Raw genomic sequence first — 57087 nt, 5'->3', positions numbered from 1 at the left:
CAAAATTAATGAAACAGGGATTTATAGTGCTAGGTGCGTGCCTCTTGCCTTTGGCAGCTCAGGCGGCGACCTACCAGCAGTCCGGTATCGTGCTTGAGACGGAAACCAGACAAAGCGCATGGGGGACCGGGAGCGCCGCAAGGTTGGCTGATACCGTATTCATCGGCCCTGACCCATGGAGCGAATCCAAAGAGTTCGGAGGCTTTGTCGGTGGCGCGACCTCTTTCAGCTATCCGAACCCGAAACGGATCGCGTGGAATATCTGTAACGCGCTGCCGTTCACAAGCTGCGGGAGCAGGCCGGCGGCGACCCTGACCACCAGGATTGACACCACCACGGGGGCAGAGGCATCGATTGCGACCTCCGGCAGGGCGGGGCTTGAGTTGAACTATGCGCTTGACGCAGGCTCGGTCGGATCGCGTCTGGAATATGTCGCACATGCCGATATTCCGGGCACACCCGTGAAAAAAGGGCAGATTGTCTCTCTGACCACAAGTGCCGAGCTGGTTTCAGGGTCTTTGGACTCTCAATCCCCGACCGCTGAAGCCTCTCTTGATGTGGTTGCGGATATGACCCTGGATGTGTCGACCACCGGCTGTGTTGTCGGAGGATGCTCATCCGGAAGTGCCAACCTGATCAATGTGGATGGCTTCCGCAAAGAGTTGATCTCGATTGATCCCAATGAAATCAATTACCTGGACGGGTTTCTGCCTGAGGCGGTGAAACTGTCCACGCCGATTGGTGATGTGCCTACGTCACTTGAAGCCGATCTGGTGACACGAAAGTTGGAGTTCAACACCAACGTCAACAACGACACTGGCGCACCGGGCGATCCGAACGACCCGAAAACCAAGAAAGAAACAGTTGTCGACTCAAGCGAAGCGGGAAGCGGCCTGTTTGTCGAACTTGCACGCGTCGACGCCAAAGTTCCCTTGTTGGCACTCGATGGCCAGACGAACGCCGGTGACGAGGACATCACACTTGACGGAACAGCCGATTTTCTTGCCCTGAAGGCCGATATCGATGGGTTGCTGACATATGCGGGCGTGCTTCCGCCGCTTGGCATACGTGCGGATTTCGGGCAGTTCGTCTCGGGGTCTGTTGACTTGCTGGATATCGAAGTCGGCCCCACCATCAGTCTGTTCCAGACCTTCCGGCTGACACAGGAGCTGATGGTCGATCTGTCCTTTGACAAGCAAGTTGACATTGCGGGCATCGGCCTCGCAAGCAGCTGGTCCGGTCTTTGGGAGGAATTGCCTGATTTCACCCTGTTTGGCACGACAGTGGCAACGCCCACGTTTTTCACGCAGGCGATGTTGCGCAGCACCACAGGCTTTGATTTCGGGGCCGAGTTCGATCTTGACCTGCTCAAGGGAAACTTGACCGTCGGCTCCGGCAGCTTCAATGCGTTCGAGGGAAATTTTGGCCCTGTATTCAACGTGGGTGGACAGAAAAGCTTTGGTCGCGTGGCCTTGTACGATGACACGTTCGCGCTTGGCGGATTCAACACGTTCGAGGGGCAGGCGATGACGTTCCTTGTGGGCAATGGCACATCGCCGTCGCAGATCCCGCTGCCTGCGGGGGCGTGGCTGCTGATCGGCGGGCTTGCCGGGTTGGGTATGCTGCGCAGACCCAAAAGGCGCGGGTGATCGGTGAGATATGGGGTGACGTCGATCCGTCTCTGCACCCATTCCGTTACACCTGTCAGCTTGTCACGCTCAGGATTGCCTTGTCGCTTCGGTGCAAGCGACCCGGTCTCGCGCCTGAGACGCACCATGTCATTGACAAACTTGATCGAAACGTACAGCCGGCCGTGCCGTCTCGGTGTGTGTATGGCCCTGCTCGACAAGCAGCACGGCACGTTCACGCAACTCTACCGGATGCGGCTTGCCTATATCTGACCCCCATATCTGCCTCCATGTCATGGAATCACAGGATGATCGCTATGGGAATCCAGAATCCCTTCGGGCGCGACACGCTCTAACTGGGGTATTCCATTATCAGGGCGCGCGTCTCCATCTGGCCCATAAGTTTGGCGATATCCTGTTCAATTTCTTGCGCAGGTATGCCTGGAAAGATCTCCTGCAACGTCGAGGCGATGTTGTCTCCGGATAGAGGTGTTTCCAACAAAAGCCAAACGGCCGCACCTGCGGCGTTTAGCCTGAAAAAATGTCGTGATTCTAGGTGCCATAAAAAAACGTCTGATCCAATTCTGCGGGTTACGACATCTTCGGCGCGGGCAAACGTCTTGGTCACATCCGCCGGCTCCGCCGCATCATCAGGGTCAGTCATCGTCAAGGGCTGTCCCAGTGGCTCTTGCAAAGCGGGGATGTCGGCCGCACCGAAAGTATCGCGGACAAGTGCGGCAGCATCCTCAAGGTCAGAATAGACCAATGTCAGACAAACCATATCCTTGGTGAGCGTTTCGATTCGGTTGTAAAATGTCTCGGCATCCCCGGGAGCGGCGATGTTCTGGCGGATCAAAAATGCAGCAGCTTCACTTCTGTCCAGTTGGTGAAATCGGGCGCGCGCGTTTTCCTGCCGGTGCAGGACAACCATCGTGGCCAGCCGCTCGCGCGACGCGAAAGGGGCTTGCTGCGGGTCGGACATGAACGCATAGCGATCATCATGGACGGTCATGCCGCGCGCCACATGCGCCCGAAAAGCCGATGATACATCCGAAGGCAAAGGCAAGCGCAAGCGCGGCTGAACGCCAAGAGCCAGTGCCGTTCCGTCTGGTTCAATGGGCAAGATATCGTCGCAAAACAAAGTGCATCCCGGCTCGGCGCCAAGACGGGTGACGAGTGTTGATTTTCCCGCACGGTAAGAGCCGGTGAAGGCGACAAGCTGGCTCGCAATTCTGACGGCGCCGCAATGCAGGCCCAAAGTGCCCGGCCTTTCATCGAGATAGGCCTGGATGATATCGGCGACCGCAGCACATGTCGCACCTGCAATGCCGAGACCGGTCATGGGTTTCTCGGCCCACCAGGATTTATAACTGTAGGTGCCATCAATGTCTTGCCGGATCGTTGAGACCGTCGTTTCGGGCGCCTTTCCAGATGAACCGATCGTGGCGCGCCAATCCGGCATCACGACGGACAAGGCGTCGTGAAGTCTTCCGCTGCCGTCGAGCGTCAGTTCGAGACTGAGTCCCGAGAATCTCAGTCTGGACATAGATGTGTCCGGAGCGGGTTCCGCACCCGCTCCGGCGTGTTGGTGTTTGCGTCCAAGCCCAAACATCTCAGTTGATGCCTAAACCCCGGAGCGCACCACGCACGGCTTGGCCAAGCCCCATACCTTGGCCAGAGCTGCGACCGCCGCCCGAGGGGCCTGACCCGCGGCTGCCACCGAAGCCCCCAGATGGCCCGGAACCGCCCCCCGAACCACCGGCACCGCCACCCGAACCACCGGCACCACCACCCGAACCGCCGGAGGCATGTGCCGCACCCAAATGCATCATCACCGGTGCGACATAGATCGCCCCCGTGGTCAATCCGAGCCGCGCCAGCATGCGGCGGCGCGAGATGCCTTTGTTCTGATCATAAGCCATTATGATACTCCCTTGAGCTTTCGCATGGCCGCTCACGGCAGCCACATAAGAAGAACGGGGGGCTACAGACTTTATTCCTGCGAGGCCGGAAGAAACTTAGGCTCGTCCACAAAGCATTGGCCCGGCGCAGGGATAAGCCCATGTCCGAAAACCGGATCGCGCCCGGCTTCACCAAGGTCTTTGGCGCAGCGCGCCATTTCCGAGATGGTTTGCTCCAGCTCCAACGAGGGGGTTCGCAGGCGTTGGACCGCCAGCGATGCGGTGACGAAGGGCGCGGCATAGGACGTGCCGGATTTGAGGCGGCCACCCGAAATCGACGCTGCGGTCCAGACCCGAACTCCGGGAGCCGCAAAATTGATGTAAGGCCCTTGGTTCGCCTGACGGTAGACGCGTTGATTGTGATCGACCGCCGTGACCGCCAATACGCTTTCAAAGGCAGCGGGATAGGCGGCTTCGGCGCCGGGGCCACCGTTTCCTGCCGCAGCGACGAGGGCGACGCCGCGTTCATGTGCCCGGACAACCAAGTCCTCGAGCACCAGGTTGCGCGGACCTGAAAAACTCATGTTGACGACGCTCACATCGGCTGCAAGCAAGATGTCGAACGCTCTCGCGAGAGAAAAGACATCCGCCTGCTCACCATAATATCCGCGATGAAAGGCCTCGACAGCGACGAGCGATGCGTTGGGTAAAAGACCGGGAACGCGGTCATCAAGCTTGCCGATGAGCATCGCCGCGATGGCTGTTCCATGCTTGCGACCAGCGGCCTCGCGCCCGCCAAGATCGGCTTGGTGGATTGTAAGATCTTGGCCCGAAAGTGCGGAATGATTTTGATTGATGCCGGTATCGATCATTCCGATACGCGGCGCATAGATGCTGGGCCAGCCTGACCAGCCGATCATCTCATGCGCGGCACAGCCATCGTCGTCGCACAGGAAATCATCGGGTGTGTAGATATGGTTCTCGTCGACCAAGGACCTCGGCAAGAGTTGGGTCAATTCGCTCAGGCCGTCTTCGAGGGAGCGCCCCGGGGGAAGGCCAAGACGATAAAGCGTGCCGCCGATCGTGCTGTTCGGCCCTTCGCTTCGGATCGTGTAACCGGCATCGCGCGCGGGCGCCACCGTTACGCCGGCAGGCAAGAGCAATATGATTTCTGGCGGGGGTGGAGGCGCAGCCTGTTGCACCGTCCGTCGCCTTACGACGCGTCGCTGTGTTGGCCGAAATGGGTTTCGCCATGGATCGCCGCCATCGCCACCGGTTCCGCCACCGCCACCACCTGATCCGCCAGAGGCGCGCGCCATGCCCAAATGCGTGAGAGCAGGCGCTGTATAGACCGTTGCACCTGCAAGGCCGATCCGGGCCAAAAGCTTTCTGCGTGTCATGCGCGGATGAGCATCGTCAGACATCGGCCCAAGCCTCCTTCCTTGAATTTCGACTGCGGGAACACTGGCACATAACGATTGACGTGATCGTTTCATTCCCGAGAACCGGTAAAATTCTATATCCCGTGGGTGGAATAAAACCTATGAGCTCACGTTTTGTCTTTAGTAACACATTTCAAACCGTCTTTGTCCAATAAGGACGCGAAAGCGTGACCGAACATGTAAGGCAACAGATCGTCGAATTGCTGCCGCGCCTTCGGGCGTTTGCCAGATCTCTCGTGCCAAGCTGGGATCAAGCGGATGATCTTGTCCAGCAGACGGTCGAGAAGGGTTTCGGCAATATTTCGAGTTTTACACCGGGCACGCGGCTCGACAGCTGGCTGTTTCGGATCATGAGGAACACATGGATCGATCATTACAGAGCCACCCGCCCGGTCGTGGCCATCGATGATGCAGAAGAGACCCATCAGCTGGTTGGAGAGGATGGTCGCCAGGTCATCGAGGCACGGCTGGAGCTTGCCCGCGTCCATGCAGCCATGGACAGGCTTCCACATGATCAACGCGCGGTGCTGATTTTGGTCTGTGTCGAGGGGATGAGATACCGCGAGGTGGCAGACGCGCTTGGAGTTCCGCCAGGCACGGTGATGAGCCGTTTGGCCCGCGCTCGGACCGCCTTGGCCAAGGATTTGGGAATGCTGTCTGATCCGGTGCGTAAAAAAGGAGACTGCAGGTGACCGATCGAAGTGAAGAAATTGTGAGCGATGACATGCTCATGGCTCTTGCCGATGGTGAAATGGAAGATGAGCAAGCCATCGCTCTTCGCGCCATGATAAATCGGGATCGATCGCTGGCCGAGCGTTACGCTGTCTTTACCGGCACCGCCGCCGCGTTGCGGGCAGCCTATGCACAGACCACAGTGCCACAACGGCTGATCGCGGCTGCGCTGACCGCGCCAGCCGGCACGGACACGCCGGAGATTGCTGCAGCCAAGACCGGTGATACCGTTGTGCCGTTCCGGCGGCAGATCGCGTGGCCACTTGCCCTTGCCGCGACGCTGGCGGCCGGGATCGGGATCGGCTGGGGTTTGAACATGGCTGGCGGACCTGCCGGGGCTCCGGGTCTGAGCCATGTCGCGGAGGCGGTGTCGGATGTTACCACTGGTGAGGCATCTGATGTCGCGGGGTTTGGCGAAGCGCGTGTGCTCGGCAGCTTTGAGACTGAAAAGGGCCTGTGTCGCCTTATTGCCGTTGAGCCGACAGGCGATCCCGCGGGCCGTATCCTGGCCTGCCGCGATGGGGCTGATTGGCAGGTGGCGCTCAGCGTGACGGTGGGCGCTGGACGCAGTTTTGCACCTGCTTCAGATGCGACGACGGAGATGATCGATAGTTATCTCCACAATATCGGCGCTGGACCGGCACTTTCAGCCGAGGCTGAAGAACGGGCGCTGCGCTGAACGCGATGTGAAACACCGGTCACGGGCCAGCCGGGGCAGGTGGTCGACGGGTCTGCGGCGAGGTTGCCGCCCCTGTTGGTGCTTTCCACTAGAAACTGGGGAAGGCGTCAATCACCCTCGCTTTTGCGGTCAAGGTTACATCACCCCAATTGTATCCAGCAGATTGGCTGGCGTGGCCGCAGATCGCATTTCCCACGCGGTCAGAGGCGCCGATTTCACGCGCTACGGTTTTGAAACGATGTTGCCATCCGTGATTTGGCCAAACTTGCGCCATGGAACAGAGGCCCGGGCTTTGAGGTCTGCAAGAATTTTTAAAAGCCAAGATCGATCAACTGCTGGTGCAAGGGTATATCCCGAAAGTCCTCGGCTTTGACCGAACCGGCTTCTGGTGTGATACGAATGATCCAGCGACCATTCTCTTTACGCACGTCTTCTTTGCGCAGTAGGGCGATTTCGGAAATGCGGGCGCCAGTAAACTCGAAGATAATCGGGCACCATCGGCTGGCTGCGGTTAGTTACTTTGTTTTACTGCGACCGGTCTTATTTTCTCTTGGCGCGTAGTCGCGTGAGGCTTCGAATACTTTGATGGCTTTGGCATCTATATAGCCGCATTCACGCCCGTACTGACGACGCGGCTTTGGTTGCTTGACAGAGACGGCAACGTTTTCTGGAAGGCGATCACACGAGCTGCATTTTCGTGGCGCAGAAACGGGCGCAGGTTCGCAATGACTGGATCCTACCGTTGCCCTCCATCCTTCATGAACTCCGCCTAAATGCGAGCACGCTTGTAATCTTTCCACAGGGTGGAGGTGTGCACGGCTTGGGGCGGCGCCGCTTCCAGCGGCTGTGCGTTCACGATCAATGGGTTGGGAGGCTTGCCGCTGATCGGCACCGAGAGGGTCGCGTAATTCAGTCTGGCCGACGATTCCACGCAAGCCTTTTGCCACAACCGGCCTTGCGTGATACCTTCCGGCGCGAGTTATCAGATGCCTGACATTGCCTGCCATGGGCCCGTCATCTTTATCCATAGAATGGACTATGGTATTGGCGTGTAATGGAATTATTTGATTTCAACGGGATGGATGGTAGTCCCGGAGGGACGTCAATTATCTCTGTAACGCATTGATTTCATTGACTATAGGTGTCACGCGGCACCGAAAATCCACCCTATAAGAATCAATGACTTAGCACCAAGGTGTCACGCGGAAATCACCACTCCATGCTCGCCATTTTCTGCATTGCTTCGGCCGCGAGACGCTGCCGGTTTACGCCGCGTGTATAGCCTTCGCTGGTCTTCGCTTGCGTATGACCATGAACGGCCATGATGTGGTATTGGGTGGCCCCTTGCAGCGCCATCAGCTCGCCTGCTGCTTTCCGGATGCCATGCGGGCTGCGCCCATCAAGCCCCGCCTCGCGCACGCGGTCTCTGAACCAGTTTCCGAACGCAGCCGCCGACGCGAACGGCTTTCCATGCCCGTTGAGAAGATACGTGGATCCGACAACTTTCTGTGCGGCAATAGCATCCGCCAATGGCGGCAGTATCGGGACCGTGACGCGCGCGCTGCCCTTCTTCGCAGGCTGCCAATCAAGATAGGTGATGCCGCCGCGTTCAATCTCGTGCTGGCGGCCCAAGATCACCACGTCAGATATCCGGCAGGCGGTGAACATGAACAGCGTCAAGGCGAGGTGCGCCATGCTGCCCTTCGAGTGATGGTCCTTGAACGCACGCAGATCGTCTATGCTCCAAGGCGTTGCGCCTGTGCCTCGGTTGATCTTGCCTATGCCGGATGCCGGGTTGGATCTGACGAACCCGTTTTCAACACTCCATGCATACAGCGCGCGAAGTGCCTTCACCATGTTATCGGCGGCGCCGGGTGTGGCGATCATGCTGTCGCGAATTTCGATAATCTTAGATCGAGGCATTTCCATGTGCTTATCGCCATATGGCGCGCGCAATCGGTCATAGAAAGCCGATCTTTGCTTGAGCGTTCCAGGGTGCATTGCCCCGGCCCGGACGCGCTCTTGCATGGATTTTTCAAATTTGGCGATCAACCAGGACAAACTTTGTGGGATCGCTTTGTCTTCTTCGCGCGGGATTTCCGGCCTTTTGCCATTCCGTGCGCGCGTGTATCGCTCCATGAATTCGGGATGATCCGGGTCAACCCCCAGGGCGATCTTCCTGCTTTTCTGGCCCTTCACCCTCGCATACCACGTCCAGTTTCCTGATCGCTGTTTGTGCCGGATAAGGCCAGGCAGGTTTACGGACATTCATATTACCACGGTTCAGGTGTCGGAGTGTCAGTTTTGCTCTTTTCAGTTTCAGGTGGCAAGATACGGATCGTGCCATCTTTTCGAATCTCGACCACGCCGATCTGGAAACCTCCCTCGGCGGCCCCCGCGACGGCCCGAGCAATGTCTGCCTTGGTGAACGGAGTTGACGCCATTACTTTCTCAGCTCCTCAAAGGTTTTGACGATCCGATAGACGCCTGCTTTTTTCTCCATATCAGCCTCGCTCGGCGCGATCATGTAGATAGCTTCATCTAAAGCCTCCACGGCCATCGCCAGCTTGGCTTCAAGCGCCTCAATGCGGTTGCGCAAAGCAGGCACTACAAGGCGGAGATCGTCCACAATATCGCCATCTCTATCTCTCTTGGTCATCGGTCTCTCCTGTCAGTTCTGCGAGTGCAGCAGCAATCATGCGGGCGGGTGCCACCTCTTTTTCGATGCATGTTCTGCATGGGTGGACGTGAACCCGATTTTCCAAGACATAAGCCCCTCCCATTCCGAATGATGTTGACGCCTTCGGGGCTGGCTTTCCAAGTTGATCGAAAGCCAAATCGAGATTTTCTCCGCACTGTGTGCAAATGAACGAAGTCACCAAATTGATCCGTCCGGAGTCTTTACGGTTATTACTCATCGGTCTCTCCTTTCAGTTCTGCGAGGGTGGCGCGGGCACGATTACGGCACCAATCCAGTTCTTTTTTGGGGTCGTCTGGCCATTCAGGCTCGCCATCATAAATGTCACCGAGCGCCCCCACCGCCTTCGCCAGCTTGGATTCCAGAAGACGCACCTTGTCCTCTTCGTATCTCTTCATCTTGTGCCTCATGCGCTCTTGTGTGCAGCCCTCTGCTTTGGCCAAGGCCCGCAAGTCAGCCCCGTTCTTCCAGCGTCTATATGTTTCCTCCAAGCTGCCGTCCTTCTTCGCCAGCTTGTCCTCCAGTTCCTCGATGCGGTCGGCGGCATCGCTCATGACGATTTGAGCAGTTGATCTAGGCCACCCACGCAGCCGCTTCACCAGATCGTCACTCATCGGTCCGTCCCTTCGCCTGTTCAATAATCTCCGCCACCACATCCGGGTCGTCGGCAAGGGCGCGGATGGCAACGGCGCACGCAGCGGCTTGCTCAGTCGATCCGCAGTCCAGCCCGCGCGTAAAAGCATCGTCACCTTCGCGCCTCCACGTTTCATCAGCACACGCTTCCGCCGCCCTCTCCAACGCCGCCTTGACCAGCGCGGCGGGGTCTGTTTGGTCAGTCATTCCTTGCCCTCCGCAATGGCCCGGAAGCGGGCTACACGAGACAAGCACTCTCTCTTCCATTCAGTGCCGGTTAAGTCGCTTTCAATCAACTCGGCAAGAGCCGCACCAGCAATAGCCAAGCGGGCGAGGTCAGGGGCGAGGGCTTCAAGCGTCGCCGTGTGTGATGGCTGAAACGGGTGGCGGTAGTTATGCTCGCTGCGTTTGTGTCCGCATTTCGTGCAGTGTGGTTCGCCAGCCTCAAGCGTTGCTTTCGCGCGTTCGATAAGGTCAGTCATTGTGTTTCTCCTCATAGCCAGGAGGTGTCGCCGGGTTGGCGTCTATCATTGCCAGCACTAGCGCAAGGTTACGGTCGGCCCAATCAAGAGCCTCGGCATCCATGTTTTTGATCCATTTGCGGCCAGCGGGAGTGTCCCACTTGCGCCACTTGTCGATGGAATGAAGCTGGCACCCGATCTGCAAGGTGTCTGCCGTGTAGCCAATCCCCCATGTGTCGATCTGCATGGTGCGTATTTCCCGCATATTACCGACGCACAATAGGTCGGCACCCCAAAGGTCGGAATACTGAAGGTTGGCACCCCTAAGGTTGGCACGCCTAAGGTAGGCACCCCGAAGGTTGGCATACCGAAGGTTGGCACTCCAAAGGTAGGCACCCCCAAGGTTGGCATTCTGAAGGTCGGCACCCCAAAGGTTGGCATTCTGAAGGTCGGCACCCCAAAGGTTGGCATCTTCAAGGTTGGCACCCCCAAGGTTGGCACCCCCAAGGTTGGCACGCCTAAGGTTGGCATTCCGAAGGTAGGCACTACTAAGGTTGGCACCCTCAAGGTTAACACCCTCAAGGTCGGCATCCTCAAGGTTGGCAGGGCTACCACCTCGTCTCTTAATCCATAGATCATGAGCGTCCAAAATATGTTTAATTTCGTTTTGTTTTATTGTGTTTCTCCTCTCGCCCTCGGCCTCGGTGACGCGCTCAGCAGCCGCGTAGGGCGGCACTGGGCGGTGCCAATCATGGCCCGGCCCGCGTCAGTGATCTGGATGTTCTTTATGCTGCCTACGCTGTTGGTTTTCAGGTGGACCCAACCGCAGTTTTCAGCGATCTCGACCAGCTTTTGCGTCTCGCTATGGCTGTGGTCCTCACCCATTTTACGTGCCAGGCGCGGCAAGCGGATTTCGACCAGGGTGTTTTCGGATTCAGCAATTTTCCCCAGCATCTTGCGCATAACCGGTGTGTCGGCGCGCTCGTGGAGTGGTGGGATATCAAGTGTCATGGGCATGTTCAGTCCTCCCTCCGCACTACGGTGCCATCCAGCTTGCGCTTGAACCTGGTGCCCTTGGACCCGGGGATCCTGCTCTTAGACCGGAAAGCCCCGATGTGCTTGGCTGCGACACGCTTGGCCTTGGCAATGCGGGGTATGTCCTCGGTGTCGGTCTTGTCGCTGTGGCAAGCAGCACACAGCACGACGCAATTTTCTAAGCTGTTGTCGCCGCCAAGGCCGCATGGGATGCGGTGATCAAACTCACGGCGATCGCCCACATTGAGTTTGACGCCGCACTCCTCGCATTTGCCTCTTGCGCGCTCCCATGCTTGAAACCTTGTTCGGTTTGAGAATTCACGGCGGGTCATGCGCTGGCCCTTTCGTCTTGCGGCTCGGACCAGACAACGCAGTGCCGGTCCCCGTATTCTGCGATGAAGGTGATCAGATCAGCCATTTGGCGCACCGTCAGGTGCGAAGATCGAAAGCCGATCGGAAACGGCTCGCCGCTCAAGCCCATTTCAAAGCGGGTTTCGTGGCCCAATGCGTGCATGAATAGCGCCTTCCAGACTTCCGGCGTGTGCGTGCGTCCGTCAGGCTTGGCTCGCGATATGTCAGACAGCATGGCCCACATGCGCGAGTTTTGCCGATTGCTTCGAGTGGCCTCCGAGATCCGCACGACAGCATCCTGCGGCGCGCGATCAATCATTTGACGCGCGAGGCTTCGCTGCTCAAGCCCCCGGAGGATCACGGTCTGTGCCATCAATAGGCAACCTTTTCTGTCCAGACGCGCACGCCGGCAATATCGCGGGTCTTGTGGTGGCGGCGCACGTAGTCCTCGATAAAAGCGGTCACGGCGTCACGGTCCTTCTTTACGATGTCCAACCATGTTTCCTGGTAGTCCTCGATTTTGTGGAACGTCACCGTGCGCAAACCAGGGACCTTATCGCGCTTGGCGGCCTGTGCGGCCTTTTCCGCGTCGATAGCAGCCTGCTTGGCTGCGTCGGCCTCGCGCTGCGCCTCAAGGTCGCTGGCAGCGGCCGCGGCCGCCTTGGCCTCAGCCTCGCGGCGGGCCTTTTCAGCGGCTTCCCATGCCGCGCGTTCCTTGGCGCGCTTTTCCTCGTCCAGCTTGCGCGTGAAGCTGTCCATCGTAGCGACAAGGGCATCCTCGATGCGCTTTGCGTCTTTAATCGTCGGCTTCCAGCGATCCAGTTCAGCCTTGTAGGCTTCGTACAGAGGCGCGGTCGCCGCCTTCTGTCCGCGTTCGAGGTCAAGGCGCCACTGGCGCATAGCCTCGCGCAGCGCGTACACCTCGTTCATCTGGGCTTCGGTCTGGACGGGTTCACCGTCCAGCCAATTCTCTGCCTCAAGGCGTTCGGCCTCATAGGCGCCGGTAATGTCGTCGATCGGCGAAGGCGGGTTGTTGTGGCCAGCGGGGGCAGGTCCGTCATGCATGGTCGTGGTCCTTTCAGTATCCGGTTGCGAAGGGATCGAGGTCTGGGCCGGGCTTGGAAGGCGGTGGGCTCAGAGCCTCGATTTCAGCATCGACGCGGGCGGCAATGTCCGGGGCGGCGGCGCGCAGGCGTTCAAAGTCGGCCTGGAAGCGCTCGTTGGAGGTGACGCGCTCGACGCCGTATTTGCGCAGATCGGTCACCATGCGATCTGCCATGATCTCGTTTTCTGAAGGGCGCGGCGGCGCGGACTGCTGGTGGTCGTCGGGGCGGGGCGCGGCACTCTGCGCGTCGTCGTCAACCTCGGCAGACAGGCCAAGGGCTGCCTTGAGCGTGTACCTCTGCAAATACGTGACTGCGCTGCCCACGGACTGAAACCCGTTCTTGTTCCCAGACTGGTCAGGGGCGCCGACAAGTGTGGTTTCTTCCGCGTGCCCGTCGCTGTGCTGCACGATGCAGGTGACACGCACGCCGCCTTGCCCCTGATCCGTGCGGAAGCGGTAGGACAGCCCATGCGCAGACAGCACCGGATCAATCGCCCTGGCGATGCCCGCAAGCGTCTCGTGCTTGTAGTGCGTGCGGCCTTTGTTGCTTTTGAAGTCCACCGTGGCATCCTTGATGATCGGCGGGATCTGAGCGCGGGCGTCAGCGAGTGCGCGGGCAAAGGATATGCGCGCGTTCTGCGCGTCCATACGTTCTTTCATCACCAGCATGCGTTCGAGCTTGTTGAGGTCGGCATCGGGATTCAGGACCAGCCGCTCAATCATGTTGATCATTGGGTCAGCTTCGCGCTGCGCGGCTATCTCTTGCCCGCCCTGCGCTTCCATCTTGGTCACTTCGTTCATGTCGTATCTCCGGTAAAAGGCCCCCAGCCCGAAGGCCGGGGGAAGTTGACGCGTGTCAGGTTTCAGTCGGCCACGCGTCAGGGAGGTTCGTTGAGGGCTACAAAAGCCCCAAGGGGTCGAGGGCGATCAGCAGGCCGCCCAGGGCAAGCCCGGCAGCACAGACAGAGGCCCAGAACACCAAGCCGGGCTCGTAGCCCGTATCGTCACGATCACGCATTGTGGCGGGCCTCCATGTGGGCGCGGCGGCCAAGGCGGTTCGCAAGGTGCTCCAATGCGTCGGCGTCAACGTCCGGGCGGGCCTCGATCACGGCCTCAAAGACATGCAGGGCCATGTCGAACGGCAGGTCGCGCAACGCCGCCTCGGCCATTGCGTAATCAATCGTGTGCTTTGCCAGCCCCTCAAGATGCGGGTCGCGGGCGTCGGGGATTGGCTGCAAGCGGGGGTGCTTGGTCATATCAGTCACCTCGTGCTTTGATGAATTCGTAGTTGCCCAGCCCGCCGCGCGCGCTCGGGTCGCGAGGCGCAGGCTCTGGCGGCAAGCGCCATTCGCCGCGCAAGAACTCCTTGCCCTTGCCGTAAGAAATGGCGCGTTCCAGATCGTCCATGTCGGTGCGGAGGCTCATGCCTGATCCTCCTGCATGCGCATCAGCGCGTTGTCGGCGGCGTCTTCCTCGGCCTCGACCTTGAGCAGAGCCATGAAGGCGGCCGCCTCGGCGTCGCAACTCTTGCAAGTCGGCTGATCGTCGCTCGCATCATGGTCGCTCGCATCATGAATGAACATATCGCACTCAACGCAGCAATCGGCGATCATGCTGCTCAGCGCCCTAATGGCTTCCACAAGGCTCCAAGTGTCCGGATCATCAAGTGCGATCAGGCACTTGTCCAAGGCGTGCAGGCGCGTGGCTTGGCTGGCCAGAGGCGCGGTGTGCAGCGCCTTGACCGTCTCGATGTCTGCTTCCAGTGTCGGCATAGTTATCTCCTGCTAGGTGGGTAGCAGGATATTGGGAAAATTCCCAAAGTCAAACCTAAATTGGGAAAAAGCCCATTATCTGCCAATTGCAGGGAAAGAATCATTTGCCGCCATAGGCAATAAAAAGCCCCGCGCTACGGCGGGGCAGATGCGGCAAGTTTGTGTAGAGGGCTAGGCCGGCGCCATTATACCTTCCCCCCGGCCCAGATCACGCGGCCGATCACCTCGATGTCGCTCAGTTTCTTTTCAACCGGATCGTATAGGGCGCGGTTGTCGGATATAATCATCACGTGGCCCGGTGTTGGCGCGCGCTGGATGCGTTTGACCAGCAATGCTTCACCGTTATCGCGGATAACGAATAGACCGTCATATGACAGATCCCGCTTAGACCGATCGAGCATGACAACATCATCATCTGCCAGCGTCGGCAGCATGCTGTCGCCTTTCACCGATATAATCGCGAGGTCGCGCCAGTTGGCCTGGGTAAGCTGCCTCAAGTAATTTGCCGGAAACGCCAAACTTCCAATAGGTTCTTCGTGAATAACGACTGCCCCATCACCCGCGCTGGCGTAAACGTCGTAAACAGAGACCATGGCTTGTAGCTTAGACGAAGCTGGCTCAATAACTTGTTTGGTCTTACTCGTCGCCGGCGAAACGTCTTCTAAGTCGATGCCAAGCGCTTGCGCAATCTTCACAGCCCTTTCCCATGATGTGGACTGAACCTTTCCCCTCTTGATGTCCCTTACCGCATCATACGGAACGCCAGCCTTGCGCGCGATCTCAGCAACGCTGACGTTCTGCCGCTCAAGCTCAGAGATTATTTTGGATCGTAGGGCTGAATTATCCATGGATACCTTATCGTTGAATAATGTATTGCAAAAAATTGGGAAATTTCCCTTGACCGTGATTGGGTAAATTCCCAATATGCAGCTCATGAAACAGCTGATTGATGACATCAAACAATATTGCGCAGAGCGCGAAATGAGCCTGTCCACCTTTGGGTTTCACGCCGCAAAGGACGGAAAGTTTGTCGCCCGTCTGGAAAAAGGTGGCCGCTGCTGGCCTGAAACAGAAGCCGCAGTGCGCGCCTTCATGGCCCAAAACCCGCCAGAGAAGATGGGCAGCAACGCCCATGACTGACACATTTTCACGCAAATTTATGGAGGTCAGTAATGGCATCTGAGAAAATTAACCCGTCGCTTTTAGCGCAAGATACTCCAAAGAAAACAGGTGGATCGTCCGGGAAATCTTCCGGTCAAATCCAGTGCGACCCGATGGCGTATCGCCGGGCCTTCCGTGATCGCTGGACCGATTTCCTTCGCGCCCATTTCCAAAGCCACATGCACGTCGCGGTGTTTTTCAGCGTCGACGAAAAGACTGCGCGCCTGTGGTGGCACTACGCCAACGAGCCGCGTGGCTGGGCCGTGTCCTATGCCATGGCCACGATCCCCTCGGCGCCGGCCTTCCTGAGCGCAGCGGCATGAGCATAGCGCAGGAGGCGCAGGCCCATTGGGGAGGATGAACAGGGTCGCAAGCTCGACCTGATCGCCCGCCTCAGCGCCCTTGAAATCGAGGGCTGGCTGTTGGGCGTTGAAATCGAAGGCCGCCGGTTCTTCTCCGGCGAGCTTGACGCACTGAAACAAAGAGCCCGCGACCTCAGAGCGGGCAACATATTCAACAGGAGGCCCAAGTGGCGGGATCGCTGAACAAGGTACAAATCATCGGGCACTTGGGCCGGGACCCAGAGGTGCGCACGTTCCAGAACGGTGGAGGCGTCTGCAACCTGTCCATCGCTACAACTGAGACATGGAAGGACAAGAACACAGGCCAGCGCCAAGAGCGCACAGAGTGGCACCGCGTTGCGATCTTCACAGAGCCGCTTGTCCGCCTCGCCGAGCAGTATCTCCGCAAGGGCTCCAAGGTCTATATCGAGGGCAAGCTCGAAACTCGCAAATGGCAGGACCAGTCCGGACAGGATCGTTACAGCACCGAGGTCGTGTTGCGCCCTTACGCTGGCGACCTTGTGTTTCTCGACCCGCGCGGCGGCGGCGGTGATGGCCAGAGCAGTGGCCAGAGCGGTTACGGCGGATCACGTGATGACGGCCGCTATGGCGGTGGCGGGCAGGGCGGCTATGGCGGGGCTCCCGCCGATCAGCGCCAAGGGACACCCGGCTATGGCGGGGGTACAGCGCAGGGCCAAGGCGGGGCGCCGTCGCGCGACATTGACGATGAAATCCCATTTTGAGGTCATGCAATGAACAAGCGCATCGACCACGAAAGCCCGATCCAGATCGCCATAGTGGACTATCTGCGCAGCGTGCTGCCGGCGGGCTGCATCGTTCATCACTGCCGCGGTGAGATTAACAAGAGCGGCGCGGCCTTCATGCGCGAGCTGGCCAAGGCCAAGCGCAAGGGGGCGTTGCCCGGCTTCCCCGACCTGATCGTGCTGCCCTACGCCAACATCGGTGCGCTGTTCTTCGAGGTAAAGGCCGAGGGGAATTACGCGGACAAGAACCAGCGTGACATGCACGAGGCCCTGCGCGCCCTTGGCTACCGGGTGGCCGTGGTGCGGTCGATCGACGACGTGCGCGAGGCCCTGGCCGAATGGGGCGTCGGGACGACCGAGCGCAAGCCCGACAACTGGGCTTCGATTGGGGATCTCGCAAAGGACATGATCAAAGGAGCAGTCGAATGATCGAGATTTCGAAAATCCGCACCGACGCGGAAACGCAAGTCAGATTTCCGATATCGGAGGCGTCATTGCACGCCTCTAATTGGCAGGGTTTCGCATTTAATGATGTGGGTGTCGTTATCGCTTCGATCACGAACAGCTATCGTGAGCCGGGAAAATTCATGGTCCGGGTCTGCGGGGCAACCGCATCGCAAAACATCGCCCCCATTGCGGCTAATCGTGTCGGCGCCATGCTCATGGCTCTCGCCGAGCCGCACAATGTGGATATCAGCGAGTTCAAGTGGTCCGAAAGCGATGATGTCGCGCTTGATGAAAGCACTTCGCGCGAGGGCTGCCAATGAGCAAGCTGGGACACAATGAACGCTCTTTCCGCCTTGACGCATTGGCCGCCGAGGCCCGCGAAGGTCTGGCCAAGATAGAGCAGGGCGAGGAGTTTACCATTGGCGGATGGCTGGCCTACGGCCACGCGCTGAACGAGGGGCGCGCGCTGCACGATGGCGATCGGGAGTTTGGGCAGTGGATTGAGGCGAATGTGCTCCGACAAGTTGTCGGTCAGGACGGGCACCTGCGAGAAGTTAATGAGCATGAACGCAAGGCCGCCATGTGGGCAGCTGAAAACGCCGACCAATTCGAGGAAGCCCGTCAACGGGGAAAAAGGCGCTCCGGGAAATGGACGAAGCGATCAAGCGTGTGAACGAGTTCGAGACGCGCCAGCAGGCGATCATGAAGTCAGTGGGAGGCCGGGCGGCGAAGGCATAAGCCCCCCGCTACTCCCGGCGCTGGAACAGGTACGCAATGAGCGCCTTCTCGATCACCCAGCTTTCAGACCGCTCGTGTTCCTGACAGTACGCCCGCAGCGCTTCCTTTACCTCTGGTGACAGCCGCGCAGATGTAGGTAGGCCCTTGCTCATGATGTAGTCCTTTGTAGTTAATAGTAGTTGACGCCATGGCGGCGGTAAGTGTATTGATTGACTTACTACACATGACTACGCACAACAAGGAGTTCATCATGACAACGCGTATCATCACCAAAGCCCAGGCCCGTGACATGGCCGGCCAGCTCAAGAAGCTCGGCGCCCTGGTTGAGAAGTCTGATGCGGGCACGCATCGACCTGTCCAACTGCACGCCGGAGGATCTCGACCTGCTCGGCGCGGTCCAAACCGAAACATTCAAAAAGGGCGGTGAGGAAGAAGGCGAGGTCGTCAAAGTCAGGATCCAGCCCATAGATCGCCTCAAGGCCCTTGAGAAGCTGGCCAACTATCTCGGCATGGGTGTCAACGATCCGCGCGACAAGGTGAGCATGACAGCCGTGGTCAACTTCATCAACGTCCCTCCCAAGCAGGAAGTCGAGGTCAAGTCGCGCACCATCAATCACGATGATGGCTATCCTTCATGACCCAGGCGGTGCGCAAGATAGACATGGACAAGACGCAGGCGATCTGGAACCCAACCGATCGCCAGACCGAGTTCCTGTCGGCCGGTGACTTCGAGGTGCTGTACGGCGGGGCCGCAGGCGGCGGGAAAAGCGATGCGCTGCTCGTCGATGCTCTGTGCCTGCAACACGAGGGCCACAAGAACCCACGTCACCGCGCCGTTCTGTTCCGTCGCAGCTTTCCCGAGCTGCGCGACCTGATCAGCCGATCGCTGGAAATCTACAATCAGGTGGACCCCTTCGCGTCATACAACGCCACCGAAAAAGTGTGGACGCTTTCATCGGGCGCCAAGATCGAATTCGGCTACCTGCACAACGACGCTGACCGCCTCAAGTATCGTGGCCGCGCATGGAACTACATCGGCTTTGACGAGCTGACGCTTTGGCCCACCGATGTCTGCTATCTCTACCTGTTCTCGCGCTGTCGATCCACAGATCAGACACTGCCCCGCTATATCCGCGCCACCACCAACCCTGATGGACCCGGCCAGCTTTGGGTGATGAAACGCTGGGGCATCCAAGAGGACGGCTCGGCCACCCGCATCCCGGTTGACGTTGAGGACAAGGAGAAGGGCGTCACCACGACCTTTCACCGCACATTCATCCCGGCCCGCCTGTCCGAGAACCCACACCTGAGCGAGACCGGCTATCGCGAGGCCCTCTTGCAGCTGGCCCCAGACGAGCGCGATGCGCTTCTCATGGGCTTGTGGCGCCAAGGCAGGGTGCATGGGGCCTACTACGCCAACGAAATGGCTGAGATGCGGAACCGCGGCGGCATCCGCTCGGTGCCCTATGATCCGTCGGAGCCTGTCAACACGTTCTGGGATCTCGGCTGGAACGACACCACGGCGATCTGGTTCCATCAACAGATCGCCGGCGAGCATCGCTTCATTCGGGCATACGAGAACAGTGGCGAGAGCCTCGATCACTATGCAACGTACCTCCAGAACTCAGGTTTCAATCTCATGGGCGGCCGCCACTACCTGCCGCATGATGCGCGCAACAAGAGCTTGCAGACCGGCAAGAGCGCGCTGGAAATATTGCAGGAGATGCTGCCGAACCTGAACTTCGAGGTGGTGCCCCGCATCCAGAACATCCTGACCGGCATCAACCAAACGCGCTTGGCCATGCGCGGCAAGGTGTTCATTGACGCCACCGAGTGCGCCGATGGCATCGCAGCCCTCGACAACTACCGCAAGGCCTACAACGAGCGCCATGACGTGTTCACCGAGCGCCCGCTGCACGACCGTTATTCCAACTTCGCCGACGCTTTCCGCCAATGGGGCCAAGCCCTCGAAGAAGGCCTGACAGGCCCTCGCCAGCAGTTCCGTCGCAAGCCCAAGCCCCCCGGAGGTATGTGGATATGAGCAACATGACCGAAACACCTGGCGGGCTGATCCTTCCCGGCGGGTCCGAGTATAAGCCCGCATACGATCTGCGTGTGCATCATGCCGTTTACAGCCGCGGCGATGTGCTCGTATGGCTTACCTGGAACCAGAACACCAAGCGCCCGGTGATGATCCTGACCCCCAAGATGGACAAGATCGACCAAGAGCGCGTGATCCCCTGTATCATCCCGCTGGAGCGCGCATGGGCATGGGCCGAGGAAACCGGCGACGAAGACGATGTGATGGTCAACGCCGTCATGTTCTGCGCCAACCTTGGGTTCAACCCCTACAACCGCGCCAACCCCATGAAGATCATCAAGATCGTGCGCGATCACATGGGCGATCTCTTGGCCATTCCCCCATGCCCCCGCGATCACCACAGCGTGGTGGCAGAAATGGTTGTTACCAACAACGACACCGGCTCTGAGCGCCATATTGAGGTCAAAGATCATGCCTGAACTCGAAAGCCGCGTGAAGCCGAACCAGCGCCCCGAAGATCGCTTCCAAGTGCCGTCCTCGACGCTCCTTGGTGACGTCCAAAAGGCGGCCAAAAGCGATCTCGACAGCGAGCATACCGCAGAGCTGCACGACCGGTTGATTGGCCACTATCTGCGCGAGCTGGAGGCCCAAGGCAACGCTCGTCGCCTCATGCAGCGCGACGAGCAGTATTACAACCACGACCAGTGGTCCAAGGACGATCTGGCCGTGCTCGAAGCCCGTGGCCAGCAGCCGCTCACCTACAACGTGATCGCTCAGAGCATCAACTGGGTGCTGGGCACCGAGCGCCGCACCAGGATCGACTACAAGATCCTAGCCCGTAGGAAGCAGGGCCGCCGAAACGCCGAAAAGAAGTCGCACCTGATCAAGTATCTCAGCGACGTCAACCGGACCCCGTTCCATTTCTCCCGCGCCTTCGCAGATGCTGCCAAGGTCGGGCTTGGCTGGATCGAGTGCGGTGTGCGCGACGACAGCGAAGGCGAGCCCCTGTATGAGCGGTACGAAAGCTGGCGTAACGTCATCTACGACACCGCCGCCCAAGAAGAAGACCTGTCCGATGGCCGGTTCATCTTCCGCACCAAATGGGTCGATGTGGACCGCGCCTGCGCCATGTTCCCGGATCGGGAAGGCATTGTCAGATCATCCGTGTCCTCGCATTTCGAGTGGGGCGCCTTCATGGACCGGCACGGCGACGACGCCATGGACAGCCAAGAGTATCTCGCCACCGAGCATGGCGAATACTACACCTCGATCGAGCACCCGACCTATGCCCGAGACCGTGTGCGCCTGATCGAAGCCTGGTTCAAAATCCCGGTGACAGAAAAGCGCATGGCAGGCGGGCAGTTCGCCGGCGAGATTTACGACCCCGAAAGCATGGGCCACGCAGCCTCACTGGCAGAGGAGGGGGCAGAGGTGCGCGAGCGCCTGACAGATCGCGTCTACGTCATGATCATGACCCTGCGCGGTGTCTTGTGGATGTCCCCGTCGCCGTATCGCCACAACCGCTATCCCTTCACGCCGATCTGGGGGTATCGCAAGGCAGACGACAACACGCCTTACGGTCTGATCCGCGGCATGATCCCCGCCCAAGACGATATCAACAAGCGCCTGTCCAAAGCCTTGTCGATCATCAACACCAACAAGGTGATCATGGACGAGGGCGCCGTCGATAACCTCGACGAGTTCGAAGAAGAAATCAGCCGCCCCGACAGCATCATCATCAAAAAGCCCAACAAGATGCTGGAAATCTCGGCCGATCGTGAGCTGGCCGCAGCGCATGTCGATATCATGAACATGTCGATCAACATGATCCAGACGCTGAGCGGCATCACCGACGAGAACCTTGGCCGGTCTACGAACGCCACAAGCGGCCGAGCGATCACCGCGCGCCAAGACCAAGGCGCCATGTCTACCGCGCAGATTTTTGACAACGCCCGCCTTTCCAAGCAGATCCACGGTGAAAAGCTCTTGGCCCTTACCGAGCAGTTCGTATCGGACGAAAAAGAGTTCCGGATCACCAACATGCGCGGCACGCCTGAGCAGATCATCGTCAACGATGGGCTGCCCGAGAACGATATCACGCGCACCAAGGCCGATTACGTGATCAGCGAAGACAGCTTCAAGGCATCGCTGCGCCAAGCCGGCGTCGAGCAGATGATGAACCTCTTGGCTCAAGTGGCACCGACCGCGCCCGAGCTGATCAACATCACGCTCGATCTTCTGATCGAAATGATGGATCTGCCCAACGGCGAGGAGCTGGTCAACCGCATCCGCCAGGTCACTGGCATGGAAGACCCGGACGCAGATCCGGAAACGCCCAATCCCGAGCGTCAGGCTCGCGAGCAGGCCAAGCAGCAGGCTCAGCAGATGCAAGCCCGCGCCCAGATGGCCGAGCTTACCAAGGCCGAGGCTGAGGCCGCCGAGAAGCAGGCCCGCGCCGAAAAGGCCAAAGCCGATGCGCAAAAGGTGCTCAAGTCCCTGCCGGGCCAGAACATCGACGCACAGAAGAACGCGTTGGAGCTGGCCTTGCAGATATTGCAGGCCCAGCCCGCCGCCGGCGTGGCCGACAACCTGCTTCTTCGGTCCGGCTACATTTCCCCGTTTGACGAGGCGCAAGAACGCGAGGCAGCCGCACAGGAAGAACAGGCCGCCATGGCCATGCAGCAGCAGGCCCAGATTCAGCAGCAGGCCCAAGAGCAGGGGCAGCCGCAACAACCCGCACCCCCGGTGCAACCAATCCCACAAGACCAGCAGTAGGAGATAACCCATGACCACCAAGACCGCTGAAACCCCGCAAGTCGAGGACCAAGAGGCCGACAAGCCCGAAGCCACGGCCGCACCGGTAGAGGAAGACACGTCGCCTCGCATCGAGCTGCCGGGTCTCGAAGATGAGAGCTACACCGAGGACGATCTGCGCCTTTTGAGCGAGGAAGAACGCGCGGCTCTGTTCGAGACCGACGAGGATGACGAGGCCGAGAGCGAAGACCCCGAGCCCGCCCCGGCTGAGGCCGCAGAGGCCGCAGAGGACGCACCCGATGACGCGGGAGAGACCGTGCAGCCTGACGAGGATGTGCGCGGCACGCTGATCGAGAACCCGGCAACCTATGACAAGCAGATCGACGCTTTGCAGCAGGCGCGCAAAGATGCGTTGGCTGCCTGGCGCGACGATGGCGACATGACCGACGAGGAATACGAGGCCAAAGACGCCGAGCTTCTGCAATCCATTCAAGAGGTCACGTCCAAGAAGGCCGTCGCGGAATACGAAAGCAGCAAGATTTACGACAACTTCATGGCCACGGCGCGTCAGTATTTCAAAGATGTGCCGGAATTGCAGACAGAGGCGCATATCGAGCGCTTCGATGCGCATGTGCAGAACGTGACGTCGCAGCCGCAGTACCAGTCCTTGTCGCACCGCCAAATCCTAGAAGCGGCGCACCGCCTTTATGCAGTAGAGGCCGCCGTCTTCGGCATGGACGTGCCTCCCGTGCCCGGTGACGCCAAGCCCGCGCCCAAACAGGAGGACACGCAGACCAATGCCCAAGCGCCGCAAGAGCCGGCAAAGCCGCAAGTCCGCAAGCGTCCCGGCGACAACGCGCCGAAAACCCTTGCATTCGTGCCCGGAGACGCGCCCGTGTCCGCCGCCGACGGCAAATATGCAAGCCTTGCACAACGCCTCGAAAACGCAGGGCCCGAAGAATACGAGCGCATCATGAGCAGCCTGCCGCCCGAGGAAGCCGAAGCCTTCGCGAGCATGGATGTCTGATCAGTCAGTCGGTGAGGCCGCACGCAATGTTGACGCTGAAACTCAAAGTCGGAGAAAGCCTGCTCCTCGGTGACGATGTGCGGGTCTTCATCAAGGAGGATCTGGGCGGCGGGCAGGTGCGCGTGAGCATCTCCGCCCCCCGATCCGTCAACGTCGAGCGCATCGGCAAATTGAGGACTGACGAGCTGCAATGCGCCCTTGGTGTATCGCAGTAAATCAATATGTAGTGTAATATTGGCAAACCCTATCAATATGTAGTATTATGCCGCGTAACGGCTGGAAGCCGGTTCACCCAGGGCATGGATGTCCGCCTACAGGTTCATAGCCATGGGGAATCACAATGGCACAAACCATCCTGAATTGGGGCGACCCAAAGGCGGTGAAGCGTTGGGCGGCCACCCTTGCCACCCAAGTCAACCGCAACAGCTACTTCAACAAAAAGTTCGTCGGTAAAGGCGAGAACAATGTCATCGAGGAGAAGATGGACATTGCCTCGGACGCCGGTGATCGCGTTTCGTTCGATCTGTCGGTCAAGCTCCGTCAGCGCCCAACCTTTGGCGACAAGCGCGTGAAGGGCAAGGAAGAAAACCTGCGCTTCTTCACCGACGAAGTGATCGTGGACCAGATGCGCCACCCGGTTTCGGCCGGCGGCCGCATGAGCCGCAAGCGCACCTTGCACGACATGCGCAAGATCGCGAAGGATCGCCTCGCCGAATACTGGCAGCAGTATATCGACGAGCTGTACTTCATCTACTTGTCGGGCGCGCGCGGCGTGAACGAGGAGTTCATCGAGCCCGCGGACTACACGGGCTTTGCTGACAACCCTCTGCAAGCACCCGATGCGGCGCACATCCTCTATGGCGGTTCGACCACCACCAAGGGGTCGTTGACCAGCGACGACATCATGACCACCAATCTCATTGAGCGTGCGGCAACGCATAGCAAGATGATGCGGTCCAAGGACACCGACGCAACTGACATGATGCCGGTGGACGTGGAGGGCGAAAAGCATTTCGTCGTGGTCATGTCGCCCTATCAGGCGCACTCGATGCGCACGGAATCCGGCTCGCAGTGGCTGGACTTCCAGAAGGCGGCCGCCGCGGCCGAGGGGCGCAAAAACCCCATTTTCCGCGGCAACATGGGCATGATCAACAACGTTGTCCTGCACGAGCATGAGAACGTCATCCGGTTCAACGACTATGGATCCGGAAACGATCAGCCCGCAGCGCGCGCCCTCTTCTTGGGGCGCCAAGCAGGTGTCGTGGCCTACGGCACGCCTGGCGGTATGCGCTACATGTGGAAAGAGGAAATGGAGGACTACGACAACGAGCCTACCGTCGTCGCCGGCCTCATTATGGGCGTGAAGAAAACGCGGTTCAATAATCGCGATTTTGGCGTCATCGCTCTGGATACATACGCGAAAACCGTCTGATCTAAACGCTAGAGCGGCCAAGCCCGGCCGCTCTGGTAAACCCTTGATCTTATAGAAGGAATGCCACCATGGCTATCTTCCAAACTCAAGCAGCAAAGGGTCAACAGGCGGCGCCTTCGGCTTACCAGTCCGGTATCGTCACCTCTGCTGTGTTCACCTACACTTTCAACGACGCGTACACCGCGGCGACCGATGTGATCGAGCTTGGCGTTCTGCCCGCAGATTGCCAGATCCTCGGCGCCACGGTCATCGGCACCGGCCTGGGCGCCAACACGGCGAATATCGGTCTGATGACCGGCACGCCGTCGGATGATGCAGGCACCCGCACTGTCAGCGCCGATCTGTTCAGCGCCGTCAGCGTCAACGACAACGAGGCAAATGCAACGCTCGCGGATTGCCTCGATGTGGCCGTGTCGAACGAGCATCGTGCGATCGGCGCGACCATTTCGGCGAATGTCGCGGCTGGTGCAGCCAAGACGCTCACCGTCCGGATCGAGTACGCAGCCTGATCTTGATGCTCAGAAGCTGGGCGGTCTGGTCTTGCCGCCCAGCTTCCACCTCAAAATGGAAGGAAGGAACAAGACATGTTGATCGAAACAACTGAAATTCGCAAAGGCGGCTCCAAGCACTCCATCGGCGACAAGGTGTATCACTTCAAGCCGGGCCTCGACGGCCGCCATGTGTGCGATGTGGTCGATAACGCTCATATCCAGCGCTTTCTCAGCCTTGAGCCCTTCATGCCCTACGAAGAAAAGCCTCTTGGGGGCGAGGTCGCCGCACCGGTCACGAACGAGGTGGCCTTTGCCGCGCTCGAAGACATCTATGCCGAGCTGTCGGACGAAGACCTGGCCGAGCGGTATTCCGAGGTGCTTGGCAAGAAGCCGCACCACAAGGCCAAGCGTGAAACCTTGGTCGCTGCCCTGATGGACGCTGAACACAGCCCCGCACCGGAGTAATGTCCTATGCCCGTCAACGTCGCCGATGTTCTTTCTCGCGCAGCCTATGCGCTCAGCGACGTTGACGAAACGCGTTGGTCAGCGCAGACCAAGCTCGACTATTTCAACGACGGCCTGCTGGAAATCGCCACGCAAAAACCGTCGGCCTTCTCTCGCACCGCAGAATTGCCCCTCGACGTGGGCACCTTGCAGACCGTCCCCGAAGGCTATGCCAACCTGATCCGCGTCGTGCGTAACCTCTCCAATGCCCAAGGCGCTACGACGCGCGTCGGAGGGCGGGTTGTCACCCCGTCATCGAAGGAAGTGCTCAACGATCGTTTCATCAACTGGCATGACCCGGATGTTGTGCCCTATTCCAAGATCGTCATGCACGTGATGGCCGACGAGTTCGAGCCACGCAAATTCTATGTCTTTCCCGGCAACGATGGCACAGGGCTTGTCGAGGCGGTGCTGGCCGTGATCCCCGACACCGTTGCTGGGCCAATCACCTCTGCCACCACGGCCCCGATTGACCAGACATATTTCAACGCCCTGCATAATTACGTCTGCTATCGGTGCTACGGCGAGGACATGATCCTCAACGGCGCACCTGCCCGCGCTCAGGCCCATTACCAGATGTTCCAAGGCGCCCTTGGTATCAAGCAGATGGTCGAGGGTGTCGCCAATGTGAACACCACCAACATAGGCTCTACGCCATGACCGTGATGATTGCCCTCGACAAGATGCTGCCCTTGGTGCTGCCCTATGCGCCGGGCGTGCCCGACAACGTGGCCACGTATAACCTGCGCCTGGCCGCGATCGAGTTTTGCGAGCGCACCCGGTGCTGGCGTCACATCACCACGATCACCTTGCGCCGGGATGGCCAAGCCGTGGCTGCACCGCCCTATGCGGCCATTCATGAGATCGAAAAGGCCGTGTTCAACAACGAAACCACGCTGGAACCCCTGCAATACTCCGACGTGGATGACACGCAACTCGGCGCCCCGAACGAGGCCCCGCCCAAATACATCACCCAATCGGAGTACGACACGATCCGTATCCTGCCGTTCCAAGAAGGCACGCTGGAAGTCTCGATGTTCCTCAAGCCGGTGTTCGGCTCCGAAATAGAGATCGGCGACGAGGGCGAGGTCGTGGATGCCTATGACGTGATCCCTGAGTTCATCTACAAGGCCCATGCAGAGCAGATCGCCGCCGGGGCTCTTGCGCGCCTCCTGGCCCAGCCTGACAAACCGTGGACCAACATTCAGGTATCAATGATGTGGGGCCAGCGGTTCAACGATCTGGCCGACGCAAAGTTTTCCGTGAACCTCACGGGCCAACACCGCGCCCGCCGCCGGACCAAGTACCATGATTTCTGAGGTGGCCCATGAAGATCCGCATCGCTGACTTCAAAGGGGAAATCCCTCGGTTTCACCCGCGCATCCTGCCGCAAAACTTTGCCACGTCGGCCCGCAACACGCGCCTTGACGACGGCACTATCGCGCCCGTGCGCCAGTCTGGGCTCGCACACACGCTGGCCAGCGATGCCGACACCATATTCCTGCACAAAGGCACTTGGCAGTCCTTCTCAGGCGATGTGGACGTGGTGCCCGGCCCTGTGGCCGACGATCGGCTGTACCTGACAGGCAGTGGCGCTCCGAAGATGCGCGTGTCCGGCACCGACTACAACCTCGCGCTGCCTGCGCCCTCGGCTGCACCCAACACCAGCCTGTCGGGCACGATTGATGAAGAAGTGGCGCAGTTCGTGACCTACGCCTACACCTTCGTGACCAGCTTCGACGAGGAAAGCGCGCCGTCACCCGTCTCAAGCGCGTTCCTGTGGTCAGCGGGGCAGGTCGTGACCGTCAGCGGATTTTCGGCGCCGGTCTCGGGACGTTCTGTCGATCGCATCCGGCTTTATCGCTCAATCACCAGCGGGATTGGTATCACGGACCTGTACTTTGTGGCAGAGTTCCCGATTGGCACCAGCAGCTATGCGCACGATGTCGAGGCGGACCCCTTGCAGGAGGTGTTGCCCTCAGCCGATTACGACCCGCCGCCCAGCACCATGTCGGGGCTGATCTCCATGCCCAATGGCATGATGGCGGCCTTCGACGGCAAAGAAGTGCTGTTCTCTGAGCCTTTCCGGCCGCATGCCTGGCCCGAAAAGTACCGCCTGACTGTCGATGCCGATGTTGTGGCGCTGGCGTCGTTTGCCTCGACCCTGGTGATCCTGACAACCGCCTCGCCCTACATCGCGACGGGTACGCACCCAAGCTCAATGGTCATGGAACGCATGGAGCGGGACTTGCCGTGCCTGTCCAAGCGCGGGGTTGTTGATTTTGGCTATTCAGCGGCCTATCCAAGCAATGAGGGGTTGGTGATCATCAGCGGCAACGCGGCCCAGACGGTCTCGCAGAACCTGTTCACCGCGGAGCAATGGCGCGAGATCAACCCGTCGAGCTTCCGCGCCGCGCGCTACGACAACCGGTATTTCTTTGCCTATTCCCCGCTCGAAGGTGGGCAAGAGCTTGGGATCATGGACCTGACCGGTACGCAGTTGTTCTACATCCAGTCCGACGATGACCCGGAGGCGCTGCACTTCGATCCTGTGAGCGGCGGGCTGTATTTCGTGGAGGGCGGCCGCTTCATCTACGAATGGGATGCACCAAGCCAACCCTTGCGCGCGCAGATATGGCGCAGCCGCAGGTTCCAGCTTGTCTCCCCGGTCAGCTATGCCGGTATCTTGGTGGAAACGGATCCTGCGATCGGAACAATGCCCGCAGGCGCGACACCCTGCACAACGCGCATTTATGCCGATGGCAGCCTTGTTCACACGACAACCAAGATCAACGAGCCGGCCCGGTTGCCCGGTGGCTTTCGGTCCAAGGCCTGGGAAATCGAGATCGAGGGGTATGTGCCGGTCACGGGCATATCCATGGCGCAATCCTATGACGATTTGAGTGTGGCATGAGCAATGAAGTCAAAATTGGCGCACCGTGGGGCGGGGTAGAAGGCCCGCCGGGTGATCCCGCGCGAGAATGGCCTGTGGACACCCGCCGTCCAATCGAGCGGCAGTCAGCGGAAAGCATCATGGTGCTCGATGGGCGCATTGGGGATGGCTCCTTGCGCGCGGTGCGGTGGAACGAGCTGGAAAGCTACATCAACGCCGTGGAGCAGCAGTTTCAGGCGCCGGTGCGTGAACTGAGCGGGCTGATCCAAGATCCTGCGCTGTTATTCCGTAACTCGGGTTTGTCGGCGCCTGAAATTGTTGATGCGCTGCCCACAACCGGGAATTTCGCCGGGCGGATGGTGTTCCTGACGCTGGACAGCAAGCTCTATCGGTACACTGTCGATGGAGCATGGACGGCGGCAATCCCGAGCACGGATGTTGCCGGGCAAATTGAGCGCGCGCAAATTGCCAATGGGGTGTTCGAGGATATCAGCAGTGATATTTCGTCAGCCGCAGCGACGGCGCAGGCTAATGCTCAAGCATTTGCGGAGCAGGCAGACGGCGTTCTGTCAACGAGCCTTCAAGCCAACATTGATGCGGCGCAACAAACCTTGCAGGCGTCGATCGACGGCGTAAGCGCGGACCTGTCCACAAATTACTTTACGTCGGCTCAGACCAACCAAGCAATTTCGGCCGAGTTTACAGTCCTCCAATCCTCGATCGACGGCGTAAGTGCAGACCTATCTACGAACTACCTGACCGCTGCCGAAACCAACCAAGCGATTTCAACGTCAGAACAAACTTTGCAATCCTCGATCGACGGCGTAAGTGCGACGGTAACGACACAAGCAGCGGTAATTACATCGTTAGAAAACAATGCAAGCGCCGGGTACCTTATTCGTGTCGGAGCTGGTGGCGCCGCATCTATCCTTGATCTCGTCGCCGCCGATGGAAGCGCAGGACCGACGTCTATCGCAAAGGTCTCAGCTGACAACATCATTCTGGACGGCACGGTTACAGCCGCTCAAATTGATGCAGGCACGATTACCGGTGACAAAATTGCCGCCAACACGATTACCGGCGGTCTCCTGGCCACCTCGGGCGTCATCACGCAAACCGCCCAGATCGGCAACGGTGTGATCGACACAGCCAACATTGCCAATGGCGCGATCAAGAACGCCCAGATCGAGAACGGTGCAATCACCTCGGCCAAGATCCAGAACGGGGAAATCACCAACGCCAAAATTGAAAACGGCGCGATCACAAACGCCAAGATCGGCGGCATAATTCAGTCCGACAATTACTCATCGACACAAGGCTGGCGGATCGACAAAAACGGCTCGGCTATCTTCAACACGCTCAGCGTGCGGAGCGGGATTATCAACGGGCAGGCTTTGACCAGCGGCACCGTGGACACCGCGCAGATTGCCAACAACGCCATTGAAGCGGCCAAGATACTCGCAAATGCGGTCCAGACGGTGAAGATTGAGCCGGATGGGGTAACTGGCTTTCGGCGGCTTGTGACTGTCGGGAGCGTAAATAACACGACGTATCTTTACACGTGGAACGTAAACTTTCCGCACTCTCTTATCTATTATTTCTCCGGAAGGGTTTACAAAAACGGATCATATCCCGACAGCTCATACTATCTAATGGAAATTTTAATTGATGGGGTAGTCAATCAGAGCATGCAAGTTACAGGCAGATCAGTTGCTTCATATCATTACATTATTACCGGAGTTTATGTGCCGACGGGTTTTCATCAAGTGGGCCTCCGATACACAGCAGTCAATATTTCTGGTTTCCAGTCGAATGGTGCTGAGGTCTTCATAATGGGGGCCGCGCGCTAATGTCTGCGACCACAACAGCAACTTTTTACTTGCCCGAAACAGGCCAGATCGTTGGGCAAGTGTTCGCCACGCCGGCCGAAATTGACGCCAACATACCTGACGGTGCAGAGGCGTTGTACGACGCGGCTGACGTGTTCAAGGATTATATCGTTGCAGGGGGTGTCACGCCGCGCCCCGGCCTTGGCCTGCCTGATACGCATACACTCGCCGCAAACGCTGATTGGTCCCTTCCGGACATCCCCGACGGGACAAGTGTATTGATTGACCAGATGGAGCAGGGCGTGACGTCAGGCGGGCTTGTGCTCAGCTTCCCCGAGGCCGGGGAATGGACCGTAGAGCTTCGGCCCCCGTTTCCATACCTCGACGCAACATGTACGGTGACGGTCACATGAAGATCGAAGCGCAACGCAACCCCATCCACCTCAAAGCCAATGCCCTCAAGTATCTGGCCAATACCGATTGGATGATCGTGCGCATGTCCGAGACGGGCCAGCCGGTGCCGGAAGACGTGCTTGACGCGCGCCGCTCGGCCCGCGATCTGATCAGCAAGATCGACGCTGAACAGGGGTGATGCACCACATTTAGTGTGTTCTGCGCAAACCAGACGCAACATCTAGCATTGCCGCCCGTTTTCAAGTATTCTGCGCCAAAGCGGAAAGGCGCGTCATGGGCGACTATACTTTTCAGATCGAGGACTTCGAGGCCGCCTATGAGGAGTATGTGGCTCTTTCGCGCATGCACTTTTGTGAAATCGAGGATTACCGGACCAGCCTGGGCTTGCCTGAGCGCGCGTTCGATCTGGATCTGGCTTGTTACGTGCCGCATGCCCGGATTGGCCAGCTTATTGCCTATACGGCGCGCTGCAATGGCGATCCTGTTGGGTATTTGCTTGTGTATCTGACCCGCGATCATCGGTCCGGCGCGATCTATGCCATCGAGGATTGCCTGTTCGTACATCCCGACCATCGCACCGGCGTCGGCCGCAAATTGATCGAATTCGCTGTCCGTGACCTTTCCGACAAGCCGAATGTTGAGCGTTTCGAGGTTACGGCCGCAGGCGATCCGCGGTTCGCAAAGGCACTTTCGCGGATGGGCTTTGTGCAGAGCGCCATTCAAATGACATATGCTTTATGAGGTGAGATCATGTGTGGTGGAGGTGGAGCCCCAAAACCCGATCCGATGATTGGCTACGCGGCGGTGATGAACGCGCAGACTGCGCAGCAGCAGCTGCAATTGTCGCGGGAACAGTTCGCTTGGACGAGAGAAGAAGCCGGGCGCCAGCTTGAGTTTGCCAGGGAGCGGTTTCAAAGTGAAAAGGTTTTGGCCGAAAAGCAGTTTGACCTGAGCGATCGAGCCTTGGCTTCCGCCACAAGGTTTGCAGAGGGCCAACTTGACCTTGGCCGTGATGCTCTTGCGCAATCCAAGAGCTATGCCGATGCGCAGATCCAGCTTGGCAAAGACTACCTCGGGTTCATGCAGTCGCAGGCCGAGATTACCAACCAGTGGGCGCAGGAAGACCGCGACCGCCGGAAGATGTTCGAGGCGCGCGAAGACGAGTTCATGGCCGAGGCGGACGCCTATGACAGCCCGGAGCGCCGGGCCATGGAGGCCGACCAGGCCGCCGCAGATGTGCGCCAGCAATTCGATCTGGGCCGTGACCAAAACGAGCGCCAACTGACCGCTATGGGCGTCAACCCCAACTCGGGGCGCTATCAATCGTCGAGCAACCGCTTGCAGGCGACCGAAAACCTTGGCGTGGTTGGGGCCCGCAACGCTGCACGCCGCCAGACTGCCGACACAGCGCGCCAGATGAAGGTCGCCGCCATCAACATGGGGCAGGGGCTTTCTGTCAATCCTGCGACGAGCATGGGCCTGTCCAACCAAGCGGGAAGCGCGGGGTTTAGCGGCGCTGGATCGCTTTTGTCGTCAGGTGTGAACACCGGCATGGCGGGCTACAACACCGCCGGCAATCTTATGTCCTCTGCCGCCTCTACATCGAGCGCAGGCTTCGGCACGAGCGGCACCTTGCTTAATTCAGGCGTGGCTACCTCAGTCGGCGCAAATCAAGGCTACGCCAACAGCATGGTCAATGCGGCAGACCTTGTTGGAAGCGGCTATAATGCGGTGAACTCCGGATATGACGCGGTGCGCGACAGCTACAGCGACATGGCCACCATTCTCAACGACCAATATCGCAGCCGCCTTTCTGCGTGGGAGGCGCAACAATCGGCAAATGCCAATCTTGCCAGTGGCCTTGGCACCGCTGCTGGATATCTGGCGTTTGGGTCTTCCAAGAACATCAAGGAAAACAAGTCGAAGCCCATGTCGGTTCTCAATGCCGTGCGCGATATGCCTGTCGAGGAGTGGGAATACAAAGAGGGTCATGGCGACGGCCAGCGTCACATTGGGCCATATGCCGAAGACTTCCAGAAGGCGACCGGTCTGGGCGACGGCAAGAAGATCAGCGTGATTGACGCGCTTGGCGTCACCATGGGCGCCGTCCAAGAGCTTGCCGACAAGGTTGACAAGGTGTCTGCCGGGGCCAAGCCCAAACGCAAACAGATGGCATAAGGAGTACGGTCATGGCACTCGGATCGTTTGTAGAAGGCGTATTCAGGGGAATGTCGCTGAAAGAAAACCGCTTGGAGCGCAAGCGCCAGCGTGGTCGCCAGGAAACGCAAGACGGTCGTGCAGCGGAGACGCACGATATGGCGAAAGAGCGCCACGAGGCAAACATGCGCCGGGCTGATCAGCTTTATCGCAGGGGGGAGCGTGACAGCAACGCGTACAGCCGCCGTGATGCCAGTTTGGAGTTTTATGACAACAACATTGCCCAGCCGGCGGCCTCTCCTGACGCGGCCCCGAGCGGAGGTGCGCCGATGTCTATTCTTGAGGGCAGGATGCAAGGCCCTGGCCCGCAACTGCGATTTAATGACCCGGCGCTGAACCAAGTCAGCATGGGGCCGACCAACACGCGCGTTCGCCAGCCCACCCAGCTTTCCGTCGCGCGCGCGGTGCCGGTTGAATACAACTATGAGAACGGCCGCCTTGTGCCGGTGCGGAGGATGGCATGACCCGCGTCAACCTACCTGATGGAAGCGTGATTAACTTCCCGGATGACATGCCCCCCGAACAAATGCAGGCCGAGATCGAGCGGTATCTGTCCGACGTGAACGGCCCGCGCATTGCGCAGCCGCCACCCACGGCCGAGGCACAGGTGCCCTACGATCGGATCATGACGGATGTGACGGGTGGGCCCGATGCCCCCATCAACAGCGATCGCATTGCGCAGCCCCCGGCTACGGCTGAGGCGCAGGTGCCTTACGATCGAATTATGTCCGACGTGACCGGGGAAAACATCCCGCCCGAGGTGCAGTCGCAATCCGGTGCCAGCCAGCGGTTCTACAACACCATGGACCGCACCATGCGGGATCCCGACGCTTTGCCGCGCACAGAGCCGGGGCCGGGCCGAGACGCCCGCCGTGTGCCTATGTCGCCCGCACAGGCGCAGCAGAACGCGGAAATGGAGCGCGCGCAGCTTGCCATGCGTGACGAAGGCCCGATGACCGCAGGCGGCGGTGCGCGCCAGAACCCGCCGACGCCTGACATGCCGTATGATCGTCGTGTGCCGGCAGGCCCCGAGGCTGGCATGCCCGAGCGCAATGTTCGTCGCGGTTTGCGCGATGCTGATGCGGGGGCGCAGGCGCGAGGGCAAGCAGCCGGCGCAATGCCCGCTGAGCCGGATGCGGGTGCGATGCAGCAGGCCAGATTTGAGCCTCAGGCTCCTACGGGGGAAGCCGCGCGCGATGCTCAGACGCGAACGGCCGGCGAGCCGGGCCAGGTGCTGCCCGATCCCGGTCTGCGCGATGATGAAAAGGCACGTCGTGGCTTTGGGCGGTCTTCCTACCTCAGCGGGCTTGCTGATGCTGGTGGAGGAGGTGCCCCAAGCCCCGCCGACACGTCTGGTCAAGAGTTCCGCCGAGGTATCTCCGTGCGCGACGTTGACCCCAATGCCACCGCATTGCAGCAAGATGTTCAACGCTTTATGCGCCGGAATGATATCGAAAACGTCGTGCAACGCGTCCGTACTGGCCTGATGCAAGGCGAGTACGGCTATTCTGCGCGTCCAGCTACTCAATTCTTTAGCCGGTGGTGGGATTATGGGTCAAAAACCCCGGAACAAGGCGCCGAGGCTGAGCGCCAGCGTGAGCTGATATCCGCAACTCATGAATGGTTCGGCAGCGATGATGCGCGCGCAATAATGTCCGATATGTCAGACGAGCAGCGCATGGCGGCGGTCAGTGACCCCGTGGGCTTCTTCGAGGCGCGAGCTTCTGTCCTTGATACTGAGGAAGGCGCACCTGTTTTGACGCCCGAGGAAGCGGCCGAAGCTGGCAAAGACGTGTCGCCGAATGAGCAGCCCGTCCCCGCCCGCCAGCCCCTGTCCTTCGATCTGAGGTCCGTGCAAGCTGGACAGGCCGGACAGGCTGGGCAAGGGCAGTCTGCCCGCCAAGGCCGCACCGGATCGGCGGCGCAGACTTCACCATGAGCAACGGCCAGGTGATCCGCGTGGGCAAAGCGCCCCCGGAGGCCCAAGCGCGTGGCGTCCAGGCTGGCATGGAGCGCCTGATGAACAATTATCAGGAATTGCAGATGGTCATGATCCGCAACGGTGATTTCGAAGGCGCAAAGCAGCTTGAGGACTTTGTGAACAGCCGCAAGTCGCAGACTGCCATGAAGGAAATGAACACCGCGCTGGTCGCGATCAACTGGGGCGACACCGATTTGTTTGCCGAGTCTGTAAAAAACATGCAGCAAGCCTATAAGGACATGACCCCTTGGGAGGTCCAGACAGAAGGCACACGCCTTCTCCGCAATGAGGCCGGCCAAACAATTGGGGCGACATTGCAGGTGCGCAACCGTGACACCGGCGACGTCATGACCCAAGACTATATCGGTATGCAGAACGTGCTCGATGCACTGACTGACTTCGGCCTGCCTCACAAACAATACGAGCGCCAGCAAACACGGGTCGGTAACGCTGTGAAGAAACGCCTTAAGAGCATAGAGACGTTCGAGGAAGGCGTCCGTGAGCTTATGACAGAAATGTACCCGCCCGATACTTGGGTCGAGCGGACGTCTGGACAGCCCGTTTCCGAGGAGGAAATCAACCGCCGCATCCAGCATGTGGGTGAGACGCTGATGCAGCTCCGTCCCGATCTTGCCGCAGCCGGTGTCAAACCGCCACGGATGGGCGGGGCCGCCAGTGGCGTGGGCAACCAGATCAATGGTGGGTCGAATAACCAGCCAGTTCCGACAATGGAAGGCATGTAACGCAATATTTTGTGGTTACAGTTTCGCAAGGCACAAAATGTGGTATAAAGGGCCAGCGCACCGCGTTGGCTCTTTTTTTGTGAGGCCCCCATGAACGACATGCCGGTTTTTGCCCCCGAGCAGGAAGACCTGAAAACGCAGCTTGAGGATATTGCGATTTCCACAGGAACACCGATCGAGGTGCTTGTGGCGGCCGCAGATCAGGCGCAAGCCCGAGACGCCAATGCCATGCTTGATGTGGCGCGCAAGAGCGGCGAGCAGCTTGGACCGCGTTTCAAGGCCGGGGAAGACCCGACAGCGATCCTTGCAGAAGCCTTTGGTGAGGACACGGCGCGCGGGTTCAAGGATTACGCGACAAATATTCGTGCGGATCTCTACGGCACGCCAACGGCGCAAGAGCAGTATGAAGCCGAGCTTGAGAACGAGGGCTTTGGCGACAAGCTCAAACGTCGCGGCCAGCAGTTTGTGCGCGGCGCAACCGAGCCGTTCGCCTCAATGCCTGAAGCGGCGGCCATTGCAGAATCCCAGATTGATGACAGCGATGCGCCGGCGGAAGACCTCGAAGGCTTCCAGCGCGGGCAAAACATTCGCGACCGCGTGCAGGATGTGGTTGGCACGCCAAACCCCGCAGATGACAGCTTTGGCGGTCAATTCGCGGAAGGGTTCGGCAACCTCGTGGGCATGGGTGGCGCGGCATTGGCGGCAGGCGTGGCAGGGACCGCAGTGGGCGGCCCCGTAGTGGGCACAGTCGCCGGTATTGGCACGGGTGCAACCATCGGCGCCTCGATGAATTCCAGCCAGCTTTACCGTGAAGCACTGCAAATGGGTGCAGATGAAGAAACCGCGATCAAATCGTCTCGCTGGGGCGTGGCGATTGGGGCCTCGGATATCTTGCCGCTCGCCCGCGCATTTAAGTTTCTGCCCCAGAGCGTGCGCCAGCGTGTCGGCAATGGCGTGATGAAGCGGTTTGTAGATATCGCACAATCCGCAGGCGAAGAAGCGGCGCAGGAGTATCTGGCAACCGTTGCCAACAACATCGTTGCGCAGCAGCTTTACGACCCCGAGCGTGGCTGGACGGAAAACGCGACTGAAAGCGCCATCGTCGGTGCAGCGCTTGGTGGCACCGCCGGTGCAATCGGTGCGGGCTATGACGCGTACCGCAACCGCGCGCCACGAGACAACGCAGATCCCAACGCGCCTAGCGACGGCCCCCTTCCAGCCAGCGAAGGTGCGGAGGGTATGGTTCCTCCGGTGGCCGGGCCTGATCCGGCTGGGTCCGAGCCGCCGGAGGAGCCAACGCCATTGTCCGACGCCGTGTCGCCCGGTGATGACACAACCCGCACCGGGCCGACCACGGGCGGGCTGTCAGACGCAGCCTCGCGCGCACCTCTGCCTGTCTTGGGTGATATGGCCGAGGGCCAGCCGGTTCTGATTGAGACGGTCGATCCGGAGACCGGCGAGTTGTCCGGTTCTATCGAGGCTGTCTATTCCGGTGAGGATATCGGCCAAGGCTTTGCCACGTTCGAAGCCCCTGACGGTACGCCGCTTGAGGTGGATATCGCCGAGATCAAGTCGGGCAATGTGCTGGTTTCGCCGCGTGCCGTGACCGAGGCCAGTGCAGGCGCGCAGGCCGAGCAGGCCGCAGAACCCGCGCCTGCGCCTCAAACTCGCGACAGCGCGCAACAGCCACAAACGGCCGCCCCTTCTCTGCCTCCAATACCCGGTGGCGTGGACCCAGATGCGTTCATGGAGCGCGTGGCCATCATTGCTGAGAGTGAGGGCGTTACCAACGACGAGGCGTATCAGATAGCCTTGCGTGACACCTTGGCCGGCATGGAGCGCGATGTTTCGGGTATTAACATGCGCGACATGGCCCGCGAAAATGAGGACCTGGCCGCGCAATCACGTATCGAGGATGCCGTGTTCACCGATGAACGTGGCCAGCCTGTAATTTTCCCAGATGAAGCTACGGCGCAGAACCAGCTTGGCCAAGGCTTTGCTTTTGAACCTTTCGGCGACGGTGTTATCGCTATTCGCCAGCCTCAAGAGGATGTGGCCGATGTTTATAATGGACGCGTACCAAGCGACGGATTTCCTGTTCCAGATCGGGGAGATATCGCTCCAGGAAGCCTTGCAGATGGAGCGGTTCCTGGACAACCCGGAGACAATGCAGGCGGCGGATCAGGTGATGCTCAACCAACTGTGCAGCAAGGTGTATCTGGTGCAGAAGGCGGCGCCGACGTTGACGCTCCAATAGCCGGACCGGAGGCCAAGCCGTTTCCAAAGAATACGGCAGGCTTTTGGCAAGGCGGCACGTGGGCTGATGCGATCGCCAACGCTGTGCGTGGCCAAGCCGCAGGTGGGATGGACACGACGATCCGCATGGGCGCCAATGGCCGCCTGCGCCTTCACCAGTTTGAGGGTGACAAGTCCGACAAGCGCAACATTCCCAATGATTTGCAGGACTATGTTCGCGCAGAACTTGAAGCAGCGGGCTTGCAGCCTCTGCCGGTAGACGAAGACGCGGCACGCGCCGCGATGGGCCAGCAATCTCAAGCCGTGGAAGGGGGTGATCCTGATGGCGTATTGCAAGGGCAAGGGCAAGGGCAAGGGGGGCAAGAAGAAGTAACCCCTGCGCCCGGTGACGCTGGGGCGAGGGACAGCGCCCCAGCTGAGCCTGCCGTTGAAACATCGCCGCCGACCCCGGTTGATGACACCGCGCCAACACCAAGCCCGGTTGACGACAATGCAGCGCCGGAACCTGCCGCCAACGATGCCCCACCTTCTACGCTGGACGGCAAGCTGCGCGCCGCGCGGGACGCCGGAACCGTCGAGCATGTGACCCAAAAGGGCAAGAAGCTGACCGGCGTTGTCCTCAAGGACGTGACGCGCGACGAGGCCAAGTCGATTGACCAATACAGCTTCCGCAAGGACGGCGGGTATTTTATCCGCGAAAAGGACGTCACTACGTTTTTGGACAGTGAGGGCGCGGGCGATGATCCGAGCCGCACCGGCAACTTGCCGGAGAGGATCAACCAGATCATCACCCCCGACAACATGGATGGCACCGGCTCCTATGCGATCGACGGCGCCGATGTGCTGATTGACGATCTGGGCGATGGTGACGCTGAAATCACGCTGACAGAGCGTTCCTATCGGTATGTGGGTCGCACGAGAAGGGTGGGCGAGAAGTCGCAGCGCCTGCGCTATAGCGCGATCAAAGACGACCTGAGCCCCGAGGCCCGCGCCGCGGTTGAGGCGATTATCCAGCCGCCAGCGCCCAATGCGCCGCCTGTTGAGGACGCGCCGACTAATGCCACTGCCGCTCCCGCCGAAGTGGACTACCCAAACCGCAAGCTGAACATGCGCAAGGCTCGTGTTGACGAGCCGGTAAACGGGATCGGGGACAACAGCGACATGAGCCTTGGCAATATCGCTTTGGCCAATGCGCGCGAGGGCGACGTCCTGCCTGGCGTCGGAACCGTCCTCAAAGTCACAGAAAAGCAAATCCAGATTAGCAAGCCCGACGGCAATGTGGTTCGCATGTCGCAAGGTAATGGGGAAAAAATCAACAGCCTCGCCCGTGACATGGGCGCACTCATTGCATCCTCTGCCAACCTGCGAGACGAGCAGCTTGGCAGCCTCGTGGATATGATCGAGCGCGACCCGGCGCTGGTCTACCGCGACGGGGTGCCCATGCTGTTTGACGATCCGGCGGAGCAGGCTAACCGTGGCCAGCGCGCCAGAGCAAGCATTTTGCGTCCCCTTGGCGGCGGCTCCAGCCCCAACAATGGCTTTGCGTCAATGGCTGAGGTTGCCCGCTACATCGAGGACAACGCGCCTGCCGGCTACATGCTTGAGATTTCTGGCGAAAACAGCCCGGCGGTTCTGCGCGATCCTGACCTCAACCCTGTTCATACTTATCCCGGCATCCCACAGCGCGCAGACGTAGACCGTCACCTTGCAAAATTGCGCAGCAAGATCGAGGACTTTGGCGAAAAGATTGGCGGCGCCCGCAAAGATCTTGCCAAGTCTTACAAGGAAAGCATGTCGCAATATGAAAGCGGATCGGACCTTATCGACAGCGGCGCATCTCTTCCGGAATTGATCCCCGAACCTGATTACGCCAAGCTGGCAGAGGCTGGGGTGTCTCCGCAAGCACTGGGTATCATTTCCTTCCTGCGCGGTAGTATTCGGCGGAAACCAACAGATCGTTTTCGTCAGTATGATTGGGCGGGCGAAGTGCGGGCTGCGCAGGAAACCATTGCGCAACTGATTGACGGGGAACTTGCTCCGTTTGATTGGGCGCAGCGAGGCAATGACAGCCTTTATCGCAAGGCCGATCGTTTTCACGCGCAGACCATTTCCCTCATGGATTATGATCTTATGGGAATGGCCGGCCGTATGAATTTCCAAATGTTCTCGGCCGGTGATGTTACGGCAAGAGCAAACTGGCCCGGCCCTCGCGTCACGCACGCCTATGCAAAAACTCCCGAAGAAATGGCGACCAAGATCAAGGATCTGGTCCAAATGTATCGCAAAAAACGCGAAAGCCAGAAGGAACAGGGCTACGATTTTGATTTCCATATCCGCTACAATCGAGCTGGGCAGGCGTTCATTTACGCTCGCAAGCCTAAAGTCACCAAGATCAAGACGTTTAACAGCGTAGCAGAGGCGCGTGCCGCCCTGAACGACGAAAATCAATTGGCCGAGATCCAAGCCGAGGCCGAAAAAATGAAGAATGGGCCGCGTGAGTGGCGCGAGATCAGCAAGGACAGACAAGGCCCTGAGCGCCGCAAAGGCGATGTGACCCCCAAGCAGTTCGAAAAGGCTTTTGGCTTCCGGGGCGTAGAGTTCGGCAACTACACGACGCAGAAGGAGCGTCAGGAGTTCTTGAACAAGACCTATGACGCCTTCATGGATCTGGCCGGCGCCCTTGGCGTTCCGGCTGAAACCCTGTCGCTTAATGGCAAGCTGGGAATTGCCTTCGGAGCGCGCGGCCAAGGCAATCGAGGCGGAATGACCGCTGCGGCGCATTACGAGCCGGGCAAGACCGTGATCAACATGACCAAGAACGCTGGGGCCGGTTCTCTGGCCCATGAATGGTGGCATGCGGTTGATAACCACATTGCTCGCAAAAACGCCGGAAACGACGCCTCGCAAACTCTTTACACGGAAAACCAAGCGCAACGCGCTTATGTGACGGGTGAGCTGGACGAGGATTTCCACAAGTCAATCTATTCGCTGATCCGGTCCATCAAAAGCACCGGCTGGCACAAGCGCTTGGTCAAGTTTGATGAAATGCGCGCCAAGCCCTATTGGTCCTCAAATGTCGAGGAAACAGCGCGTCTCTTCGAGGCTATGGTGGTTGAACGGCTCGACGATCGGGACATGGTGAACGATTACCTGTCCTCGATGGACGGTAATTCTGGGGCGTATCCGTCACTCAAGGACATGGGGGAGCTGCGCAGCGCGTTCAATAACGTCATAGGCTTCATCGAGCGCGATTTCACCAAAGGCGGCGGCACCGTGCCCGTCATGCCGGATCTACGTCCTGACGCGCGCACGCGCCCGCCCGAAGTGGGCCGTGAGTGGCAAAGCGCGGACGGCGCGCGCAAGATTGTAGACCGGGGTACGCGTGAGCGTGCAGGTGAGCCGCAAGACTATTTCGTGGTCCAGATGGAAGGCATTGAAGAAACGGTAAAGGTGCCCGTCTCCGAGATCGGGCGCATAATTGCACGGGATGAATATTCGCTTACCGAAGAGGGCCAGCGCGAGCGTGCTGAGAAAAAAGCCGAAGAAGAGGCTGCCCGCGCTGCGGACGACGCCAGAAAAAGCGTGAAGCAAGCCAAGGCTGAGCGCCGAGAAGCATTTATGGACAGCCAAAAAGCCGACACAAGCGAGCGCCGTCGGATTGAGCGCGCACTGACCAAAGAGCTGTCTTTTGGCACAACGCGGCAGGACCGCATTGATGAGCTGGTAACGGATGGCCGGGCGGTTATTAAGGACGTCCCGGTTGAGCAAGGCGGTATCGGCTGGGTTTTGACAAGCCCATCACGTGGCGCGGTCACTGGGTCCGATTTGGCGGGCTTTGGTCGTCGATATGCTGAGTGGGCGATCCGTCAGCGCGACCGCCAGCAGGAAGCCGACAACGAAGAATCGCTCTTGAGCGGCACAGGCGAGGCCGCGTTGGAAAGCCAGAGTGAAGCGCCTCAAGAGAACGACGCCGATGCGGGCGCAATTCTCGACAGCGCGTTCGATGCGGTGTTCGGGACCGAAGAGGGTGACCAGGCCGCCGATGATGGGGCGCAGGACACCGGCCAGACGGTCGAGGGGCCTGCCACGCGCTTGCAGCAGGTGGCCGATCTAATCCAAGGATCGGACGGGGCGCAGGACACCGGCGCGCGCTCTTACGTTTTGGCCGCCCTCAAGGACTTGCAGCAGGGCCGCTCGCCGGATGCGGTCATTCCGAACTTGCAAGAAGCCTCGCAGCGTCTTTTCCGCCAATTCCCCGATACGTCCGATGTTCTGGACGAGATAGTAAGCAATTTGGAAGGCCAGACCCCGCAACCTGGCACACAGCGCAGCGCGGGGGAAGCGGCATCGAGCGCGGCGCGCAACACCGTTGATGGCATGAAGAACCTCGGGCAAGCCATGAACGAGCTGTTCGGCGGCAGTGACCCCAGCAAGCTCAACATGGGCCTCAATTTTTCACGCGAAACATACGAAAAGGCAAAGCCGCTCTTCATCGAAGCCGTGCGCCGGTTCGGTCAAGCCGGGCAGGATCTCCGCGATTTGGCAATCGCCATGGTGCGCGGGCTGCAATCCGAGGGCATGAACCGCGAGGCGCAGCAGAACATGCGACCATATCTCGAACGCTTCATTGAGGACGTGCGCTCGGGCGAGATTGCGCCATTTGAAGAGGCCGAAAGCACCACGGAGGGCGGCCAGCAAGCCACCGAGGACACAGGCCCGACCGAGGCCCCCGAAGGGGCGCCGCAACGTGTGCAGGTGGGCGCAGAGTTCGCCAATGCCTTCCGTGAGGGGCGCGAGTTCAAGACCATCGTGCAGGCGCGGGCCTTTGCCGAAGAGGTCGCGGGCGAGAAAATGTCCAATAAGGACGTGGAAGAGGCAATCGAAGCCGGTCTGGTCATGCGAGCGCGCGAGGTCGCAGCGCAGTCGGCGAACCCGAGCGAGGCCTATGGCCAGCTGGTCGATCTCTACAAGACCCAGCCCAACCTTGCCACGCGCACGTCCGAGAGCGTCGAGCAGCAGGCTTACTCAACTCCGGCGCCGCTAGCCTATATCGCCTCGCAGCTGGCCGATGTGCGGTCGGACACCAGCGTGTATGAGCCGAGCGCTGGCAACGGGATGCTTTTAATAGAGGCCGACCCCGAGCTGGTCACGGCAAACGAGCTGAATGACGCGCGTTTTAGCGTCCTCGATGCGCTGTATGATGGCGCGAGCTTGACCCAACGGGACGGCGCGAGTTTTGCTCCTGACGGCCCGTTTGATCGGATCATTGCCAACCCACCGTTCGGCAAGGTCAAAGACGCCAACCTCAAGAACAAGCGTTGGGCTATGGATGGCTTCAACACCACCGAGATCGACCATGCGATTGCTTGGAAAGCCCTGTCCCAGATGAAGGACGGCGGGCGGGCTGTTCTGATTATTGGCGGCATGAAGGCCGATACTGATGCCGAACGCGCAAAGGGCTATAAGGCGCGCGGCAGACACCCCTTTTACACGAAGCTCTATGACCAGTATAATGTCACGGAACATTTCACCGTCGCGGGGGACCTCTACAAGCGCCAAGGCGCTGCGTGGCCGGTCGATGTGATTGTGATCGAAGGCCGTGGCCAAAGCGCAAAACCTTACCCCTATGTCACAGCGCCGGCGCTGTATTCCGATTGGGGCGACTTCGGAAGGAGATTGACAAATGATGGCGGTAGTCTGGACCCCCGACAACAGCAGAATGGGGATCGGAACGATAGTTCTCAAACAGAGGCCGGCAATGGAGCTGACGCGCCTACACTACCAGGGGGCGTTGGGCAGCAGGATCAATCGGATGGCGCGGCAGGTGCCACCGGAGGATCTGAGAGAAGTCGTGCAGCCAGCTCTAATCAACGAGGGGCTGGATCTGACGGGGACCAACAATCCGGGCGATTTGATGGTGGAAATGAGCGAGCAGCTTCGCAATCTGAGCGGGATGGACGCTCAGAAATGGCCGGTTCCGGCGAGCAAGCTGGAAGCCAACGTGCAAGAAGCCAGCAGACTGATGAACAGAGATATCGCCCTGACGGATCTGATGGGGATGCTTTACGGGGAGTAAACCGCCCCGAAAACACCGAAACAGAAACCGATTACCAGGTCAGGTATCAGCCGCACTCCGACAGCCGGTTTGCGGTGGGGACTCTTGTGCCGCGTAACATGCAGACGGCAATCGACAAAGCGCTTGAAAAGATCAAGCAGCGCGTCGGCGGCAACATTGACCAGTATGTGGCAGACAAGCTGGGTTACACGCTTGAAGAAGTCACGGGCACCGAGAACGCGCCGGGCTATTTCTCTGCTGAGCAGGTGGACGCTTTGGCGATGGCGATCGACAACGTGGAGCAAGGCGCGGGCTTTATTGTGGGCGACCAAACCGGTGTTGGGAAAGGCCGCTTCGTGGCCGCGATGCTACGCTATGCAACGCTCAACGGCATGGTGCCAGTGTTTGTCACCAAGCAGCCTGGCCTCTTTGCCGACATGATCCGGGATCTGCGCGATATTGGTGAGACTACCGCAGAAAAAAGCATACTCACCAGCCAATCGCTGCGTGGTCAAAAAGCGGTGCCGCTGTCCGAAGCTTCTGGGGATGTCCTTCCTACGCCGTCAGAAGCCAAGCTCAAATCTGCACTTGCGGAAATGCAAAAAACTGGCCGCTTGCCAGAGGGTTACGATATGTTCTTCACGACATATTCGCAGCTGCAATACAAGGCGGGTAGCTCAGGCGGGCTGACACCGCGCCAGAAAGCTCTTAACGCAATCGCCCCGAACGCCATGATGGTTTTGGACGAAAGCCACGAGGCAGGCGGCACGGAAACGCGCCAGATCGACAAGAACACTGGCGAGCCGAAGCCAACCCGCGCCGATTATGTGCGCGAGGTTCTGCAACGCTCGCGCGGCGCGGTCTATTCGTCGGCCACCTACGCCAAAAACCCCACGGTCATGTCGCTCTACAATCGCACCGACCTGCAATACGCGGTCGAAAGCATGGACGAGCTGGCCGATACGGTGAAGGCAGGCGGCGTGCCCTTGCAACAGATCATGGCGAACATGCTAGTCGAATCCGGCCAGTATGCCCGCCGCGAACGGTCCTTCGAGGGCGTCTCGATGGAAGAGGAAGTGCTGCCTACAGACGTGGCGATGGCCGAAACTTCCTCGAAGCTCATGTCGGGCGTGTTCAATCTGGATCGTGATTACATGGAGGATCTGCGCGAGGCCTTCCTTGGTCAGCTCGAAGAGCGCGGCCTTCTGGCCGGTATGGATCGGGCAGTGGGGGAAGAGGCTGTCGGGAATAGCGTCGGGTTTGCCAACGTCATGCACAATGTTGTCAACCAAGCGCTTTTTGCGCTCAAGGCCGATGCGGTCGCAGATCGGGCGATTGAGCTGCACAAGAGGGGCGAAAAGCCCCTGATTGCTGTGACGAACACCAATGAGGCCCTGTTGCGCGATTACATTGCTGATGCCGGGCTGGCCGAAGGGGACGCAGTGGACATGCAGTTCAACGTGATCTTCGAGCGGTATCTGAACCGGCTCCGCCGCGTGACGGTGAAGGATTCGAACGACAACAAGCAGCACTTCTGGATGACGGACAGCGACATTACCGAGTTGGGTGGCCCCGAGGCGCTAAACGCCGTCAAGGCGATTGAGAAACAGATAAAGGATGCAGACCTGTCGGGTATGCCGGCCATGCCGCTGGACTACGTTTATGATCGGCTGACGCAGGCCGGCTTGAAAGTGGAAGAGATTACTGGGCGCAGCATCACGGCGCGCGGCGGCAAGATCACGTCTCGTGAAGCCAGCGATGCGGCCAAAAAGCGCGCAATGAACGGGTTTAATTCGGGGCGGATCGACGCAGTGATACTCAACAAGTCCGGCTCAACTGGATTTTCGCTGCACGCCACGGGCAAGGAGGGCAACGATGGCAATAAACGCCATATGCTGATCTTGCAACCTGACCCCAACATCGACACGTTTATGCAAATGCTTGGGCGCATTCACCGCACGGGGCAGACCAAACTGCCAAGCTACACTATCGCGGTTTCGGATCTTGCGCTTGAAAAGCGCGTGTCAGCTAATCTGATGAAGAAAATGGCGTCCCTCAACGCCAACACGACCGCTTCTAAAAGCAGTGCCGTATCGCTCGATAGTGTCGTGGATTTCCTCAACAAGTATGGCGACGTGGTGGTGAACGAGATCCTGCGCGACGATGCTGAGCTGGCCTCGCGCATCAACGTTTACCCTCGGCAAAGAGGCGGGATTGCGGGCCTTGCAGGCAAGGTCACAGGGCGCCTGTCGCTGTTGCCGCCTAGCGAGGTCGAAGAGATCTACGATCGGGTCAGCCAGGCATACATCGAGTATGTGGAAGCTCTGGACAAGATGGGCATGAACACCCTCGAAGCAAAAACTCTTGATTTGCGCGCAGTCTCTAACAGCAAGGAGGTTTTGCAAGAGAGCAGTGGAGATGGTTCCAGCCCATTTATGCAAGAGGCCTTTGTTGAAGACGTCAGCGTTCGCAAACTCGGTCAGCCTTATACTATGGACGAGCTGAAAGCTGAGATTGTGAAGGTTACGGAAAACAATCCGGAGGCTCATGTGCGCCAGCACGGCGAAAAGCTCGATGCGCTTTTGCCTGGTTACATCAAAAAGCTCGAAAGCAGCTTGAAAAAGGCACAGGAACGGTTGGCCAGTGCCAAGACGGACTCGCAAAAAACGCGTGAGAGCGAGGCCGTTGCAAACTGGCAGTCCAAGATAAATGGCGCGCAACAGACTGTGCGCGAAGTCAAGGACATGATAGAAGAGCTGCGCCCTGGAAAGTTCAAGGCGGTTACGCTGGTAGATGAAGATAGCGGGCAGCAGCGCTCTTACGAAGCGGTCCCGGTTGAAATCAACACCAAAGGCCTCAAGGACAACCCTACGGCACTGTCGCAGATCAAAGTGCGGTTTGCGCTTGCAGACGCATCCCGCGAGGTTTGGGTGCCATTTTCGAAGCTCATGGACGAAAACGCGCCGTTTAGCTATCGAGCATCAAGCGCTGAGCGGGTCCAGTTCCAGTTTGAAAACGGCATGACCGAGAGCCGCGAAAACCGCCAGATTATTACCGGAAACGTGGTGTCGGGCTTTTCGAAGTTGGGCAAGCGCGGCCAGATCATCATGTTTACCAGAGATGACGGCAGCGTTGAGCATGGCGTTATGCTGCCTCGTGACTTCAACGTGGCCGACGAGTTAGAGAAAAAGCCTGTCACCTTCACTAAACCGGAGCACGTCGCGGCTTTCCTTGATGAAGAGCCAGAACGACGCATCGTGCAGGATGATAGTGGGGTTGTCACGATTACGAACCGTGGCGGTGAACGCTACACGATCAAAGTGCAAAATCGGGGCGGCAAGCCGTTTTATCTGAACCCAGCAGTGCGTAATTTGGTGGGCGATTTCGAGGGGCGCGGCAAGGGCATGAGAGCCATGTTCCGAGGCCGCGACACGCTCAAGCAGGTGATCGAGGCCTACCAGACGCAACTCGGCACCAAGTTCATCACGGAGACTTCAAAAGAAGAGGCACGCGCAATCACGGGTGAAAAGGCTTACGGCAATCTGCAAGCCGCCGTCGCAAAACGCCGCCCGGCAGACTTCGAGGCCGCCGCAGCAGACGTGGTTCAGTCCACCCCAGAGGATCGAAAGCGCCTGACCAAGCTGCGTAAGGACATGCGCGCCGAGCTTCGCAAGATCGGGATCAGCGCCAGTATCAGCTTGGATATTCGTGACGAGTTGATTGCTTTCCCCGGCATGCCTCCCTTGGATGGGTATTTCCTGGACGGTGTGATTGGCGTGAGCGCGTCTGCGCCCGAGGGGCCGATGGCAATCATGCGTCATGAGGTGATACATGCCCTGCGCAACAAGGAACTGTGGGGCAAGGACTACGGCCTTTTTACCCAGAAGGAATGGCGCACCGTGTCGCGTGCCGCGCGGGCCGATGCAGGTATCATGCGCATCGTCGAGCGCGATTATCCCCGGCTGAGCCGTGAGCGAAAGACTGAGGAAGCTGTCGCGATCATGTTCCAGCAGTGGAACAACGGCGCAGAAGGCTACCAAGGGGCCTTGGCGCGCGCATTGAAGCGCCTGAGCCGCATCATCGAGGCAATTTCCAACGCCCTTCGTGGCAATGGCCTGAACACCGCGGCAGGTGTGTTCGAGGGCATCCGTGACGGCCGCATCGGGGCGCGTCAGACAGGGGCCAGCATGGCGGCCGAGGGCGGCACCTTGCAGGCCAGTGTGCGCCGGGAAGGCATGGACCCTGACCCGACCGACATGAGCTTGCGCGAGCGTCTGTCCAACATGTGGCAGGGCGGGGTGGCCCGGAACGACAACAGCATGGATCAAAAAGAGCGCCGGATGATCAGCAACCTGCTCACCGACGCCATGGGCAGCAGCGATAAGTACAATATTCTGTCTTTGGCGCCCGGTGAAGTGTTGTTCCGCGAGCTTGGTCGGGAATTGCCCTCTGCTAAAAAGTGGGTCGATACGATCCGCAAGATGAACATCGAGCGCAACGAGCGGCACTATGAGGCCGACAAGCTGGCGCGCGAGTGGCAGGGCGCGTATGCCAAGGACAAGAAGAACGGCCGCGCCATGTTCAACCTCATGTATGAGGCAACGCTGGCACGCGTGGATCCCTCCGAGCGGTTCAAGGCACCTAAGCGCACACCGGAAATGCGCGATGTGGATTATGGCCGCGTGGTCGAGCAGGCGCGCGCCGAATACGGCCAGATGCGCGCACGCTTCCAAGCCCTGCCTGAGCAGATGCAGGACCTGTTCCGCCGGGTGCGCGACTCCTACAAGAAGTTCGATGACGATCTGATCGACGCCATGGTGGACAACGTGTCCAAATCCATGGACTTGCAGGCCGCGCGTCTCAAGACGCAGTTCGAGCAGGACTTGCAGGACATTCGCGATGAAGGGCTTGCCGGTGATGCCAGGGCGCAGGCCGAGAAGACCGCGCGCAACCGGTACAACACGGCGATCGGCAAGCTCAAGTTTTCACGCCAGGCACGTGTTCGCCAGATGCGGTTGAAGTTCGAGCGTAACCGGATCGACGATCCGTATTTCCCGCTTCTGCGCTTTGGCCAGTATTTCGCGACCGTGCGCGACGAGGAAGGCAAGGTCGTGTCCTTCTCGCGCTTCCAGACCGTTGGGAAGCAAAACCAGTTCATCAAGCGCATGGAGGGGGAAGGCTATCGCGTAGAATCCGGTGTTATGGACACCGAGACCAACATGAACCGGTATGTTGACCCGAATTTCGTGGCCGACGTGCAGGAGCTTCTTGGGGATGCCGCTGGCGATGGCAAGCTGGCCGACGCGATCTGGCAACGATGGCTGGAAACCTTGCCTGACTTCTCGGTTCGCACCGCCAACATTCACCGCAAGGGCACGCCGGGCTTCGATCGAGACGCGATCCGGGCCTATGGCACCCGCATGTTCCATGGCGCGCACCAGCTTGCCCGCCTCAAATACGGCGCCGACATGACCAAGTTTGTGGAAGCGACACGCAAGGAGGCCAAGCTGGCACGGGATCCGAACCGGGCCGGCATGGTGGCCAACGAAATGATGAAGCGCCACCAGTGGGCGATGAACCCGCAAAGCTCAACCTGGTCGGCTTGGGCAACGGGCGCGGCATTCGTCTGGTATCTGGGGATTACGCCAAGTGCAGCCATAGTGAACCTGACGCAGACAACGACCGTCGGGATCCCGGTCCTGACAGCCGGGATCGAGGGCGCAACCGTCAAATCGACCTCCGCGGCCTTGGGCAAGGCTTTGAAAGACTTCACCGGCGGGGTGATGCGCAAAGGGCTTGAACCCGGCACAACGCGGGGCGTGCGCACCAGCGCAAACCTCACGGCTGAGGAACAATCAGCCATGGTGGAAGCCTATCGCCGGGGCGTGATTGACAAAAGCCAAGCGCACGACATCACAGCGATCAAGGATGGCGGGGTAGAATACTCGCCGGTGCGCGAAAAGGTCATGCGGCCGATCGCGTTCTTCTTCCACCATGCGGAACGGTTGAACCGCGAGGTGACGTACCTCGCCGCCTATCGTCTGTTGCGCAAACAGGGGGTGGATATCGAGCAAGCGATTGATCGTGCGGCAAACCTGACGTGGGACGCGCATTTCAACTATGAGAACTGGGCGCGTCCGCGGTTCATGCAGGACGATTTTGCCCGCGTTGCGCTGACCTTCCGCAACTTCACGATCAACATGCTCTACCGCCTGTTCCGGGACACGCATCAAGCGTTGCAAGGTGAAAGTCCCGAGGTGCGCAAACAGGCGCGGGCACATTTGATCGGGATCACCAGCATGATGCTCTTACAAGCCGGGATAACCGGCACGTGGGGCTATGCGCTGATGATGCTGTTGGCAGGCATGTTCTTTGATGGCGGCAGCGACGAGGCCGAGGAAGAACTCAAGGGCGCGGTTGTCGGGCTGTTTGGGCCTGGCGCGGGTGGCATGCTCCTGAACGGCGTGCCTGGGCAACTGACGGGCGTGGACCTGTCTTCGCGGATCGGTATGCCCGAGCTTTGGTTCCGCAAGCCCAACCGAAACCTCGAAGGCAAGGAAGCCTATCAGTATTGGGTTGAGCAGCTGATCGGCCCGGTGCCGGGGATCGCGGCGGGCTTCTTCCGGGGCATGGGGGCAATCTCCGATGGCGAAGTGTGGCGAGGGTTCGAATACGCTGTGCCGAAAGCGATCCGAGACCAGATGCGGTTCGTGCGATATCTCAATGAAGGCGTGACGACCTACAAGGGCGAGCCGCTTTTGGATGGCGTGTCCGCGCATGATGCGATTGTGCAATCACTTGGCTTCTCGCCGGCGCGGGTCAGTGAGCGGTATGAGCAGAACCGGCGCATGATGAACATGCAGGCCGGGATCCAGGACGATCGGCGCAAGATTTTGGCCGACGTGACGGCGAAGCTGCGCAAAGGCGAACCGGTCTCGGAAAAGGATCAACGTCGGATCCAGAAGTTCAACGAGAAGTACCCGACTTATCCGATCACGTACAAGACGATCGAGCGATCGTTGAACGCGCGGATGCGGATCAGTGACCAGATGCAAGGCGGGGTGCGCCTCAATCCGAAGCTCGACGGCTATATCAGGGATGCCATGGCGCCGTCGATCAACAACTAACCGGCGGTACATGGCACCTCATTTTGTGGTTCAGAGTTTCACAACCACAATATGTTGTGCTAAAGTCTGCCTGAACGCATGTGGTTCTTATGGCGATGATGGCGGCTGTCATGACAAAACCGACCTTTAATATGCAAATCTCCCTTGGGAGCGTTTTGCAAATTTGCGCTTTGCTGGTGGCTGTGACAGCCGGATGGATGCGGTACGAGGCGGGGATCGCCGCAAACTCACGAAGCGTTGAAAACCTGACGTCGAAGGTGGCGGCGACAGAAGATAGAACCCGCGACCTCGAACAAAATTTTGTCCGACAAGACGAGCGGATGACCAGCATTTTCGCACTTCTCAGCCGGATCGACAGTCGTTTGGAGCGCATAGAAATGCGTAATGGTGATGGGCGATGAGACGGGCAGAAGCAATACGCGGCGACACTTTCATCGCCAATGGCACCTACACCGACGATCAGGGCGTACCTGTCAATCTGACAGGATATTCTATTGCCTGCCAAGCCAAGGGCAACGGCGCAACGTTGACCCTGACCAGCCAGATCACTGACGCGGCCAATGGCCAATACACGCTGACCGCTGATCCTGCCACGACGCGGGACTGGGAGCCGGGCGATTACCTCGCTGACATTGAATACACGCTTGCCGGGGTGGTGAGCAGCACGGACCGCTTCGTGTTTCGCGTGCTGGAGGATGTGACCAATGCCGACTAACCTTGAGATCACCAGCGGCAAAGGCAAGCCGATTATCTTGGAGATCGGCGGGGCCGGGGCTCTTGCCAGCACGGCGGCGGCGCAGGCGGCAACGTCTCAGGCAGCGGCGGCGGCAAGCGCATCGAGCGCGGCGTCGTCGGCCACGGCAGCGGAAGGCTCGGCCACGGCGGCTGCGGCGTCCGAAGCCGCCGTCGAAAACAACAAGACCGTTGCAAGTGATAGCGCAAGTGCCGCCGTGGCGAAAGCGATCGAGGCTATTAACGCCTCGAACAGCGCGTCAGCGGCAGCGGCCAATGCTGTGGACTCTGAAAATGCGGCTGCATCGAGCGCAGCGACCGCTTCGGCGGCGCAGGTAGCAGCAGAAAGCGCGCGTGATACCGCATCGGCTCACCGCCTGAACGCTCAGAACGCAGAGGCGGCGGCGGAAACCGCGCAGGCGGCGGCTGCATCCAGCCAAGCCGCAGCCTCGGCCAGCGAAGCCAATGCAGCCACGTCAGAGGCGAACGCCGCAACATCGGCTAGTGAAGCGCAAAACGCAGAATCAGGGGCCTTCGCGATCTACGGGTCAATTTCGGCGGTCCAAGCGGCGGTTATCGACAGCCAGTCTGCCCGTGACCAATCCCAGGCAGCCCGAGACACCGCAAACAGCCACAAGCTGGCCGCCGAGGCCGCAGCAACCAGCGCCACAAGCACAGCAGCATCTCTGACAGGCTTTGACCTCGCAGCAATCGCTGAAACCAAAGCCGATACCGCAGTCGATGTCTTTGTGTATGACACTTCACGGGATAGCGACGGCGGGGCATGGCGCAAGCGCACTCAGCACACAAGCTGGTATAACGAGACGCTGAACACTGCCATCCGTGGTTCTCGCCGTGAGTTCCCTGCGGTGGCAGTGATTGTCCTCACCGCCCAAAATTTGACGATCTATGACGGTGATGACCCGTCGCTTCCTATGTGGATGGTCTTTGATGATAGTTACGAAGATATGGTGCCTCAGAATGCCAATCAAAGAGCCATTTCGGCCCTAAATGGCATCATATGCAATGGGGCAACACAGTTCGCTCAGGTTAATTTTATTTTGGATAATGGACTAAGGCTCGCTAGTAACACCTCTGGCCACTACCAAGGCAATATTTCTGAGAGAAATGCTGCTAGAGGATATGACACTTCTATCAGCGTAAGAATTGTCAACAACAGTGTCAGAGACGTCGCCATGACTGTCCTCCCCGACGCCCCGATTGACCCTGCGACTGGGCTTCCTGTGCCTACGATTGCGGTGGCGACTGATGGTGGCTACAGCCAAATCGGCTGGGATGGGGTTTCCACGGACAACGTCTGGGATGCGGCTTCGCTTAGTGCGGCCGCTCGGACATGGTCAAAGGTGGAGTTTACGAAAGACAATCAAATAGTTGGCAATATCGGGTATGATACCAACAGCGCATACGGAGCCGTTTTGGTATTTGATCCATTGACCGCTGATGTGTCTTATAATGGTAATGCTTTGATTGACGCTACAGCCCAGACCAATGATATTTTCGAGGTCTACAACGGTCGGGCACAACCAGTTCAAATTGAACCATATGGAAGCAACACTCTGCGCAGCGTAAGCATAAGCGCCGTCGGGAACTCCATAGCCGTTGCAACTAGCCTGCGCAGCGCCCTCGCCCTCGTGGAACGCAATCCAGATGCGCCTGAGACGGGCATGCACGCCCTGCTGACCTCCACCTACAACACCGGCTACATGCCCGCCAACATCAAGGGTGCGTTCCTGTCCGACACCGACGACACTGATCTGGTGGGCGGTGAGCTGGTGACGAATGGCGGGTTTGATACGGACCTGACGGGCTGGAGTGATGTTGGGGCAGACACAACAGCGTCTGTTGTAGATGGGAAGCTAAAAATTGAGATAGCCGCAGGGTTGGGTGATGTTGTTGCTGTAGAGCAAGATATAACAACCGTTGTTGGCCTTTTGTATGAGTTTCGTTATACGATAGTCGGCTACACAACAGGTAGATGGACTACTCAAGCATCTCCCGGTTACACCTCCAGTCAAGGGGCTGGGATTGGAGAACAAGTCGTTTATTTTGTGGCAAGCTCAACTACCACAACTATTAAACTGGGTAACGGGCCATTCCAAGCTGATGTTGGGGAGTATGTTGAGTTCGACAACATCTCCGTCCGCCGCGCAGACGCAGACCGCTCGATGAACGCCAACGGCCTGATCGTCAACGGCACGATCACCCGCACCCTCGATCCGGGCGAAGAGTTGGTATGGTGCACCCTCAGCGACGATTGCACCGTTACGCTTCCTTCCGACATATCCTCAAGCGGGATGGTGGTCTGGTGGGAGAAGGTTTCAGGCGTCCCGACCTTTTACGCAAAAGACCTGTCAGGCGGCACCAGCTATGTCAACTTGACGCCCGGATCGCCGCCAGCAAGCATCACGTTCAGCGGTGCAGATATGACGATCAAGGCGGGGCGTCCGATGCGGTGCGTTCGGCCCTCCGGCTCGATCTGGACGCTTGACCAGCTTGCCAAGACCTACAACGACGAGCGCCTTGCCTTCGCTGGCCCTTGTACCCTCTACGGCGCGTCTGACGCTGTGACAGCCCTCGCCCATGATCCTGTGACCGACCTGCTTCATGTGGGAACCAGTGCTGGCCGTAGCGTGTTCCAAGGGCTTCGTCGAGTAGACAACACAACTGACGCTGTCGGAACGGCTATCAGTGCAAGCAACAATCTGATCGTGGAGGAATAATCATGACAGTTCGGATTAACAAACCCGCGATTAACCTGCGTGAAGCTCTCGCCAAACTCGCTGGCCTCAACCCTACGCCTAAGCAAGAGACGTTCTTCTACTCAGGCGACAGTAGTGAAACTGACTTTCCTCTGCCCGAAGGCTGGAAGCCTGTGAACGTCTTTGTTGATGGTGGTCTCTACCGCCCCGGCTCAGGCGAGGACTACACAATCAGCTATGACGGCTTCATCTACACGGTAGTCTTTGCTGTCGCCCCGGCTGCGGTCGATGTGGGCATTATCTGCGAACAGGAGGTGTGACATGACGGTATTTATCCAGAAGGGTGATGCACCTATGAGCTACCGTCAGGCAGTCAAGCGCGGGCTGCGTTATTTCGAGGCCGAGAAGGCCTACTGGCAGCGTGAGCAAGGGATCGTTCAGGGCGACACCGCCTACAAGGCTTGGGCGGCGCAGTGGGTTGACGACAATGTGGTGAATGAGGCCAACAACATCTTCAACCACCAGCTGGCTGCGTACCGCGCCGCTTTGGGCCGCCTCGACCAATACATCCTGGCAGACGGCCGGCCCGAGGTCACCGAGGAACAGGAGACCGGCCAGTTTGACCCGGAGACCGGCGAGCCGATCACGGAAGCTGTGGTCGTGCAGAGCGCCATTGATCCGGTAGAGCCCACCGTCGAGCAGGCAGTCTATGACGAGACGACGGGAGAACAGACCGGCACCGAGACGGTGACCAACCCTCTGATTGTGAAGGACGAGGCGGAGCGCGCTGAGGCGCAAGCGGTTATCGCCGCCACCCCGGCTGAGGTTGTGACGTTCCATGATGCACTCAATGTTTGAAAAGGACTGGCGCACAATCCAGTCACGCTTGTCGCTTCTGGGCTTTGATCCCGGCCCGATCGACGGCGTTCGCGGGCCGCGCACGGATGCGGCGATCGTTGCGTTCAAGAAGTCTGTTGGCCTGCGTGCCCGCGCCTACTATGGCCCTCTGACACACCAGGCGCTTATGTCGGTGCCAAAGCCGGAAACTCATGTGCCTTGGTTCGCCGAGGCTCAGAAGATGATGGGGATCCACGAACAGCGTGACGTGTCTCAACTTTCAAACTGGTTCTATCACACGGTGGCTTGGCTGGACCCGCGGGAGGTGCCTTGGTGCGGCGCCTTTGTCGAGACTTGTTTCAAGCTGTGGGATCCAAGCTGCAAAACGCCAAGTAACCCATTGGGTGCGCGTAACTGGAGCACCTTCGGGATGCCCATGCAGCCGTGCCTTGGCGCGGTGCTGGTGTTCTGGCGCGGCAGCCCGAGCGGATGGAAGGGGCATGTCGGCTTTTATCGCGGCGAGGACGAGACGCATTTCCATGTTCTCGGCGGGAACCAGAAGAACGCTGTAACCGTTACGAGGATCAGCAAGGACCGTCTTCTGGATTCGCGCTGGCCGCGCAAGTTCCCGTTCATCACCAACAAGGTGCATGTGTCGAGCAATGGCGTTCCTGTGTCGCGCAACGAGGCTTGATTCATGGACGAGATGATCGAGGGGCGCACACGAAGCTGGAAATACCGCCGTCGGGCTGCGTTCGGCCTCTTGGCATTCGGCTGTGGCGGCTTGGCGTATCTGCTGGTCGAGGGCAATGACAGCGAACTGCACCGGCAGATCGCGTCGGGCCTCGTGACGATCGTGGTGGCCACCATTGCGGCCTACATCGCGGGCGGGGTGGCTGACGACAAATTCCGTGATCAGCACGCCGATACCTATCGCTGGCGGGCAGGGTGATGCCGAACCCTTGGCTGATACTCGGTGCCATTGCGGTGTTGGCCGGCGCCTGGGGGCATGGGTATTGGCGCGGAGGGGAGGCGTGTCGCGCTGCGCACAACGCCGAGATCATCGAGCGCCAAAGGGAGGCGCAGAAACTGAATGACGCCCGCCTAGAGGCGCTGCAAGAGCGCGACCGGCTGGCGCGAGAGCTT

57 protein-coding genes (1 of these 57 only partly in view) are annotated in these 57087 nt (G+C 59.3%); 38 read left to right on the top strand and 19 right to left on the bottom strand.

Going from position 1 to position 57087, the window contains the following annotated elements:
- Positions 1-1649, top strand: partial view of a VPLPA-CTERM sorting domain-containing protein gene (locus RAZWK3B_RS12785; protein WP_083799138.1) — the 3' portion only. The gene continues 70 nt to the left of window position 1, outside the view; the window shows 1649 of its 1719 coding nt (coding positions 71-1719); its start codon lies off the left edge, out of view; it ends in the stop codon at positions 1647-1649.
- Positions 1650-1775: 126 nt separating this feature from the next.
- Positions 1776-1901: a hypothetical protein gene (locus RAZWK3B_RS21845; RefSeq protein WP_007815755.1), complete on the top strand. Its 126-nt coding sequence runs from the start codon at positions 1776-1778 to the stop codon at positions 1899-1901.
- 79 nt (positions 1902-1980) lie between these two features.
- Here the strand turns inward: RAZWK3B_RS21845 and RAZWK3B_RS12780 are convergent, their stop codons facing one another.
- The 4 genes from RAZWK3B_RS12780 to RAZWK3B_RS21675 all read right to left on the bottom strand — a co-directional run bounded on the left by RAZWK3B_RS12780 (position 1981) and on the right by RAZWK3B_RS21675 (position 4889).
- Positions 1981-3174 (bottom strand): PqqD family protein, encoded by a 1194-nt coding sequence (locus RAZWK3B_RS12780; RefSeq protein ID WP_007815752.1) that lies wholly within the window; start codon positions 3172-3174, stop codon positions 1981-1983.
- Between the two features lie 67 nt (positions 3175-3241).
- On the bottom strand, positions 3242-3550 hold the full coding sequence (locus RAZWK3B_RS12775) for a hypothetical protein (protein WP_037295749.1): 309 nt from the start codon (positions 3548-3550) through the stop codon (positions 3242-3244).
- Between the two features lie 71 nt (positions 3551-3621).
- On the bottom strand, positions 3622-4692 hold the full coding sequence (locus tag RAZWK3B_RS12770; protein WP_232279527.1) for a S8 family serine peptidase: 1071 nt from the start codon (positions 4690-4692) through the stop codon (positions 3622-3624).
- Between the two features lie 50 nt (positions 4693-4742).
- The gene (locus RAZWK3B_RS21675; protein WP_232279526.1) at positions 4743-4889 is read right to left on the bottom strand and encodes a hypothetical protein; all 147 of its coding nucleotides are present in this window, start codon (positions 4887-4889) and stop codon (positions 4743-4745) included.
- Positions 4890-5138: 249 nt separating this feature from the next.
- On the opposite strand from RAZWK3B_RS21675, the gene RAZWK3B_RS12765 reads away from it, so the two are divergent.
- Both RAZWK3B_RS12765 and RAZWK3B_RS12760 read left to right on the top strand, forming a co-directional pair.
- A complete protein-coding gene (locus RAZWK3B_RS12765) occupies positions 5139-5663 on the top strand; it encodes an RNA polymerase sigma factor (protein WP_007815747.1) in 525 nt (174 codons plus the stop codon).
- A complete protein-coding gene (locus RAZWK3B_RS12760) occupies positions 5660-6382 on the top strand; it encodes a hypothetical protein (RefSeq protein ID WP_007815745.1) in 723 nt (240 codons plus the stop codon). Before RAZWK3B_RS12765 ends, RAZWK3B_RS12760 begins: the two co-directional genes overlap by 4 nt.
- Positions 6383-7591: 1209 nt before the next feature.
- Here the strand turns inward: RAZWK3B_RS12760 and RAZWK3B_RS12755 are convergent.
- The 15 genes from RAZWK3B_RS12755 to RAZWK3B_RS12690 all read right to left on the bottom strand — a co-directional run bounded on the left by RAZWK3B_RS12755 (position 7592) and on the right by RAZWK3B_RS12690 (position 15372).
- The gene (locus RAZWK3B_RS12755) at positions 7592-8650 is read right to left on the bottom strand and encodes a tyrosine-type recombinase/integrase (RefSeq protein ID WP_083799135.1); all 1059 of its coding nucleotides are present in this window, start codon (positions 8648-8650) and stop codon (positions 7592-7594) included.
- Positions 8651-8825: 175 nt separating this feature from the next.
- Complete coding sequence (locus RAZWK3B_RS12750) at positions 8826-9041, bottom strand: hypothetical protein (protein ID WP_007815738.1); 216 nt, start codon at positions 9039-9041, stop codon at positions 8826-8828.
- Between the two features lie 251 nt (positions 9042-9292).
- Positions 9293-9694, bottom strand: coding sequence for a hypothetical protein (locus tag RAZWK3B_RS12745; RefSeq protein ID WP_007815737.1), 402 nt, complete (start codon positions 9692-9694; stop codon positions 9293-9295).
- The gene (locus RAZWK3B_RS12740) at positions 9687-9920 is read right to left on the bottom strand and encodes a hypothetical protein (RefSeq protein ID WP_007815735.1); all 234 of its coding nucleotides are present in this window, start codon (positions 9918-9920) and stop codon (positions 9687-9689) included. The genes RAZWK3B_RS12745 and RAZWK3B_RS12740 overlap by 8 nt, the downstream gene beginning before the upstream one ends.
- On the bottom strand, positions 9917-10195 hold the full coding sequence (locus RAZWK3B_RS12735) for a hypothetical protein (protein WP_007815733.1): 279 nt from the start codon (positions 10193-10195) through the stop codon (positions 9917-9919). Before RAZWK3B_RS12735 ends, RAZWK3B_RS12740 begins: the two co-directional genes overlap by 4 nt.
- Complete coding sequence (locus RAZWK3B_RS22005; RefSeq protein ID WP_083799133.1) at positions 10188-10910, bottom strand: pentapeptide repeat-containing protein; 723 nt, start codon at positions 10908-10910, stop codon at positions 10188-10190. The genes RAZWK3B_RS12735 and RAZWK3B_RS22005 overlap by 8 nt, the downstream gene beginning before the upstream one ends.
- A complete protein-coding gene (locus RAZWK3B_RS12725; protein WP_037295746.1) occupies positions 10847-11185 on the bottom strand; it encodes a hypothetical protein in 339 nt (112 codons plus the stop codon). Before RAZWK3B_RS12725 ends, RAZWK3B_RS22005 begins: the two co-directional genes overlap by 64 nt.
- Positions 11186-11193: 8 nt before the next feature.
- Positions 11194-11541, bottom strand: a complete 348-nt coding sequence (locus RAZWK3B_RS12720) for an HNH endonuclease (RefSeq protein ID WP_007815728.1) — start codon at positions 11539-11541, stop codon at positions 11194-11196.
- A complete protein-coding gene (locus tag RAZWK3B_RS12715; protein WP_007815724.1) occupies positions 11538-11933 on the bottom strand; it encodes a recombination protein NinB in 396 nt (131 codons plus the stop codon). The genes RAZWK3B_RS12720 and RAZWK3B_RS12715 overlap by 4 nt, the downstream gene beginning before the upstream one ends.
- Complete coding sequence (locus tag RAZWK3B_RS12710) at positions 11933-12625, bottom strand: hypothetical protein (protein WP_007815723.1); 693 nt, start codon at positions 12623-12625, stop codon at positions 11933-11935. Before RAZWK3B_RS12710 ends, RAZWK3B_RS12715 begins: the two co-directional genes overlap by 1 nt.
- Before the next feature lie 13 nt (positions 12626-12638).
- Positions 12639-13448, bottom strand: a complete 810-nt coding sequence (locus RAZWK3B_RS20250; RefSeq protein WP_157132248.1) for an ERF family protein — start codon at positions 13446-13448, stop codon at positions 12639-12641.
- A 227-nt stretch (positions 13449-13675) separates the two neighbouring features.
- Positions 13676-13921 carry a hypothetical protein gene (locus RAZWK3B_RS12700; protein WP_007815717.1) on the bottom strand — a complete coding sequence of 82 codons (246 nt, stop codon included), beginning with the start codon at positions 13919-13921 and terminating at the stop codon, positions 13676-13678.
- 1 nt (position 13922) lies between these two features.
- A complete protein-coding gene (locus RAZWK3B_RS21195; protein ID WP_007815715.1) occupies positions 13923-14090 on the bottom strand; it encodes a hypothetical protein in 168 nt (55 codons plus the stop codon).
- A complete protein-coding gene (locus RAZWK3B_RS12695; RefSeq protein ID WP_007815713.1) occupies positions 14087-14437 on the bottom strand; it encodes a hypothetical protein in 351 nt (116 codons plus the stop codon). Before RAZWK3B_RS12695 ends, RAZWK3B_RS21195 begins: the two co-directional genes overlap by 4 nt.
- A 185-nt stretch (positions 14438-14622) precedes the next feature.
- The gene (locus tag RAZWK3B_RS12690) at positions 14623-15372 is read right to left on the bottom strand and encodes a LexA family transcriptional regulator (RefSeq protein ID WP_050774234.1); all 750 of its coding nucleotides are present in this window, start codon (positions 15370-15372) and stop codon (positions 14623-14625) included.
- Here RAZWK3B_RS12690 and RAZWK3B_RS12685 point away from each other — a divergent pair.
- The 34 genes from RAZWK3B_RS12685 (at position 15371) to RAZWK3B_RS12520 (ending at position 56893) form a co-directional block, all read left to right on the top strand.
- Positions 15371-15577, top strand: a complete 207-nt coding sequence (locus RAZWK3B_RS12685; protein ID WP_037295743.1) for a hypothetical protein — start codon at positions 15371-15373, stop codon at positions 15575-15577. The genes RAZWK3B_RS12690 and RAZWK3B_RS12685 overlap by 2 nt on opposite strands.
- Before the next feature lie 134 nt (positions 15578-15711).
- Positions 15712-15921 carry a hypothetical protein gene (locus tag RAZWK3B_RS12680; protein ID WP_007815709.1) on the top strand — a complete coding sequence of 70 codons (210 nt, stop codon included), beginning with the start codon at positions 15712-15714 and terminating at the stop codon, positions 15919-15921.
- Positions 15922-16127: 206 nt separating this feature from the next.
- On the top strand, positions 16128-16682 hold the full coding sequence (gene ssb, locus RAZWK3B_RS12675) for a single-stranded DNA-binding protein (protein ID WP_007815707.1): 555 nt from the start codon (positions 16128-16130) through the stop codon (positions 16680-16682).
- 9 nt (positions 16683-16691) lie between these two features.
- Positions 16692-17132, top strand: coding sequence for a VRR-NUC domain-containing protein (locus RAZWK3B_RS12670; RefSeq protein ID WP_007815704.1), 441 nt, complete (start codon positions 16692-16694; stop codon positions 17130-17132).
- The gene (locus tag RAZWK3B_RS12665) at positions 17129-17470 is read left to right on the top strand and encodes a hypothetical protein (protein ID WP_007815702.1); all 342 of its coding nucleotides are present in this window, start codon (positions 17129-17131) and stop codon (positions 17468-17470) included. The genes RAZWK3B_RS12670 and RAZWK3B_RS12665 overlap by 4 nt, the downstream gene beginning before the upstream one ends.
- Positions 17467-17823: a hypothetical protein gene (locus RAZWK3B_RS12660; protein ID WP_007815700.1), complete on the top strand. Its 357-nt coding sequence runs from the start codon at positions 17467-17469 to the stop codon at positions 17821-17823. Before RAZWK3B_RS12665 ends, RAZWK3B_RS12660 begins: the two co-directional genes overlap by 4 nt.
- A gap of 400 nt (positions 17824-18223) precedes the next feature.
- A complete protein-coding gene (locus RAZWK3B_RS12655) occupies positions 18224-18526 on the top strand; it encodes a hypothetical protein (protein WP_007815696.1) in 303 nt (100 codons plus the stop codon).
- Positions 18523-19929 (top strand): terminase large subunit domain-containing protein, encoded by a 1407-nt coding sequence (locus RAZWK3B_RS12650; RefSeq protein WP_007815695.1) that lies wholly within the window; start codon positions 18523-18525, stop codon positions 19927-19929. The genes RAZWK3B_RS12655 and RAZWK3B_RS12650 overlap by 4 nt, the downstream gene beginning before the upstream one ends.
- Positions 19930-19934: 5 nt before the next feature.
- Complete coding sequence (locus RAZWK3B_RS12645) at positions 19935-20408, top strand: hypothetical protein (RefSeq protein WP_157132247.1); 474 nt, start codon at positions 19935-19937, stop codon at positions 20406-20408.
- Positions 20401-22704, top strand: coding sequence for a portal protein (locus tag RAZWK3B_RS12640; RefSeq protein ID WP_007815693.1), 2304 nt, complete (start codon positions 20401-20403; stop codon positions 22702-22704). The genes RAZWK3B_RS12645 and RAZWK3B_RS12640 overlap by 8 nt, the downstream gene beginning before the upstream one ends.
- Positions 22705-22714: 10 nt before the next feature.
- On the top strand, positions 22715-23710 hold the full coding sequence (locus RAZWK3B_RS12635) for a hypothetical protein (protein ID WP_007815692.1): 996 nt from the start codon (positions 22715-22717) through the stop codon (positions 23708-23710).
- A gap of 26 nt (positions 23711-23736) precedes the next feature.
- The gene (locus RAZWK3B_RS12630; protein WP_007815691.1) at positions 23737-23925 is read left to right on the top strand and encodes a carbon storage regulator; all 189 of its coding nucleotides are present in this window, start codon (positions 23737-23739) and stop codon (positions 23923-23925) included.
- 125 nt (positions 23926-24050) lie between these two features.
- Complete coding sequence (locus RAZWK3B_RS12625; RefSeq protein WP_007815690.1) at positions 24051-25142, top strand: N4-gp56 family major capsid protein; 1092 nt, start codon at positions 24051-24053, stop codon at positions 25140-25142.
- A gap of 68 nt (positions 25143-25210) precedes the next feature.
- On the top strand, positions 25211-25651 hold the full coding sequence (locus tag RAZWK3B_RS12620; RefSeq protein ID WP_007815688.1) for a hypothetical protein: 441 nt from the start codon (positions 25211-25213) through the stop codon (positions 25649-25651).
- Between the two features lie 75 nt (positions 25652-25726).
- Complete coding sequence (locus RAZWK3B_RS12615; RefSeq protein ID WP_007815686.1) at positions 25727-26098, top strand: hypothetical protein; 372 nt, start codon at positions 25727-25729, stop codon at positions 26096-26098.
- A 6-nt stretch (positions 26099-26104) separates the two neighbouring features.
- Positions 26105-26797 carry a phage adaptor protein gene (locus tag RAZWK3B_RS12610; protein WP_007815684.1) on the top strand — a complete coding sequence of 231 codons (693 nt, stop codon included), beginning with the start codon at positions 26105-26107 and terminating at the stop codon, positions 26795-26797.
- Entirely contained in the window at positions 26794-27456 is a 663-nt protein-coding gene (locus RAZWK3B_RS20245; protein ID WP_007815682.1) for a phage adaptor protein, read from the top strand. Before RAZWK3B_RS12610 ends, RAZWK3B_RS20245 begins: the two co-directional genes overlap by 4 nt.
- An 8-nt stretch (positions 27457-27464) precedes the next feature.
- A complete protein-coding gene (locus RAZWK3B_RS12600) occupies positions 27465-29051 on the top strand; it encodes a hypothetical protein (RefSeq protein ID WP_007815680.1) in 1587 nt (528 codons plus the stop codon).
- A complete protein-coding gene (locus RAZWK3B_RS12595) occupies positions 29048-30880 on the top strand; it encodes a phage tail tip fiber protein (protein ID WP_037295740.1) in 1833 nt (610 codons plus the stop codon). Before RAZWK3B_RS12600 ends, RAZWK3B_RS12595 begins: the two co-directional genes overlap by 4 nt.
- 29 nt (positions 30881-30909) lie before the next feature.
- Positions 30910-31272 (top strand): hypothetical protein, encoded by a 363-nt coding sequence (locus RAZWK3B_RS12590; RefSeq protein ID WP_198133287.1) that lies wholly within the window; start codon positions 30910-30912, stop codon positions 31270-31272.
- Entirely contained in the window at positions 31269-31451 is a 183-nt protein-coding gene (locus RAZWK3B_RS12585) for a hypothetical protein (RefSeq protein ID WP_007815674.1), read from the top strand. The genes RAZWK3B_RS12590 and RAZWK3B_RS12585 overlap by 4 nt, the downstream gene beginning before the upstream one ends.
- Positions 31452-31546: 95 nt before the next feature.
- Complete coding sequence (locus RAZWK3B_RS12580; RefSeq protein ID WP_007815672.1) at positions 31547-32014, top strand: GNAT family N-acetyltransferase; 468 nt, start codon at positions 31547-31549, stop codon at positions 32012-32014.
- Between the two features lie 9 nt (positions 32015-32023).
- Positions 32024-33451 (top strand): tail fiber domain-containing protein, encoded by a 1428-nt coding sequence (locus tag RAZWK3B_RS20240; RefSeq protein WP_198133286.1) that lies wholly within the window; start codon positions 32024-32026, stop codon positions 33449-33451.
- A gap of 11 nt (positions 33452-33462) precedes the next feature.
- Complete coding sequence (locus RAZWK3B_RS12570; protein ID WP_007815669.1) at positions 33463-33954, top strand: hypothetical protein; 492 nt, start codon at positions 33463-33465, stop codon at positions 33952-33954.
- Positions 33951-35429: a hypothetical protein gene (locus RAZWK3B_RS12565; RefSeq protein ID WP_007815667.1), complete on the top strand. Its 1479-nt coding sequence runs from the start codon at positions 33951-33953 to the stop codon at positions 35427-35429. Before RAZWK3B_RS12570 ends, RAZWK3B_RS12565 begins: the two co-directional genes overlap by 4 nt.
- Positions 35426-36214: a hypothetical protein gene (locus RAZWK3B_RS12560; RefSeq protein WP_007815665.1), complete on the top strand. Its 789-nt coding sequence runs from the start codon at positions 35426-35428 to the stop codon at positions 36212-36214. The genes RAZWK3B_RS12565 and RAZWK3B_RS12560 overlap by 4 nt, the downstream gene beginning before the upstream one ends.
- A 90-nt stretch (positions 36215-36304) precedes the next feature.
- On the top strand, positions 36305-51652 hold the full coding sequence (locus RAZWK3B_RS12555; protein WP_007815661.1) for a PLxRFG domain-containing protein: 15348 nt from the start codon (positions 36305-36307) through the stop codon (positions 51650-51652).
- Between the two features lie 110 nt (positions 51653-51762).
- A complete protein-coding gene (locus RAZWK3B_RS12550; RefSeq protein WP_157132245.1) occupies positions 51763-52053 on the top strand; it encodes a hypothetical protein in 291 nt (96 codons plus the stop codon).
- Positions 52050-52367, top strand: coding sequence for a hypothetical protein (locus RAZWK3B_RS12545; protein WP_007815658.1), 318 nt, complete (start codon positions 52050-52052; stop codon positions 52365-52367). The genes RAZWK3B_RS12550 and RAZWK3B_RS12545 overlap by 4 nt, the downstream gene beginning before the upstream one ends.
- Positions 52357-55125 (top strand): hypothetical protein, encoded by a 2769-nt coding sequence (locus RAZWK3B_RS20235; protein WP_007815656.1) that lies wholly within the window; start codon positions 52357-52359, stop codon positions 55123-55125. Before RAZWK3B_RS12545 ends, RAZWK3B_RS20235 begins: the two co-directional genes overlap by 11 nt.
- Before the next feature lie 2 nt (positions 55126-55127).
- On the top strand, positions 55128-55424 hold the full coding sequence (locus tag RAZWK3B_RS12535) for a hypothetical protein (protein WP_007815654.1): 297 nt from the start codon (positions 55128-55130) through the stop codon (positions 55422-55424).
- 1 nt (position 55425) lies between these two features.
- On the top strand, positions 55426-55962 hold the full coding sequence (locus RAZWK3B_RS12530) for a hypothetical protein (RefSeq protein WP_007815652.1): 537 nt from the start codon (positions 55426-55428) through the stop codon (positions 55960-55962).
- Entirely contained in the window at positions 55955-56635 is a 681-nt protein-coding gene (locus RAZWK3B_RS12525) for an NlpC/P60 family protein (RefSeq protein WP_007815650.1), read from the top strand. Before RAZWK3B_RS12530 ends, RAZWK3B_RS12525 begins: the two co-directional genes overlap by 8 nt.
- Before the next feature lie 3 nt (positions 56636-56638).
- A complete protein-coding gene (locus RAZWK3B_RS12520; RefSeq protein WP_007815648.1) occupies positions 56639-56893 on the top strand; it encodes a hypothetical protein in 255 nt (84 codons plus the stop codon).
- Positions 56894-57087: the final 194 nt, after the last annotated feature.

Source organism: Roseobacter sp. AzwK-3b (genome assembly GCF_000170875.1).
Classification (GTDB): Bacteria; Pseudomonadota; Alphaproteobacteria; order Rhodobacterales; family Rhodobacteraceae; genus Roseovarius; species Roseovarius litoreus.
The sequence above is the reverse complement of the archived record's forward strand: the minus strand, read 5'-3'. Positions and strand labels throughout refer to the sequence as shown.

Coding starts and splice junctions, on each gene's coding strand:
- RAZWK3B_RS21845 (WP_007815755.1), top strand. CDS start 1,776: ATGTCATTGACAAACTTGATCGAAACGTACAGCCGGCCGTGCCGTCTC.
- RAZWK3B_RS12780 (WP_007815752.1), bottom strand. CDS start 3,174: ATGTCCAGACTGAGATTCTCGGGACTCAGTCTCGAACTGACGCTCGAC.
- RAZWK3B_RS12775 (WP_037295749.1), bottom strand. CDS start 3,550: ATGGCTTATGATCAGAACAAAGGCATCTCGCGCCGCCGCATGCTGGCG.
- RAZWK3B_RS12755 (WP_083799135.1), bottom strand. CDS start 8,650: ATGTCCGTAAACCTGCCTGGCCTTATCCGGCACAAACAGCGATCAGGA.
- RAZWK3B_RS12750 (WP_007815738.1), bottom strand. CDS start 9,041: ATGACCAAGAGAGATAGAGATGGCGATATTGTGGACGATCTCCGCCTT.
- RAZWK3B_RS12745 (WP_007815737.1), bottom strand. CDS start 9,694: ATGAGTGACGATCTGGTGAAGCGGCTGCGTGGGTGGCCTAGATCAACT.
- RAZWK3B_RS12740 (WP_007815735.1), bottom strand. CDS start 9,920: ATGACTGACCAAACAGACCCCGCCGCGCTGGTCAAGGCGGCGTTGGAG.
- RAZWK3B_RS12735 (WP_007815733.1), bottom strand. CDS start 10,195: ATGACTGACCTTATCGAACGCGCGAAAGCAACGCTTGAGGCTGGCGAA.
- RAZWK3B_RS12725 (WP_037295746.1), bottom strand. CDS start 11,185: ATGACACTTGATATCCCACCACTCCACGAGCGCGCCGACACACCGGTT.
- RAZWK3B_RS12720 (WP_007815728.1), bottom strand. CDS start 11,541: ATGACCCGCCGTGAATTCTCAAACCGAACAAGGTTTCAAGCATGGGAG.
- RAZWK3B_RS12715 (WP_007815724.1), bottom strand. CDS start 11,933: ATGGCACAGACCGTGATCCTCCGGGGGCTTGAGCAGCGAAGCCTCGCG.
- RAZWK3B_RS12710 (WP_007815723.1), bottom strand. CDS start 12,625: ATGCATGACGGACCTGCCCCCGCTGGCCACAACAACCCGCCTTCGCCG.
- RAZWK3B_RS20250 (WP_157132248.1), bottom strand. CDS start 13,448: ATGGAAGCGCAGGGCGGGCAAGAGATAGCCGCGCAGCGCGAAGCTGAC.
- RAZWK3B_RS12700 (WP_007815717.1), bottom strand. CDS start 13,921: ATGACCAAGCACCCCCGCTTGCAGCCAATCCCCGACGCCCGCGACCCG.
- RAZWK3B_RS21195 (WP_007815715.1), bottom strand. CDS start 14,090: ATGAGCCTCCGCACCGACATGGACGATCTGGAACGCGCCATTTCTTAC.
- RAZWK3B_RS12695 (WP_007815713.1), bottom strand. CDS start 14,437: ATGCCGACACTGGAAGCAGACATCGAGACGGTCAAGGCGCTGCACACC.
- RAZWK3B_RS12685 (WP_037295743.1), top strand. CDS start 15,371: ATGAAACAGCTGATTGATGACATCAAACAATATTGCGCAGAGCGCGAA.
- RAZWK3B_RS12690 (WP_050774234.1), bottom strand. CDS start 15,372: ATGAGCTGCATATTGGGAATTTACCCAATCACGGTCAAGGGAAATTTC.
- RAZWK3B_RS12680 (WP_007815709.1), top strand. CDS start 15,712: ATGGCGTATCGCCGGGCCTTCCGTGATCGCTGGACCGATTTCCTTCGC.
- RAZWK3B_RS12670 (WP_007815704.1), top strand. CDS start 16,692: ATGAACAAGCGCATCGACCACGAAAGCCCGATCCAGATCGCCATAGTG.
- RAZWK3B_RS12665 (WP_007815702.1), top strand. CDS start 17,129: ATGATCGAGATTTCGAAAATCCGCACCGACGCGGAAACGCAAGTCAGA.
- RAZWK3B_RS12660 (WP_007815700.1), top strand. CDS start 17,467: ATGAGCAAGCTGGGACACAATGAACGCTCTTTCCGCCTTGACGCATTG.
- RAZWK3B_RS12655 (WP_007815696.1), top strand. CDS start 18,224: ATGCGGGCACGCATCGACCTGTCCAACTGCACGCCGGAGGATCTCGAC.
- RAZWK3B_RS12650 (WP_007815695.1), top strand. CDS start 18,523: ATGACCCAGGCGGTGCGCAAGATAGACATGGACAAGACGCAGGCGATC.
- RAZWK3B_RS12645 (WP_157132247.1), top strand. CDS start 19,935: ATGACCGAAACACCTGGCGGGCTGATCCTTCCCGGCGGGTCCGAGTAT.
- RAZWK3B_RS12640 (WP_007815693.1), top strand. CDS start 20,401: ATGCCTGAACTCGAAAGCCGCGTGAAGCCGAACCAGCGCCCCGAAGAT.
- RAZWK3B_RS12635 (WP_007815692.1), top strand. CDS start 22,715: ATGACCACCAAGACCGCTGAAACCCCGCAAGTCGAGGACCAAGAGGCC.
- RAZWK3B_RS12630 (WP_007815691.1), top strand. CDS start 23,737: ATGTTGACGCTGAAACTCAAAGTCGGAGAAAGCCTGCTCCTCGGTGAC.
- RAZWK3B_RS12625 (WP_007815690.1), top strand. CDS start 24,051: ATGGCACAAACCATCCTGAATTGGGGCGACCCAAAGGCGGTGAAGCGT.
- RAZWK3B_RS12620 (WP_007815688.1), top strand. CDS start 25,211: ATGGCTATCTTCCAAACTCAAGCAGCAAAGGGTCAACAGGCGGCGCCT.
- RAZWK3B_RS12615 (WP_007815686.1), top strand. CDS start 25,727: ATGTTGATCGAAACAACTGAAATTCGCAAAGGCGGCTCCAAGCACTCC.
- RAZWK3B_RS12610 (WP_007815684.1), top strand. CDS start 26,105: ATGCCCGTCAACGTCGCCGATGTTCTTTCTCGCGCAGCCTATGCGCTC.
- RAZWK3B_RS20245 (WP_007815682.1), top strand. CDS start 26,794: ATGACCGTGATGATTGCCCTCGACAAGATGCTGCCCTTGGTGCTGCCC.
- RAZWK3B_RS12600 (WP_007815680.1), top strand. CDS start 27,465: ATGAAGATCCGCATCGCTGACTTCAAAGGGGAAATCCCTCGGTTTCAC.
- RAZWK3B_RS12595 (WP_037295740.1), top strand. CDS start 29,048: ATGAGCAATGAAGTCAAAATTGGCGCACCGTGGGGCGGGGTAGAAGGC.
- RAZWK3B_RS12585 (WP_007815674.1), top strand. CDS start 31,269: ATGAAGATCGAAGCGCAACGCAACCCCATCCACCTCAAAGCCAATGCC.
- RAZWK3B_RS12580 (WP_007815672.1), top strand. CDS start 31,547: ATGGGCGACTATACTTTTCAGATCGAGGACTTCGAGGCCGCCTATGAG.
- RAZWK3B_RS20240 (WP_198133286.1), top strand. CDS start 32,024: ATGTGTGGTGGAGGTGGAGCCCCAAAACCCGATCCGATGATTGGCTAC.
- RAZWK3B_RS12570 (WP_007815669.1), top strand. CDS start 33,463: ATGGCACTCGGATCGTTTGTAGAAGGCGTATTCAGGGGAATGTCGCTG.
- RAZWK3B_RS12565 (WP_007815667.1), top strand. CDS start 33,951: ATGACCCGCGTCAACCTACCTGATGGAAGCGTGATTAACTTCCCGGAT.
- RAZWK3B_RS12560 (WP_007815665.1), top strand. CDS start 35,426: ATGAGCAACGGCCAGGTGATCCGCGTGGGCAAAGCGCCCCCGGAGGCC.
- RAZWK3B_RS12555 (WP_007815661.1), top strand. CDS start 36,305: ATGAACGACATGCCGGTTTTTGCCCCCGAGCAGGAAGACCTGAAAACG.
- RAZWK3B_RS12550 (WP_157132245.1), top strand. CDS start 51,763: ATGACAAAACCGACCTTTAATATGCAAATCTCCCTTGGGAGCGTTTTG.
- RAZWK3B_RS12545 (WP_007815658.1), top strand. CDS start 52,050: ATGAGACGGGCAGAAGCAATACGCGGCGACACTTTCATCGCCAATGGC.
- RAZWK3B_RS20235 (WP_007815656.1), top strand. CDS start 52,357: ATGCCGACTAACCTTGAGATCACCAGCGGCAAAGGCAAGCCGATTATC.
- RAZWK3B_RS12535 (WP_007815654.1), top strand. CDS start 55,128: ATGACAGTTCGGATTAACAAACCCGCGATTAACCTGCGTGAAGCTCTC.
- RAZWK3B_RS12530 (WP_007815652.1), top strand. CDS start 55,426: ATGACGGTATTTATCCAGAAGGGTGATGCACCTATGAGCTACCGTCAG.
- RAZWK3B_RS12525 (WP_007815650.1), top strand. CDS start 55,955: ATGTTTGAAAAGGACTGGCGCACAATCCAGTCACGCTTGTCGCTTCTG.
- RAZWK3B_RS12520 (WP_007815648.1), top strand. CDS start 56,639: ATGGACGAGATGATCGAGGGGCGCACACGAAGCTGGAAATACCGCCGT.